This is a genomic window from Flavobacterium sp. MMS24-S5 (assembly GCF_050320125.1).
In the GTDB taxonomy this organism is placed as follows: Bacteria; Bacteroidota; Bacteroidia; order Flavobacteriales; family Flavobacteriaceae; genus Flavobacterium; species Flavobacterium tyrosinilyticum.
This window is the reverse complement of sequence record NZ_CP190016.1, coordinates 2,655,425-2,713,095: the sequence shown is the minus strand read 5'-3', so window position 1 is coordinate 2,713,095 and position 57,671 is coordinate 2,655,425. Positions and strand designations below refer to the sequence as shown.

Sequence of the window (57,671 nt, the reverse complement as noted above, 5' to 3'; positions counted from 1 at the left end):
TGGAGTCGAATCAGTTTCAATACTCATTACTTGTTTGCGTAATGTTTTGTCGTCCAAGAAAATATTGATGATATTGTTTGCAGATTTACTCATTTTTCCTCCGTTTGTTCCTGGAATCAGCATAATGTTTTCCTCGATTTTAGCTTCAGGAAGAACAAAAGTTTCACCCATCTGGTGATTGAAACGAGCCGCAACATCACGAGTAATTTCTAAATGCTGTAACTGATCTTTTCCAACAGGAACAAATTCAGCATCATACAATAGAATATCAGCAGCCATTAGCATCGGATATGTGAAAAGTCCAGCGTTAACATCATCTAAACGATCTGCTTTATCTTTGAAAGAGTGTGCTAATGTCAATCTTTGAAATGGAAAAAAACAGCTCAAATACCAAGTCAATTCTGTAGTTTGAACCACATCAGATTGTCTGTAAAAAGTAACTTTGTCAGGATTTAAACCACACGCAAGCCAAGCCGCAGCTGTGCTATAGGTGTTTTCTCTTAAAGTTTTTCCGTCTTTAATCTGAGTGATGGAATGCAAATCGGCAATAAACAAATAAGATTCATTTGCTGGATCGTTTGATAATTCGATTGCCGGAATAATTGCGCCTAATAAATTTCCTAAATGCGGTGTTCCTGTACTTTGAACACCAGTAAGTATTTTTGCCATTCTAGTTTTTTCTTAGATGCAAAGTTCGTGAAGTTTTTTATAACCGCAAAGCACACAAAGATTTTACGCAAAGCACGCAAAGATTTTTTACTATGTTTTTTCCTAGATTTAAATGTTCTGCCACAGATTAAAAAGATTTTCGCAGATTTTTTAAAATCCATTTAATCATTTAAATCTGTGGCTACGAACTTGCGGCCTTTGCGTAAAATCTTTGTGTGCTTTGCGGTAGAAAAGATGTTACACTTAGAAAAAATCTTGTTTAAAATTCATTTCGGTTTTCTTACTTTTGAAGCTATGAAAATATTTAAAATTGCTTTTTGGATTCTTTGGAGAGTTTGGTTTTACGTTTTGATGGCCATTCCAATACTCATTATGTTACCTTTTCTGGTAATTTCTATCCTTTCTGAGAAAGGATATCCATATTTCTTTGAAATGGCCCGCATTTGGGCTAAATTCATCCTTTTCGGAATGGGTTTCTTTTATACCGTAAAACGCGAACAGAAGCTTGTTAAAGGCAAAAGTTACATGATAGTGGCCAATCACACCTCAATGACCGATATTATGCTTACGTTGGCTTTAATTAAAAATCCGTTTGTTTTTGTTGGGAAGAAAGAGCTAGTAAAGATTCCGCTTTTTGGATTTTTCTATAAAAGAACTTGTATTCTAGTTGACAGAAGTTCGTCTAAAAGTAAAAATGAAGTTTTTAAAAGAGCTCAAAATAGATTAAATCAAGGTTTAAGTATTTGCATTTTCCCAGAGGGTGGAGTTCCAGATGACGAAAGTATTTTGCTGGATGAGTTTAAAGACGGCGCGTTTAGATTGGCGATCGATCATCAGATTCCGATTGTGCCTATTGTTTATTCAGATAATAAAGAGCGTTTTTCATATACTTTTTTGAGTGGAAGTCCAGGAAAAATGCGCGCACGAATTTTACCTTTCGTAGAAACAAAAGGATTGACAAGTGACAACAGAAAAGAATTAAGAGATCAAGTTAGAAATATGATTTATAATGGTTTAATGGATTATCAAAAGGAATAACCATAGAAACATTATGTAAAATACAAAAGCCGGTAGATTTAATTATCTACCGGCTTTTCTTTGAATTAAAAACCCCCTATTTTTATTCAAAAGTTATTATCTGTGAATTATCTTTTCTGAAATAAAACGCAATACTTTTTTAAATCTCAATTTGGTTTTTCTTCGGTTTTTACTGTACAACAATTCCATTTTTTCTTTCATGGTTAAAAATATTAATGGTTGATAATAAAGAGTTTAGTTAATAACTCAAGTTAATGTCACATTATTATAGATGTAGAAAAATTAAAAAGGTTGCGTCAAAATTTAAAAAATTTGATAAAACCCGTCAGATGAAGATGCTAACGGGTTTTTAATCAAATAACCAACCAACGTAAATTCTAAAAAAAAACTCGAAATTGATATATGGCAGTACCAATTATAAACTGCTTTTTTATAAAGATGGATGTTTTGTAAAAAGGTTGCGTGAAAATTTCATTTTTATTTTGAAATAAAAAAAGCCGAGTAATTTTTACATCACTCGGCTATTTAAAAGCGTCTTTTTTCGACTTATTTTTTAGGCATTTGCCAATTCTTTTATGTGTTCTTTAATTTTAATTTCCAGTTCTTCAGCAAGTTCTGGATTATCTTTAATTAAAGTTTTAACAGCGTCACGACCTTGACCTAATTTTGTATCGCCGTAGCTAAACCAAGATCCTGCTTTTTTAACGATATCAAACTCAACTGCTAAGTCTAGGATTTCACCCGTTTTAGAAACACCTTCTCCGTACATGATGTCGAATTCGGCAGTTTTAAATGGTGGTGCAACTTTGTTTTTAACGATTTTTACTTTAGTTCTGTTTCCGATTACGTTTTCACCATCTTTAATTTGAGCAGAACGACGAATATCTAAACGAACAGAAGCGTAAAATTTAAGTGCGTTACCTCCAGTTGTAGTTTCTGGATTTCCGAACATAACACCAATTTTTTCACGAAGCTGGTTGATAAAGAAAACAGTACAATTTGTTTTACTGATAGTTCCAGTAAGTTTTCTCAATGCTTGAGACATCAAACGTGCGTGAAGACCCATTTTAGAATCTCCCATTTCGCCTTCAATTTCACTTTTTGGAGTTAAAGCCGCCACAGAGTCAATTACAACAATGTCTATAGCTCCAGAACGAATTAGGTTTTCAGCAATTTCTAAAGCCTGCTCTCCGTTGTCTGGTTGAGAAATAATTAAGTTCTCGATATCAACATTTAATTTCTCAGCATAGTTTCTATCAAATGCGTGCTCGGCATCGATAAAGGCAGCAATACCACCTGCTTTTTGAGCTTCTGCAATAGCGTGAAGCGTCAAAGTTGTTTTTCCAGAAGATTCTGGACCATATATTTCGATAATTCTTCCTTTAGGATATCCGTTTACTCCAAGAGCTAAGTCAACACCTAGTGAGCCAGAAGAAATCGTTTCTACTTCTACAATGGCTCTGTCGCCCATTTTCATTACGGTTCCTTTTCCGTAGGTTTTGTCAAGTTTGTCAAGCGTTAATTGTAGTGCTTTTAATTTGGCTTCTTTCTCTGAACTCATTTTTTTCTAATATCTAAATTATTGTTTTGTCTTTCTGGATAAAAATAAGAAAATTCTTCCGTAATCTTATTGATCTGTTTTATAATTTGTAAAATTACTTCTTTTTTTGAAGTTTGATTGTTCCAAATTGTCACAAAATCGTTCTATAAAAATAAAGCCTTTAATTCTGTAGCATCAGAAGGTTTTATTTTTCCAGCAAGCAATAAACTCAATTGTTTGCGACGAAGCGCTGCATCAAATCGCTGAATTTCTAGCTCGGTTTCTGGAATAATTGCTGGAACTTCAACAGGTCTTCCAGTATCGTCAACAGCAACGAAGGTGTAAATAGCTTCGTTGGCTTTGGTTCTGTTTCCAGATTCGCGGTCTTCTACCCATACGTCAATAAAAACTTCCATCGAACTTTTGAATGATCTTGAAACTTTTGCCTCTACGGTTACAACGCTTCCAAGCGAAATTGCTCTATTGAAGGCAACGTGATTTACAGAAGCCGTTACTACAATTCGGCGCGAATGCCTGCGGGCTGCAATACTTGCGGCGCGATCCATTCTGGCTAATAATTCACCACCAAAAAGATTGTTTAAAGGATTTGTTTCGCTCGGTAAAACTAAATCAGTTAAAATAGTTAGGGATTCTGAAGGATGTTTTGGATTCATTTTTTTAAATAAAATTTGTTTTAACGCCTATAATAAAAAAGGCTTTTTTGCCACAGATTTAACAGATTAAAATGATTAAAAAAATCTGTGAGAATCTGTGAAATCTGTGGCATATTTTAGTTCAACCAATAAACAGCCATAATGGCTGGAATAAAATATATAACAATGGTTCTCGCACCATCGTAATCTTTTGCAAGTCTTTGTCCGAAAAGCATCATTAACAAACAGATACATGAAAAGATAGCTCCGTAAAAACCAAATTCTCTGCCATTATTTGTAAATAATTGAATTCCTCCAACAACACATAAAATTCCAGAAATTAATTCCAAAATTAGTAAGTGTAAAAGAGCCAGCGGAACCTGATTTTTTAATGGTGTTTTGGCAAAGTGTTCTTTAAGCCAAGCCACATTATCTTTCCAATAAAAAATTTTTTCGTAACCCGATTGTAAAAAAGTTAAAGCTAGAAAAGCTAAAAGTAAAATTGAGGCAACATTGTTCATTATGAATTATTTTTTATGAATTAAACGAGTCAATTTGATAGATAAATCGGTAAGGATTATTTTTGCATTTCCATTTCTTTCAATATGATATAGTGCATCTGAAAGTTCTTTGAATATTTCGTGTATGTTATTTCCGTTTACGAAAGGAGCGAAATTTTCTAATTTGAATTTATCGACTTTCGGCTCTATATAAACCAAACTTGGCGTCTGATAATTTAGCATTAGAGCTTGTCTAAACATTTCGATACAATACTGAATAAATTTTTTCTGACTCTCGCGTCCCAACGTTGCAATTTGCTCACTCCAAGAAATTAAATCTTGAATGGCCGCAGCGTTTCCTTTTGCTCTAAAAGCGGTACGAACCCAATTTACAAACCATTGTTCGAACGGAAGATCATCATCATCTTCTTTTAACAAATGCAGTGCTTTACTAAAATTACCTTGCGCCTGATGTGCAATTTTTTTAGCTAAGCCGGCATCTATATTTTCTTGGGCAATTAAAGCATCGGCAATAACTTTTTCTGGCAGTCCGTTAAAATGAATTACCTGGCAGCGAGAACGTATGGTTTGGATAATATCTTCTTCATTTTCAGAAATCAGAATAAACATGGTTTTTTCTGAAGGTTCTTCCAGAAGTTTTAGAAGTTTATTAGAAGCAGCGATATTCATTTTATCAGCCATCCAGATAATCATGATTTTGTATCCGCCTTCATACGATTTTAGCGAAAGCGATTTTAAAACTTCTTGTGCATCTTCAACACGAATTTCTCCTTGTTTGTTTTGTACACCCAGAATTTTATACCAATCGAACAAACCTCCGTAAGGCATTTCTTGAATAAAACTACGCCAATCTTGAATAAAATCTAAACTCTTAGGTTTTGTTTTTACATCTTCGGTTGTAACGGTTGGATAAATAAAATGGAGATCGGGATGAGAGATGTTATCAAACTTTAGATTACAAGAATCGTTTCCGTTTGAATTTTCGTCGCCGGTATTGCTACACAAAATATATTGAGCATAAGCAATGGCAGTTATTAATGTGCCACTTCCTTCCGGAACCAACGAATAATTGTGCATGAGGAATTCTACCAGAAGCAGCACTTTTTATCAAGTGGCTTTTGATGTAATCTTGACCTAAAATTTGAGAAAATTGCATTGCGCAAAGATAGAAGAAAATGTGGAGGCAAAAATTTTCAGGATAAGATTATTTAGTAGTTCACAATTTTCAAATTCGGAGTCGAAGTGAGGAGATGATTTTTAAAAAATTCGGATCATTTTCGACAGAATTTTGTTAATAAATATCTTCAAGTGAGTAAATATCAAGATGTTTTTGTTAATATTTTTTTTCGAAATTCGACAAACGTAGGTTTTTTTTGGCTATTTATAGAGTTAATTTTTTATTTTTTATAGATAATCTCTTACGATTTTTTAATTAACATTTTTAACAAAAAGCCCGTTAAAACGCACATTTTCTCGACATAAGACTGTTTTTTAAGGTTTTTTTAAGGAAATTTTTTGAAAAAAAAATTCATTAGAGTTGTAATTTAAGTTAATTTCTATATTTTTGTTTTTATCAACAACCAATTATAAAATAAGAATCTATGAAAGGGAAAATTATTCTATTTAGTGCTTTTTTTATCTTAACTACTGCGGCTGTTTCAGCACAAGCTAAAAACGCACCGAGAAGTATTATTAGTACAACTGCTCTTATCCGAAAATACCATGATCAAAAAGAATTAAGTGGTATGCAAAAGGGTGAACTTTTGGAATTATACATCGAGCGTATCAAAGTATTAGTTAAAACTCTCCCTTACATTGCTTTGGTTACTAAACCTGGAGTTACTATGGCCGACCTTGGTATTCCAGACGATAGTGAACACAAAAAAGTTTTGGATGCTCAAGCAGTTGGTACAACAACATTTTTGGATACAACTGTAGAATTCCAAAGAAAAATGATGCCTTACTCTGATAAAGGAAATCTAATCGCGGCAATCTTGTTCTACGAAAGTACATTGAAATCATTACACGAGTTCAACGATTTGAACGAAATGTAATAAAGCATTTTTTTTGAAATTTTTTTCTGGAAAGTCTCAGTAAAATATTGCTTTGACATTCTTCGAAAACAAAATAAAAAAAACTCATTCTCGAGGGTTCTGTAAAATTCCAGAAAACTTGAGAGGAGTTTTTGTATTTGCGCATACCCAAATTTATTATTAACCGTAATACCCCCCTTATCATGAAAAAAATTACTCAATTGATCTGCGTTCTTTTGACAGTTACGAGTATGAGTGCTCAACAAGAGAAAGGAATTATGGGCTACACTAATTGGTTAAACAATTGGACCGAGTTTAAGCCTAATAAAGTTGACTATGGAGAAGCAAACCAAATTTTAGCAGGAAATATTTCTGTTAATACTAAATTGCTAAAAAGAAATATCTACGTTCTACAAGGAAACGTTTATGTTACAAACAATGCTGTTTTAACTATCGAACCTGGAACTGTAATTATTGGTGATTTCGAAACAAAAGGAACATTGGTAGTTACAAAAGGTGCACAATTAGTGGCTGATGGTTTAGAAACAGATCCAATTGTATTTACTTCAAACCGCAGCATGAAAAAAGCTGGAGATTGGGGTGGAATTGTAATCCTTGGAGATGCACCAATTAACAAATTCGGAAATGTTGGTTCTTATAACCTAGACCTAGATCCTACAATGACTACTTACGGTGGTGATAATGTAGCTTCAAACTCTGGAGTTTTAAGATTCGTTAGAATCGAGTTTGCTGGTAAAAAAGTAAAAGGTTTAGATACTTTCAACGGATTGACTCTTGCAGCTGTTGGAAACAAAACTGTTCTTGAAAACATTATGGTAAGTTACGCTGGAGGAGATTCTTTCGGGATCTTAGGTGGTGACTTAAATGCTACAAAATTCGTATCTTATAAATCAGTTAACGACGACTTTAAATTTTCTCAAGGAGTTCAATGTCGTTTCTTCAACTCTTTAGCAGTTAGATCTTCTTACTTCTCAAGTACTAAAGACGGATCTCGTTGTATGGAGGTTAAATCTTATGAGAAGAAAAGTGAAACAGACTTCACTAAAAAACAAACTTTAGTTGTTGCTAGTAATATTACAATGGTTAACGACAGCGAAAACATTAAAGCTGACATTCAAGCAGGTTTAGTAAAAGAGGCTGTTTATGTAGCAGAGAATGCTTCTCTTGAAATGAAAAGAAGTGTAATCTCTGGATTTAACCCTGCTGTATTATTAGATAGCAAAACAGAAATCAATGATGCCAACCTTAAAAAAATCAAATTTGAGGAAATGTACTTCAACTTATGTAATGGAAACATCTTTACAGAGTACAATTCTAACAATGAAGATCTAGAAAGCTGGTATGGAAACAGTGTTTTCTTTAACGTTATGTCACAAAGTGACAACAAAGAAACATTCATTGATATGTTCAATCCAAAAAAACCAGATTTTAGATTACAATTAGGAAAAATCACAGCTTCTAGCGGTAATAGATAAATAGTTTCGATTTTTATTTCCCACGCGTAAATTTTATTAATTAAGTCCCCAGACACAATTTATGTATCGTCTAAAGGGCCTAAATAAAGATCAAAACATAATGGTATCTACGAAAAAATATTTTTTATATATAATATTTTTGGTTTCGCCTATTTCGTTAACTCTATATGCACAGAATACAGCAGAACAACCTACAAAGGCTGCTGGTTCTGAGCACAGTTTAACTTTGGCTTGTAATAACCAAAAGAACAGTAATAATAGTGCTGTTATTGAAAACAGCAATTTTAATCAGTTTATAGTAGGGATGTCCAACCCCAAGGACAGCCTTACTATAGCGGCTGAGTCAAATACATTATCTAACGATTGTGAAGAGAATTCTACACTTGCGGCTACTTCAGTTCTTGCAAAAGAAGTGATTGAAAACTACAAGTACGATTTCTCAGAAACATTCATAGATATCTTGTTTTTTGAGCGTATAGATCTAGCAAGAACACGCACTATATGATTCAAAAAATTACTTTATCTTTTTTTAAAGTTTTAATATTATTTAGCATTTTACTATTTGCTAGATCGAATGCCTATGCCCAAACTATAGCGCCTCAAACCTTTGATGGGTTAGAAAAACTTTGTGCTGGTAATTCGTTCAACGAGTTTTATGCTTCTTTTAGTTATATAGATTTTCCCGCAGGTACTACCTTCGTAGTGGAGCTTTCAGACGCTGCGGGAAATTTTACTACCCCTGTTGCCACAACTTTGCTTCAAACGGTTGATGTTTCTGCAACTCAAAAAACAATTAAATATGCAGTGCCTACAAATTTAGTTGGTTCTGATACCTATAGTCTTAGAGTAAAAAGTTCAACAGGCGTTACGAGTTCAAGATTTAGAAATTCTTTAGGAAATACTGCATTTCCTGCATACTTCAAACCATACGAATCATCTTTCTTTATCAATGGTAAGACTGATACAGCGATGCTATGCGCTGGTGGTAGTTTAACCCTTTCTGTTAGTGCAGAGACTCCTTCTCCAATCAATATTTCTAATATTAAATATAAATGGTACAAAGACGATGTTCTTATTGCAGGACAATCTTCTAAAGATATCGTTATTAATAGTACAGGAAAATATTATGCAGAGATCGATTATGGTCAATGCTCTGATGTTAACTTTAGTTCTAATCGTGTTAATGTTGTTTCTTCTTCTAGTGGATCTAACGTAACAATTAATTCAAGTTTAGGAAACCCGTTTTGTGCTAGTGGAACAGGTACTATTTTAACTGCAACTTCTGGAAACAGCTATGCTTGGAAAAAGGATGGAGTCTTGATAGCTGGTGCTACTAACCGTACTTACTCTACAAACGAATCTGGAGTGTATTCTGTTGAAGTCGATTTTGGCGGATGTAAAGCAACTGGAACTATCGATTTGAAAAGCAATAGTTTTGACGCAAGCATTGATGCTGAGGATGGATATAAATTAAGCGAAGGAGAAACAGTAACGGTTACGATTAGTACAGATGCGACTGACGCAACTTATGAGTGGTATTTAAACGATAACTTAATTCCTAACGAAACAACAAGATCGTATGTTGTAGCTGTTAAAGGTAATTATAAAGCTAAGGTTTCTTTGGCATCTGGATGTGTTTCTAGCAAAGAATTTACATTTAAAATAAATGGAGATTCTGGCCCATCTAGTGTTATTCCAAACATTATCAAATTAAGTGGTATGAATCCGTACTGGAATATTCCAGACGAATATAAGAATGCAAATACAAAGGTAATGATCATTAGTTCAAACGGAGATATGGTTTTGGATGTAATGAATTACCAAGGCGATTGGCCTCAAAACAATGTAGATTTTAAGAATGTAAATCCCGTTTATTACTATGTCATTCAATCCGACACAGGTGAAAAAAAAGGATCAATAACTGTTATAAAATAATATGAAGAAACTTTTACTATTCATCACGTTATTTTACGGTTTATCTAATGTACTCTATTCTCAAAACGCAAGTGAGGATGGAGTTGTTTCGTTTTCATTACCTATTAGAAATTCTTTGAAGTTTAATAGATATTTAATTAACCCGACATTTAGTTTTGTTAGAGAATCAAATCCATATGTAAGTTTCTATAACAAAAGGCAATGGGTACAATTTGAGAATGCTCCGCAGACGTATTTGGCAAATTATTCTGGTCGTTTTAGAGAAAACGAAGCATTTGCAGTGGGGTTATTTCAACAAAATTACGGGCTTATGACTGTTTTTGGCGGAGTTGCCAATTTCGCTCATAACATCGTTTTAGAAGAAGATAGTAACTTGACTTTTGGTTTAAATGCAGGTATTTATCAAAGCGGACTAAATACAGGAAAAATCATATCTGACGATTCAACGATTTTAACTGGAGATTTTCCAAAAAGCACACTTTTAACTGTAAATCCTGGGATTAACTATGGTACTGCTTTTTTAGATTTCGGATTGGCTATTAACAATTTAGTACTTTATAATTTCGGATCTGGAATGGTAAAAGAAGATCCAGAAAGAGCCATTCAATTGCACGCCATGTATACTGGATATATTGACAGTTATGGCTTTTTTGATAGAAGTAAATTTTCTGGATTAGTTAGAACAGAAATTAAAAAAGATAAAACAGTTATTTCTGGTCTAGGAATGCTAGCACTTCAACAAGGAGTTTGGGCACAAGTAGGATATAACACATTATATGGAGTTTCGGCAGGACTTGGGGTTAATATTTCTCCAAGTATTGCTATAGAATACAATTACGAAAGAGGAATGGGCAATTTCTCTAATTTAGGTGGTTCTCATGAATTCGCCATTGCCTACAAATTCAAAAATAGAAATTACTATTACGGAGATGATGATGAAGGTTCGTTAATTGATCCTTCAAAGCCAAAATCGGTACCAGCTAAACCAAAGTCAGAAGCAACTCAGGTTAACAGAACTGAAATTGCAGAAAAGAATAGATTAGCTGCAGAAGCAAAAGCAAAAGCAGATGCTGAAGCAAAACAAGCAAGACTAGCAGCAGCAGAAAAGGTGAGAGCCGACGCTGAAGCTGCAGCAAAAGCAAAATTAGAAGCAGACAATAAAGCTAAAGCAGATGCTGAAGCTGTTAAAATAAGATTAGCTGCAGAGGCAAAAGCAAAAGCAGATGCCGCAGCCACAGCGAGAGCACAAACTGCAACAGCAAATAGAGCCGTTGCTACAACACAAAAAACACAAGCTCAGTTAGCTGCTGATAAAGCAAGAGCAGATGCAGAAGAGCGTAGAATAAAATTAGCTGCAGACAACAAAGCTAGAGTAGATGCAGCAGCAGCAGCGAGAGCACAAGCGGCAGCAAATAAACCAACAGCAACAGCTGCTCAAAAAACGCAAGCTCAATTGGCTGCTGACAAAGCTAAAGCTGATGCAGAGGCAATGAAACTGAAATTGGCTGCAGATGCCAAAGCGAAAGCAGATGCAGAGGCAGCAGCAAAAGCAAAAGCTGAAGCTGGAAAATCAGTTCAAGCAGAACAAAAAACAGCGGCACAATTAGCTGCTGATAAAGCTCAAGCAGATGCTGAAGCAATGAAATTGAAATTGGCGGCAGATGCAAAAGCGAAAGCCGATGCAGAGGCGGCAGCTAAGGCAAAAGCAGAAGCTGCAAAAACAGCTCCAGCGCCACAGAAAACAGCGGCACAGTTGGCTGCTGATAAAGCAAGAGCAGATGCAGAAGCGGCAGCAAAAGCAAGATTAGCCGCAGCTGAAAAAGTAAAAGCAGATGCTGAGGCAGCAAGACAAGCTAGATTGGCAGCGGCAGAGAAAGCAAAAGCCGATGCTGAAGCAGCAAGATTGAAATTAATTGCAGACAATAAAGCTAAAGCAGATGCTGCCGAAGCAAAACGTAAAGCAGATGCTAAAGCAAAAGCTGAAGCTGCAGATATGCAATCAATTTTAGCAGCAGATGCTAAAGCAAAAGCAGACTCAGATGCATTACAAGCAAGATTAGCTGCAGAAGCAAAAGCAAAAGCAGCTGCAGAGGCTAAAACTAAAGTTTCTATCGATGCAGCAAATAAAGCGAAACTGGCTGCTGATCAAAAAGCAAAAGCTGCTGAAGAAGCTGCACTTAAAGAAAAATTAGCTGCAGATGCAAAAGCAAAAGCAGATGAAGAAGCAAGACAAGCACTTATTGCCGCAGAAGCAAAAGCAAAAGCTGATGCAGAAGCGCTGAAAATAAAACAAGCTGAAGATGCACGCCAAGCACAATTGGCGGCAGAAGCAAAAGCGAAGGCCGATGCTGAAGCACTTCAGGCAAAACTTGTAGCAGATGCAAAAGCGAAAGCTGATGCCGAAGCTGCTGCAAAAGCGAAATTAGAAGCTGACGCAAAAGCAAAAGCCGATGCTGAAGCTGAAAAAGTTAGATTGGCTGCAGAAGCAAAAGCACAAGCTGACGCCGAAGCAGAGAAAGCAAGATTAGCAGCTGATGCAAAAGCTAAAGCCGATATGGAAGCTTTACAAGCTAAATTAATTGCAGATGCTAGAGTGAAAGCAGATGCCGAAGCAACGGCAAAAGCAAAAGCTGAAGCTGAAGCGAAAAAATTACAAGATGAAGAAAATGCTCGTCAAGCGAAATTAGCAGCAGATGCAAAAGCGAAAGCAGATGCAGAAGCTGAAAAAGCGAGATTGGCAGCAGAGGCAAAAGCAAAGGCTGACGCCGAAGCAGAAAAAGCAAGATTAGCAGCCGAAGCAAAAGCGAAAGCCGATGCTGAAGCATTACAAGCTAAACAAGTAGCTGAAGAAAAAGCAAGAGTAGAAGAAGAAGCTCGTCAAGCAAAATTAGCCGCTGACGCAAAAGCAAAAGCGGATGCTGAAGCAGAGAAAGCAAGATTAGCAGCGGAAGCAAAAGCGAAAGCCGATGCAGAAGCATTACAAGCTAAACAAGTTGCTGAACAAAAAGCTAGAGTAGAAGAAGAAGCTCGTCAAGCGAAATTGGCAGCAGATGCAAAAGCAAAAGCCGATATGGAAGCTCTTCAGGCAAAACTATTAGCTGATGCAAAAGTAAAAGCAGACGCAGAAGCAACGGCAAAAGCGAAAGCAGAAGCAGAAGCTAAAAAATTACAAGAAGAGGAAGAGGCACGTCAAGCGAAATTGGCTGCGGATGCAAAAGCAAAAGCCGATGCTGAGGCATTAAAAGCGCAACAAGTTGCAGAAGAAAAAGCTAGAGTTGAAGAACAAGCTCGCCAAGCGAAATTAGCTGCAGATGCGAAAGCAAAAGCAGACGCTGAAGCGCTTCAAGCAAAATTAGCTGCAGATGCGAAAGCAAAAGCGGATGCTGAGGCTCTTCAAGCGAAATTAGCTGCAGATGCAAAAGCAAAAGCAGATGCTGAAGCTCTTCAAGCAAAACTAGCTGCAGATGCGAAAGCAAAAGCAGATGCTGAGGCTCTTCAAGCAAAACTAGCTGCAGATGCGAAAGCAAAAGCTGATATGGAAGCTCTTCAAGCTAAACTTCTAGCAGATGCAAAAGCAAAAGCTGATGCAGAAGCAACAGAAAAATTGAAAGCGGAAGAAGAAACTAGACTGTTAAGAGAAGAAGAGGAGCGTCAGGCTAAATTAGCGGCGGACAAAGCTAAGGCAGATGCAGCAGCAGCGGCACTAGCAGCGAAAGCGAAAGATGATACTGGAAAAAGTATTGAAAACTTGACTCAGTCTGTAGAAAGTACAAGTAAAGTACAAACAGATTTATTAGATCAGTTTAAAGCAACTGTTGCGAATAAGCAAAAAGACTTAAACGATTTAAAAGAGGAGAATGATTTAAGTGAAAAAGGTATTTATAAAGAGCCAAAACCATTTAAGAGTGTAGCGGCAGAAAACAGTCAGATTGAAGCATTAAAAGTTCAGATTGCTGATGCAAACAACAGCATGAAAAATGAAATTGCGAAGTTGACAAATCTTTATAACGAAAGAAGTAAAAAGTTCCCTAAAGATGATCCTTTGAATAAAGCTTATCTTGAAAAGATAAACGAATTGAAAGCGGCTCAGTTAAAAATGGAACGAGAAGGTGCAGCATTAATTGCCGAGTTGGAGCGTATTAAAACAGACACAGAAGTTGAGCGTAAACGTAGAATTAAACGTGCAGCTTATGAGAATGATGAAGGAAGATATGCCCAGGACGTTGCCGCTCTTAAACGAATAAAAGAGACAACAAAAGTAAGCAGCACACCACTGAAAGCAAATGATTTTGATTTTGGTGAAGAGCAGTCAAACATGCAGATTATTAAAAATATTAAAAACTCTGATAGTGGATATTACTTGATTCTTGCCGTACACAACAGTGTGCAGAAACGAGATGAGTTTTTAACGAAAGCAGTAGCTGCGGGACTTACAGATGTGAATTTCTTTTATAATGTGACAACAAGTAAATATTACATCTATTATGAAAAATACGACGGTCTACAAGAAGCGACAAAAGCTTTGGAAGCGAAAGGGAGCAAGCCATACAACGGTAGAATGGCTGTCGTAAAAATTGAGAATTAATAGAAATATATATAGATAAGTTAGTCCTTCTGAGGTTTCAGAAGGACATAAATAAAATGTTAAGAATGCTATGATTTATTTTTTAATGCCCCTTAAAAAATTAAAAAAAGGCCACAACAAAATGAAGACTATGAAAAAACCTACTATTTTTAAAGTATTTATTGCAGCTGTATTTCTCTTGCTCGGTATTTCTTCTTACGGTCAGTTAAGAAAGAATTTCGATCCAAGGTATAATACCAGTTTAAAAGGAGATATTTTAGTTATTGGAAACAATATCTTAAATAGAGATGGAGGTGGAAGAAACAACCGTCCAAATAATGCTTTCGATTCTCAAGGTACCGGTACTACGGCGAACGATAACTTGGATATGAAGTATATCGACATAGACAATGATGCAGCAACTTTCAATTCTAGTTCGGCAACATTGGTTATTCCAGATGCCAGTAAAGATTGTTACGAAATTGCTTATGCCGCTTTATATTGGTCAGGAACTTATCAAGGCTCTGATAGAAACAATATTAATAAGGTTAAATTAAAAACGGGTACTAGCGCTTATAAGGATATAACAGGAAGTATAATTTGGGATGAAGGAGCATCAGGAGTAAACAATGCCTATCTTTCAAAGCCTTATGCTTGTTTTAAAGAAATTACGGCAGAAGTTAAGGCTGCTGGTCCAGGTCTATATACTATAGCAGATTTAGTTTGTTCTCAAGGGTCACTTAATCCTGGAGGTGGAAACTCTGCGGGATGGAGTATTTACGTAATTTATAAAGATCCAAAACTGCCAAGTAAATATATTACTAGTTTTGATGGTTTCAGTATGATTAGAAGTACTGATCCTCCTTTGGATATTCCAATTAGTGGCTTTACAACGAATCCTGAAGGAAATGTAAATGTAAAATTAGGATTTAGTGCCTTAGAGGGGGATAATCCTTTAGAGGGTGACGGATTACAATTTAAAGGTGGAAAATCTACTCTATGGGGAGATGTATCTTCATTAGCTAGGCCAATTACGCCAGCTGTTCCTCCTTCTAGAGGTAACGCAGGAACTCCTGCAAAGCCTAACTTTTTTAATAGTACAATTACAGACGGTGATGCAATTATGACCAATCGTAATCCGGCCAGTAAAAATACATTGGGTTATGATGCCGGAGTGGTTAAAGTTTTAAATGACGGCAATAATATCATTCAAAATAATGAGACGAGTGCGACGCTAAGAATTAATACTTCGCAGGATTCATACTTTATGTTCTTTACTGCCATATCGGTTGAAATTATTGAACCTAAAATTGTACTTACAAAAATTGTTAAAAACTCGAACGGAGATAATATTGGAGGGCAAACGGTAACATTAGGTCAGCAATTAAATTACGAAATTGGTTTTAAAAATACAGGTAATGATGATGCGACTTCTTTTACAATTCGTGATCAATTGCCTATCAATATTATCTTTAATTATCCAACAGATTTATTGCCATTACCTGATGGTGTAACAGTAAAAAGCTGGAATCCTGCTACAAGAAGTATTGTTTTTGATGTTCGTAGTGATATCGTTAAAGTAGGTTTAACTGAAAAAACAATAAAATTTAAAGTACAGGTAATTCCTGATTGTACAATGCTTGATGAAGCTTGTTCAAACAGTATCGATAACTCTGCGTACGCTACATATAAAGGTTCTCAAAATACTTCTTTCACAATATCGGATGACCCGAGTGTGGATACAAATACAGGATGTATTTTGGTACCAAAAGCAACCAACTTCTTAGTAGGTGTTGAAGGTTGTCAATATGATAGAAAACGTACTTTGTGTACAGAGACGTTGGATATTACTGCCGCAAATGGTTACTCAACCTATACTTGGTATAGCGACAAAGAAAAAACAAAAAAAATAGGAACAGGACAGACTCTTACAGTTAAAGATCCTGGAACTTATTATGTTTACAATGAAGCACCAGCACCATGTAGATCTATTTTTGAGAAATTTACTGTTGAAAGATTTGGTCAAACTGCTAAGAATCCAGTATTGGATGTTGCAGATCAAATTGTAATTTGTCCTAATGACGGTAAAGAATTGCCAAAAATATTTTTGTGTGGAGCAAATGCGTCAAGGCTAATTAAGACAGGAATTAATGATAGTTCTAATATCGTTTGGGAAAGGCTTGACACAAGTAGCTGTAAAGCAGTAACGAACGAAAATTGTGCTAACGAAAGTACAGATTGTAAATGGATACAAGTAAGTACTGGTCATGATTTTACTGCAAAAGATGCTGGACAATACCGTTTGACAATTAATTATTCTGGTAGCTGTTTCAACCGTTTTTACTTTAATGTTTTCACTAATCCATTAGCACCAACAGAAGAACATGTTGATCTGCTTTGTGGTAGCAATGGAAGTATTACAGTACGTGACGTTCCTGCAGGATACCAGTATGCAATTAAAACAAGTCCAACTGCGACTATTCAAGATTGGGAATGGCAAGACAGCAATACTTTCCCTATTTACAATCCAGATTCGTATACCATTTATATTAGACAAAAAGGGGTAACTACAAACCCATGTATTTTCAAAATCCCTAATATTTTAATCAGAAGATTAAACCTAACATTAGATGGTAAGAAAACAAATCCGATCTGTCCAACTGATTTAGGAAGTGCAAGTGTTGGAATCAAAAATTTTGAAGGACCATATTATATTTATCTTTATAATCAGGCAACTGGACAAATTGAAAAACAAGATGGTCCTGTTACAGCTTTAGATTATAGTTTCTCATCTTTAAGCTACGGAACTTATGGTAAAAACTATTATATCAGAGTTACAAGCAGTCCTATAAACCAGACTCCAGCGCCAAAATGTGATGTGTCTTATTATTTTGAAATAAAAGCGCCTTCAAGCCAGTTAAAAGCATTTGCAACTTTGCAAGAACCTTTTACAGCTTGTAGTGATGGTAAACTATTATTATCAGCATCAGGAGGAAAAGCACCTTATGCTTATTTTATAAACGGATCTCCAACACGTGTTGATACCAATCCGGTTATTATTACAGAAGCAAAAACATACGAGATTAGAGTCGTTGACGATGCTGGTTGTTCTGCAACAACTTCTATTACTATTCCAGAAGTTTCAAAACCTACTTTTGATGTGAATCATACAAGTAGTGTTTGTTATGATGGAGCTTCATCTATTAGAATAGAAAATATTGTAGCAAATGGTAATACTCTTGCTTATAGTATTACAAATGGCCAAAGTTTTTCAGCAAATCCTGTGTTCTTAAATGTAGGGCCAGGTACTTATAAAGTTGTTGTTAGATATAGTGTTACTTATACAGTAAACAATGTACAACAAAGAAAAGACTGTTTTACTGATCCAATCGACGTAACAATTACAGGACCAACTTCTGCACTTACTGCATCTGCAGGTGTAGCTGCTTTGGCAGGATGTAGTTTACCTGATGGGAATGGTGTAAATCAAGGAGGTAAAGTACGTATTAATAACGTAGAAGGAGGAACTCCGCCTTATCAATATGATTTTGGAGATGGAAAAGGATGGATTCCAAATAAAAATGAAGCAGAAGTTTTACCAGGAACTTATGTATTAAGAGTTAAGGATAATGCGGGATGTATTTTTACCATTCCTTACGATGTTGTTTTAGGTGCCCAAAACCAGGAGACCCAACAATTGATGATCCAATTACAACTTATACTTGCGACGGAAAAGCTTCAACAACTGTAACTGTTAGAAATCCTCAAAACGCAAATTATACTTACGAGTATTATATAGACAATGTACCAAACACGCCTATAACTAATAATGTTTTTACTAATGTTAAGGCAGGAACGCACACTATAAAAGTGAAGTATAAAGTAACTTCTGTTCCTACTTACAGTAACTTATTAAGAGAAGATTTTGGTCGTGGTCCAGATGCTAAAATACCAGGTATTCACCCAGCTTATTGTTGGGAACCACAAGATGATGTAGAAGATTGTGGTGTAGGTGGTTATATGCCTATTTTATTAAATGATGGTGAGTATGTCGTGACGAAAGGACTTCTTCCTGCTCACGTAGGTGGTTTCAATTGGAATTTACCAAAAGACAATACAGCGGTAATCAATAATACTCCTGGAATTACCGATGGTAGATTCTTAGCAGTAAACGTTGGTGGAGTTGTGCCAATTGGAGGTGTTTTATATAGTAAAACAATTAATGATGTTATACCAAATCAGGATATTCAGGTATCATTGTATATGCTTAACTTATTAAGTAAGAGTAACAATTTACCATCTCCTAGATTAACTATTCAGCTTCAAAAGAATGGTCAAGTTATACAAGGCGCATCTAAGGATACGCAAGAAATTCCAAGAGATGAAAAATGGCATAACACGACCGATTTAGGTAATGGTCAGGTTTTAACTTTAAATCCAGGAAATAATACCTCTTTAGAATTTGTAATTTTATCTTATAGCCAAGTAATTGATGGTAATGACTTAGCGGTTGATGATATCTGGGTACGCCAGATTCCTGAAACTTGTGGTGCAGAGAAAGATTTTAAAGTTATTGTAGAGGATAACAAAGGCTTTAAAGCCGATACGCCAATTGTTGATAACTTAACTTGTATTGATAAAGCTGACGGAATAATTACAATTCCGGTTAGTAACTTTAATCCTGCGACAGGATATTATTATACAGTAAACGGTGGAGGTTTACAAAATTCAAGTGCTTCACCTCTAGTTTTAGATAAATTAGCTGCAGGAAATTATACAGTAGTTGTTCAGTATGATACTGCTGGAAATTGTTCTACAAGCTATTCAAGAAGTGTAACTGCTCCAGAAGCTGTTACTGCATTGGCTAATGTAACGACTCAGCCAACTTGTATAGATGGTGCTGTAATTAAGGCTTCTGCAAAAGGCGGAAAACCAAATTATAAATATCAGTTAGAACGTCCAGATGGAACAATTGTAATAGCATTCCAGACTGAAGATACTTTCAACCTACCAGTAACTACTACAGGTGACTTTGTAGTGGTAGTAAAAGATTCTGGAGATTGTTCTTCAGCAGCTTCTGATAAGGTAACTGTTGTGGGAGCAGTACCTCCTACAGCGACTTTAGATCCTAGTTCAGATCTTTGTTATGATGCTGGAAACAAAGCAACTTTGGTTGTAAGTGTTAGTGGCGGAAAAGCACCTTACCATTACAGTTTAGATGGTGTGAATTATCAGGATTCAGAAAAATTCGAGAATTTAGGTTCAGGTAATTATACAATCTACGTTAGAGATGCAAATGGCTGTAACGCTACGCCACTTACAAATATTGCGATAGGAACACAAGTTACAGCATACGCAGAGGTAACAAAACCATTAGATTGTACAAATTCGCCAAACGCGCAGATTACAATTACAGCTCAAAACGGAACACCGGGCTATACTTATGAAGTATCGGTTAATGGAGCTCCTTTTGTAGCGATAGGATCTAATATTTACCCAGCGTCTGCAACTGGATCATATGTATTTAGAGTTACAGATTCTAAAGGATGTCCTGCTTTAACAACTGCAGTAACTGTAGATGCTAAACTGGAACCAACAGGATCTACTACGCCAATAAACCCTAAATGTTATAACGGTAATAACGGAAGTTTTACAGTTATACCAGCTGGCGGAAATGGTGAACCATACGAATTTAGTTTTGACGGAGGTAATTTTACCACTTCTGCAACTCATTCTAACTTAAATGCATTTGTTGGTGCAACAAATACAAAAACGTATAAATATCAAGTAAAAGATGGTAAAGGATGTCTTTCACCTATTTACGATGTTATATTAACTAACCCAACAGAGGTTAAAGTTTCTGGTAGCTTCCCTGCTAACACTACGTGTAGCTCTACAACAGTAATTACAATTGTTGGGGCAGGAGGTGCAGGTAACTATACGTACAACTTTGATGGTGGTACAAATTATAATGGTGTAACGACTAAGACAGTTACCTTAACAAATGCTGAGCAAACTATTAAATTCTATGTAAAAGATGGAAATGGATGTACAGCAGAAGGTGAAGTTAAAGTTCCGGCATTTAACCCGCCAACAGGAATTACAATTTCTAATCCTGCTGCAATTACGTGTAATGCAGGAAGTACAACAACAAGTCTTACATTAACAGCAAATGGAGGCATTGCTCCGTATACATACGAAGTTACTGCTGGACCAGTTATGCCAGCAGCGCAAACTGGAAACACAGCTACATTTACTGGTCTAACAGCAGGCTACTATGAATTTAAAGTAACAGATGCAAGAGGTTGTACAGCTACAGGATCAAAAACTATTGCTGATGGGGTTAAAATTAAAGCTGATGTTCAAAAAACAGATGAATTATGTGCGGGTTCTAAAAACGGTACCGCTACATTTACTGTTTCAGATGTAAGCAGTACGGGTAATTTTACTTATACTTTTACGCCTAATACAGGTACGCCAAATGTTAATGGTAATAAAGTTACCTATACAAATTTAGCACCTGGGACGTATACTTTCGTGGCTACAGATAGAGCAACAGGTTGTATTTCTGATAGCAAACAAGTAACCGTTGGTGCAGCTACTCCAATTACTTTTGATGTTGCTGCTTCAAAAATTAGCTGTAATAATAAATTTACAACAATAACAATTTCAAATTTACAGGGAGGAACAGGCAACTATTCTTATGCATTTGCAGCAAGTGGTTCAACAGGCCCATCAACACCTTACGGATCAACTTTAACAGTAGACACATCAGTTCTTACAACAAGTATAGATGTATACGTTAAAGATGCAAATAATTGTGCTGTTAAGAAAACAGTTTCTGTTGGAACAGAGGATCTTCCAAAAATGGATCCTATTGCAGCACAATGTTACCCAGGAACTCCAATTTCTGTAAAAATTACAGGTACATATGCATTGCCAGCAACATTTAGTAAGGATGGTACTAATTTTGGAACAGCTGATACATTTAATTTAACGCCTGGAACTTATAAATTAACGGTAAAAGATAAATTCGGTTGTATCGATTTTATTAATTACGTAGTGGCTGAACAATTAACAATTACTCCATCAGTAGTTGCCGATACAAATTGTACACCAAACACAACAATAAGCTTATCTTCTGCAGGAGGAACAGGAACACGTACTTATGCCGTTTCATTAAATGGAGGAGCTTACTCAACAGTAACAAGTCCTTACACAGCAACTGCAGCAGGAACTTATAAATTTAGAGTTAATGATACTGCAAACCCAGTTTGTTATGCTTATACAGCAGATATTACGGTTACTCTAAAACCTACAGTTTTAACAATTAATACATCTAAAGTTGATGTAAAATGTAATGGAGCAAAAACAGGAAGTATTTTAGTAACAGCTACTTCTGGAAAAGCGCCATTTACATATACGATTACCAAAAGAGGTTCTTCACCAGCAGAGGTTTATAATGTAAATAATCCTTCAGGATTAGGTGCAGGTATCTATGATATTGTGGTAGAAGATGCTTTAGGTTGTAAATCGGCTACGGCAGATGTTACGATAACAGAACCAGCTGAATTAACAGCCGATGCAAGTATTGATCCATTTACTTGTAACACTACAAATACAAAAGAACCTAAAAATGTTACCGTTACAGGAACAGGAGGAGTACTTCCTTATTCATACAGCTTTAATGGAGGATCATACTGGTCCATCAAACACTTTAGAAGTTGTAGACAATACAAAAACACAGACTGTTAGATATTCTATCATGGATGGTAATGGTTGTACAACTGCTGTTAAAACACTTACAATCTCACCGCTTAATCCGCCTAAGATTGCAAAAGTTGACGTAACAAAAATTTATTGTGATCCAGTAGCTAGCAGAAAAAGTACCGCAACAATTACATTAGTTGCGGGTAGCGGAGCTGTAACTTCTTACACAATTGTTTCAGGACAAACTAATATTACTGGAGCTACTTCAGGAGTATTTACTGATCTTGATCCTGGTAACTATACTTTCAGAGCAACAGCTTCAAATGGTTGTTATGATGAGTTTAGCATTAATATTCCACCAGTAGTTTCTATTACTGCAGCAGCAAATAAACTTAATGATGTTTATTGTTATGCGATTCCAAAAGAAACTACAGGAGCTATTAGATATACAGTAGGTAAATTTGTAACTACTTATAGCTATACAGTTAATGGAGTTTTGACAGCTACAAATCAGACTGCTACTTCTTTCGATTTAACTAATCTTGGAGAAGGAACTTACGATGTAGTATTTACAGATGAAACGACATTATGTACTTTCGCAACAAAAGTTGTAATTACACAGCCTACAGATGCTTTAGTTCTACATTTAGATTCTAATGTAAATGCAAACTGTAACAAAGCAACGTCTAAAGTAACAGTACATGCTACTGGAGGAACGTTAGATTATAAATATGCTTTTAAACAAAACAATGTAGCTCCAACAGATTCTGATTATAAAGATGCTGCAAGTGCAGATCTTAGCCCAGTAATGAACACAGAATGGGATGTTTGGGTTAAAGATGCTAATAATTGTACAGCTAAGATAGACGTAACTATCGATACTGATTTAGCACCAACTGTTGATGTTAAAGTAAACAATCAATGTACAGTTTCTGGTAACGCATTTATTATAGAAGCAACAGGTAATGGTGGTGTTGCACCATATACTTATACAATTAATACAGGTGTTGCACCAAGTCCAGCTAATATATTTACTGTTGGCGCAGGAACATATACGATTACGGTGAAAGACGCTAACGGTTGTACAGGAACAGCACCAATTACTGTTTACGATGCAATGACGGTTAGTGCAGACATCACTAAAGAACTTACATGTGCTGCTGTAACACCAGTAAATGGAAACATTAAGGTTAAAGTGGTAACTGGAGGAAAACCAAACTTTACTTATAAAGTAAAAATAGATGCAGGCTCTTACCCAACTACAGGAACACCTTTTACAGGAACATCTTTCGATTATCCAGTAACAGCGGCAGGAACTTATCAGTTTGAAATTACTGATGCTAATGGCTGTGTAAAAGAAACAGTAGAAGTTGAATTAAAAGATCCTCAAACGGTTCTGGTAAAAGATACTCCAACAAGTCCAACTTGTAATGGAGATGCAGACGGATCTGTAACACTTGAGGCAACAGCAGGAGAAGGACCATTTAAATTTAGTTTTAACGGGGGACTTTTCTTAGATAAATTTATTTATGGAGGATTAACAGCAGGAAGCTATCCTTATACAGTAAGAGACAGCAAAGGTTGTGAAGCTTCTGGAACAGCTGTTATTGATGCTCCAGCACCAATTATTCCTTTAATTAAAGCAAATGGTATTACATGTAATAGTACACAACCAGGAAGTATAGATGTAAATCTTACAGCTGCTTCTGGAGGTACAGCACCATTTACATACTATTTGTATGATAATACGATGACTGTAAAAGCAACTTATATTGCAAATGCAGCAGATGCGTTGGTGAAGCATAATTTCCCTGGATTAGATTTTGGTGACTACTTTATTCATATAGTAGACGCAAAAGGATGTAAGTATGAGAGTACTGCATTAAGAATAGCACCGCCTCCTTATTTGGAATTTGGTGCTGAAGTGATTGGTGCAACTTGTGATGATGGAATTTCTGTTAAACTAGAATTGTTATTAGGTTCAGGTGTGCCAAACTTTACATATTCTATTTACGGACTTGGTATGTCATCAGGTTCTATACCAGATAGAGATTATACATTTACTCATTTAGAGCAAAATACGACTTATAATTTTATGGTTGTAGATGCGAACGGATGTCCATCGTATTTAGAATATACTACACCTAAGATTTCAGATATTACGGCAGACGTTACGCCAAAAGATGTAACATGTTTTAATGCAGGAAATGGTGAATTAAGTTTTGAAGTAAAAGATTTAGGCGCAGGAACTACTCATATTTATTATGAAGTAAGAGATAACTTAACTAATCTGCCAATTCTAAGCCCTAAATTTGGTGATATCACTGCAGCTCCTTACACAGGAACTATTACAGGTTTATTGCCAGGTAATTATATTCTTTATGTAAAAGAAATAGACGGAACTAAATGTTCTACAACAACGAAATTCCAAATTAAACAGCCAGCTTCAGCACTTGATGCTAGTATTACTAAAGTGGTGAATGCAACTTGCGATAAAAATGCTTTTGTAACAATTAGCGCAGGTGGGGAAACAGGCCTTATACTTATGGTTTCTATACTGCACCAGCTACAGCACCAGCTTCATTTGGAAGTGAAAATGTTTTAGAGTTGCCATATTCTCCAACTACTACAAACTATAATATTGTTGTAATAGATGCTAATGGATGTGAGAAAGATTTAGGTCAGATAATTTCTAAAGACCCAAGTCCAGAAATTAATTTAGATGTAGATAATAAATGTGTTAGCGAAGATACTTTCGGAATCGTAGTAACATTGTCTAATGCAGGAATGCCAGGATATTCTATTAAAGTTGACGATGGAGTTTTTGTACCGTATACTGGAACATTCCCGTATACAATACCAAATTTACATTCTGGAGAACATGAAATTACGATAAAAGACAAAAACAACTGTACAGATGTTAAGAAGATAACAATTGATGCTCCATTAAAACTTGAAGCTTCAAATCTTGTTCTGCCAAATTGTAATGATGATAATGGTGGAGTAACATTAGTACCAAGTGGAGGATCAGGAAATTATGGTTATAGTATTTTACCAAGTTTCCCAAGTGTATCTATAGTAGGCAATACAATTACAGGATTACAAGCTGGTAAGTATGTAGTAACAATGACAGACCTTACAAATGTTGGTTGTTCTACTACAACAGAATTCGAATTGCCAGCTGGAACTCCGGTTACTTTTGATGCTGTAGCTACAGATGTACTTTGTCTTGGTGATTCAAACGGAACTATTACAGTAAATTTACTTGCAGGTAATAATGAACCTCCGTATACTTACGAAATAGCATTAGTATCAGGAGCGCCTCTACCATTAGGTATTGTACAAACAGATAACGTATTTAGCAATCTTCCGATAGGAGATTATAGAATTACGGTGACTTCTAAGAGATTATGTTCTTTATATAAAGATTATACTATTGGAGTGACCAACTGTTGCTTTAGGAGCCGATGTTGCTCTGAAAGATTTTGGATGTCTTTCAGGAAGCGACCCAGAACTTGCAGAAGTTACAATTACTGGAACGGGAGGTACAGCACCATATCTATACAATTTTGATGGAAGTGCAAATTATACGAAAGAAAATAAAGTAACGATTCCAAATGACGGAAACCCTCATACGGTAAATTACTATGTAATCGATAAGAATGGTTGTAAAACAAATGGTTCTACAATTGTTAATCCGTTTACGAAATTAGACGATATTGATTTTGCTCAAACGATAGTAGCAACATGTCCAGATGAAGAAACACAAGTTACTTTAACAGTAATAGGTGGTTATGCAATTGATAAATATGAAATTGTTTCTCCATTCACTAAAGACAACGGAACTTCAAATGTATTTGATAACTTACTTGCTGGAACTTACATGTTTAAAGTGACAGACGAGAGAGGATGTTCTATCGAAAGACCTTATGTAATTGAAAAATTAGATAAAATTGATATTGTTAAAACATCACAAATCAATGTAAGCTGTAACACAATAAACGGAACCAATAACAACGGAGAGGCAACTTTCACAGTTTCTGACTTTAGTACTGCTGGTTACACAGTTGCTGTTACAAGTGCAACTGGATTATTTCACAATGCTCCTATAATAGCAGGTGATGTAGTTACAGTAGATGGTCTTGTTGAAGGAACTTACACAGTAACAGTAACAGATAATACAACAAATTGTTCAAAATCTGCAGATGTTACCATTACAATGCCTGCTCCGATTGTATTTGTTGCAACGGGTAGCAATGTATATTGTTCTGAGGATAACTCTACAATTACAATTACAAACATTGTAGGTGGAACGCCAAATTATTCTTATGCAGCAGTTATAAGAAATCAACCAGCCCCAGTAGCGTTTACAGCGTCTTCTGTTCCATTGGTGGTTGATACAGATTTGACAAACCTATTATGGGATGTTTATATTAAAGATGCGAATGGTTGCGTTTCAGCGCCAATTCCAGTAGATATTGATCTTGACGCAGCTCCAGTTCTTAATATGCCAGCACAGCAATGTTATGTAGGTACTGATTTAACAGTAGATCTTGATGCTCTTGCTACAACTTACAACAACGTGAAATCATTTACAGTTGATGGAGTTGCTACAAGTAGTCCTGCAACATTTACAAAGGCAGGAAATTACAAAATCGTCTTAACAGATGATAACGGATGTACTGCGGAGCGAGATTATATTATCGAAGAGCGCTTAACAGCTGCAGCAACAGTAGAGAAAGATCTTTATTGTGAAGTAGGTAATGAAGCAGCGAAAATTGTTGTTGAAGTAAAAGGTGGTGTAAAAAATTATACGTACCAAATGTACTTAGACGGTGTTGCAGTATTCCCTGCTCCAAAAACAGCTACGGGTGATTTTACAGAATTTGTAACTGCTGAAGGAGATTACACTTTTGAAATCTCAGACAGTAACGTACCATGTACATTTACAACTATTCCTGTAACGGTTACAGATCCAGAGCCAATTACTCTTGCAGACTCGCATACAGATGTGTTATGTTGGACTGACAGCAATGGAACTTTAACAGTTGTACCAACTGGTGGAGTAGAACCATATTCATACGTGCTTTCTGGAACAGTTACAAATACAACAGGAGATGTAAGTGGTGTTTATACCGATTTACCTGAAGGTACATATACGGTTCAAGTTACAGATGGTAAAGGTTGTACGACTACTTCGGCTAATATTATAATTATTCAGCCAGATGAATTAAAAGCAACACCTGAAATTACACCAAATAATGCTTGTAATACATTTACAGAAATTGTAATTACTGCTACAGGTGGTAAAGGAAAATACCAATACAATTTTGACGGAAATGGATACGATGATACAAATAGTATCTCTGTACCAAATGACGGTTCAGTTCTATCGGTTACGTATACAGTTAGAGATGCTAATGGTTGTGAAACACCACCAGTAACAGTTCCGATTGTTCCATTAAACAAACCAAAAGCTTTAGCATTCTTAGCAACTGCTATTACTTGTAATCCTGCAAACGCTACTAGTACTGTTACAGTAACTGCGACAGACGGAGTAGGTGCATTAAAGTTTAAAATTATAGAATTCAATGGTGCGGCTACTACGCTTTATCCTCCAGTTTCAACAACTGGAAGTGCAGTTCCTGCAGTATTTACAGGATTGCCATTTGGTGAGTACAAATTTGAGGTAACAGATAGTTTTGGATGTTCATTCAGTGATATATTGACTATCAAAGACGTTGTTAAAATCCAAGCTACAGGTGATGCTTTCGCGAAATCTTGTATCGGTACAGACGACGGAAAAGTAGTCTTTACAATGTCTGATTTCAAAGGAACATATACGTATTCAGTAACTAAAGATGGTGCTGCTTTTGATGGACCACATACAACTTCTAACACAGAGGTTACTTTAGCTAACTTAGCAAAAGGTGATTATGAGATTAGTGTAGTAGATGATATAACAACCTGTCCAACAACTTTCAAAGTTACAGTTAACGATCCTATCGATGTAACTGTTTCAGAAGAAGGTAACGTAAATGCTAATTGTAAAATTGGTGCTGTAGTTACAGTTCTAGGACACGGTGGAGCTGGAGATTATACCTATTCTTTTGTTGTAGCAGGTGCAACTTACGGTGCATTTGAACCAGAAGCTACTAGAGTATTAGACCCTGCTACGCCTAGCTGGTATGTATATGCGAAAGATAAAAACGGATGTATCTCTCAACCAATAACAGTTAACATTACAACTGATCCATTGCCAAGTAACTTTACAGCAAAAGTTACATCACATTGTGCGGATAGTAATGGAAATTATGAAATTGTAGTAGATGATTCTGTTGCTATTGGAGTAGGTCCGATTTACATATAGTATTGGTGGAGGATTCCAAATTTCTAAATCATTTACAGTGAACGTAGCAAAAGCTTACGATATCACAGTACACGATAAGTTTGGTTGTGAAACGAAATTCCCAGCATTAGTGACTATTTTACAGCCTCTAGAATTGAAAACTGAAATTTTAGATTGGCCAAGTTGTGATGAAGGTGACGGAAGAATTAGTGTTACAGCAACTGGTGGTTCAGGAAATTACAGTTATTCAATTGACAAACAACCAGCAGTAACGACTACGACAGCTGAATTTACAGGTTTAGATTCTGGTTCTCACACAATCGATGTGATTGATACAACGACTAAATGTCCAATTTCAACAATGGTAGTTATCGCTCCTGCAACCAAAATTATTGGTTTTGAAGCAAAAGCTACGCCTGTGACATGTTTCAGTTATACAGATGGTAAAATTAGAGCAAGTATTACTCCAGGAGTAAACGACAACCCTATATACAAATATAGAATCAACAACGGCTCGACTTCAAGAAAGCGGATTGTTTGAAGGATTAGCAGCTGGAGATTACAGAGTTGAAGTATTCTCAGGAAGAGGTTGTCCAGCTTTTATTGATGTAGAAGTAAACGTAACCTAAAGCAATTGTGGTTCAAGATCCAGCTGTGGTGCAGTACTTATGTACTAGCGGTAACACTAGCAATTTTGCAACAATCACAGTAACTGGTGTTACTGGAGGTTCTGAAAATTATGATAAGTACGAATATGAGTTTATTAAAAATGGTGTAAGAGTTTACAAAGGAGAAAGAAATGTATATACTCAAACCGATTTTACAGGTGGAAGTTTCGTAGTAAAAGTTTATGACGAAAATGGTTGTGAGGGTTCTAATCCGAAAACTTGGGTAATTGATCCATTCATCCGTTTAGATAAAGTAAATGTAAGAGTTGATAATGCAATCACTTGTCCTACTAAAGAAAACATTACAGTATCAGTAGATGCAACAGGAGGTACACCAACTAACTTAGAATATTCAATCGCTTATTCTTCTGGTGCTACTGTACCAGGAAATGCACCAAATGCAAATGGAGTATTTACAGATTTAGGAATAGGTGAATATATCATCACAGTTCTGAATAAAGATACTGGCTGTTTATTACAGAAAGTTCACAATGTGTTTGATCCAAATACATTCAGTATTCAAGCAGTTGCTGTAAATGGAGAAATTTGTTTCAATGCTACTGATGGAAGCGTAGATTTAACTTTTGTAGACAATCAGATAGTTCCAAAAGACGATGCTGGTAGATTTGATTATGTAGTGACTGGTCCGTCGCCAAGTACTGCGGTAGTAGCTTCAGGTCAATCGCCAACAGCAGGTTCCACAAAGAGTTTCTAATTTGAGCGCTGGTTTATACAAAGTTGTGGCTACCTTAGTAGGTGATCCTAGATGTTCAGTAGAAACATTATTTACGATCAGTCAACCAAACGAAGCATTAGTTGCAACATCAGCAAAAGTAGATATTACATGTATTGCTGGGAACAATGACGGTGAAATCTCTGTTAGTGCAACAGGAGGTTGGAACACATCTTACCAATATCAATTAGTAAGAGGTACGACTGTTGTAGAAGATTATTCAAGTAAGACAAACTATCCAGGTCTAACAGCAGGTGTTTATACCATAAACGTTAAAGACGCTAAAGGTTGTATGGCATCTACAAGTCAGACTTTAATAGTGCCAGTGCCTATTAATGCTACAGCAAGTGCAAACGTTACAACGTTACCATGTTTTGGAGATAAATCTGGTGTAGTTACCGTGAGCGCTCCAACAGGTGGTCAAGGAAGCAATTATATGTATACTTTAAATATACTTTCTGAAAATCCTGTAATTTCATCAGGACCATTCTCTTCTCCAGTTTTCTCTGGATTAGGTTCAGGAAGATATAGTGTAACAATAACAGATGGATTCTCTTGTGAATTTACAACTAACGAAGTTGAAATAAAAGATCCACTAAAAGTATTAGCTACTTTAGTAGAGTCTAGAGCACAAACTTGTCAGACTTTAACACAGCTTACGCTAAGTGCTGAAGGAGGAACAGGACCATATACTTATAGTGCAGATGGAACAACGATTTTAGGTTCATTCGCATCTTCAATTTCATTTGAAGTGCCAGTAGGTTCTTATAAGTATTTTGTTTTTGACTCTATAGGATGTAGAAGTGTTGTCTCTAATACAGTTACAATCTATGCATTAACTCCATTAGATATTAAATTGGATGTTTCAAGCGCAGTTGTAAAATGTACTGGAGAAGCTACAGGGGTAATCACTGCAGAAGCAGTAGGAGGCTTAGGTCATTATTCTTATACATTGTTAAACGCGACAGACGGAATTGTTCGTCCAGCTCAAGACAATGGAGTATTTGCTGATCTTCCAATTGGAACATATCGAGTAGCAGTTGAAAGTGTGGATTGTAATGATAGATCTGAATTGGTTGTTATTACAGAACCAAGAGAAGCTTTACAAGCTCAATTTAAACCAACAGATGTTACTTGTTTCGGTGAGAATAATGGTAAACTTGAAATAATTGCTTCAGGTGGAACAGGAGTCATTAAATATGCAATCTCTCCAAATCTGAATCAGTTTGATACTAAAGTATTATTTGAGAAATTAGCGCCTGGTGATTACCAAGCAATAGCTCAGGACGAAAACGGATGTTTTGTATTGTACGATTTCACAATCTCTCAACCAAGACCTGTAGTTGTAACTGAGGTTCCAAACTCAATGATACCAGAAGTTTGTGACGGAGATAAAGACGGTGCATTTAGTATCGAAATTAAAGGTGGTACTTTACCTTACAGCGTAAGTTTAGATGCTCCAAACCGGACCATTTACTGCAGGTACTGCAACACAAACAGTGTTTGACTTTACAAACCTTAAAGGTGGAGCACATACAGTTTATGTGAAAGATGCAAACAACTGTCCGGTAGATTTCGTAGAGAATATGCCAAATGCTGTAATTCTTAACCCAACTGCAGAAGTAACATATGATTGTGTTAACAATGCACAGGCAAACATGGTAGTGGTAACAATCGATGCTTCTATCACAAACCCTGCAGAGGTAGATTACTCTCTTGACAATAATGGAACATTCCAACCAAGTAACATTTTCACAAATGTTGCTCCAGGAAGCCACTTCATTGTTGCTAGACATACTAACGGATGTGAGGTGCCAACTCCAATTTTTGAAGTAGCAGCTGTTGATCCAGTAAGTTTAATTGACGTTACAAACCAAAGCAAAGAAATCAACACAATTGTTGTTAAAGCTTCTGGAGGAGTTGCTCCTTACGAGTACAGCTTCAATGGTGAATCATTCTCATCATCTAATAGCTATAGAATCTACAAATCAGGTGATTATGTAGTGATCGTAAGAGACAAAAATGGTTGTGAGGCAACAATTACAGTTCAGGGTACATTCTATGACTTCTGTCTGCCAAACTACTTCACTCCAAACGGTGACGGACAAAATGATACTATTGGTTCAGATTGTGGTGCATTAGCATACAAAGAGCTAACGTTCGATATTTATGATAGATATGGTAGAGTAGTTGCGAAATACCATGTAGGTGAAAAATGGGACGGTAGATATCATGGAAACGAATTGCCAACAGGTGATTACTGGTATGTTCTTAAATTAAATGATCCGAAGGATCCAAGAGAATTTGTTGGACATTTCACTTTATACAGATAACAAAATTATAGCCCCAATGATGTTATCTAAAAATATTATTACAATGAAAAAGCTTATTTTATCCTTAGTACTCATGGCTGTAACAACAAGTTACAGCCAAGAGTTAAACCTACCGGTGTTTACCCAGTATTTAGCTGATAACCCTTTTATTCTTTCTCCTGCTTATGCTGGTATTGGAGATAATCTCCGTATTAGAGCCAATGGTTTAACACAGTGGGTCGGAATTAAAGACGCGCCAGATAACCAATCATTGTATGCAGATTTTCGTGTTTTAGATCGTTCTGGAGTTGGTTTGTCATTGTATAATGACAGCAATGGTAATACAAGACAAACGGGAGCCAAAGTGTCATTTGCGCACCACTTGATCTTAGATTATCGTACAGAACAATACCTTTCATTTGGTATTTCGTATAACATCAATACTTTTCGTTTAGAAACCAATAATTTTACGGGAACTGACGGAGGAATAACAGACGATCGTCGTACATCAAATAACAACTTTGACCTTAGTGCATTGTATCGTAACAGAGGGTTTTATTTTAGTTTCAATGCCAATAACGTATTGAAAAAGAATATTAGTCTTGAAAGAACAAACGAACCAGATCTTTTATCGAACTTTCAGGTATATTCTGGATTTACTTTTAAAGATGGAGAAAACAGACGTATCGAATACGAACCATCGGTTTTCTTACAGTATTTTGCAAATGACCAGCGTTCTACAACCGATTTTAACTTCAAATACAGACGTTACAATCGTTACGAAGATTACTATTGGATTGGAGTATCTTACCGTTTCTTAAATGACCAGTTCCCAAAACCTTTGGCAATGGAGCCAATGGCTGGTTTTATGAAATCTAAATTCTATTTTGCATACTCTTACCAGTTAATGTTTAATGGACTTGGAACGTATAACACAGGAACACATTCTATCACAATCGGATTCGATTTCTTACAATCTATCAGTAACTGCCCTTGTACACAAAGTCCAGTTCACGATTAGACAAGTAATTTTTATCATTTTTGAGAATTATTTTGTTTGTTTTCATAATTTACAACGTTTTCGTTTTTATTAATGGATTATTTTTAGATTTTTGAAATTTAGACTTCATTAAAAGTTCTATATTTGTTATTCTTTCAAAAAATTAAAAAAATTAGCAGATGAAAACTTTAAACGATTTCGATTTTAAAAATAAAAAAGCAATTATCCGTGTTGACTTCAACGTGCCATTGGATGAGAATTTTAATGTAACAGATACAACACGTATTGAAGCTGCAAAGCCAACAATTGATGCTATTTTAGCTCAAGGCGGAAGTGTGATTTTAATGTCGCACCTTGGAAGACCAAAAGGAGCAGAAGAGAAATACTCTCTAAAACATATTTTAAAAACAGCTTCTGATATTTTAGGAGTTCAAGTAAAATTTGCTGAAAACTGCGTTGGAGAACCAGCTCAAACTGCAGCAAAAGATTTAAAACCAGGCGAAGTTCTTTTATTAGAAAATTTACGTTTCCACGCTGAAGAAGAAGCAGGAGATGTAGCTTTCGCTAAAGAATTAGCTTCTCTTGGAGATATTTATGTAAACGATGCATTTGGTACAGCTCACAGAGCACACGCATCTACTACAATTATTGCACAATTCTTTGAAGACAAAAAATGTTTCGGAACATTATTGGCAAAAGAAATTGAAAGTTTAAATAAAGTTCTTAAAAACAGTGAAAAACCTGTAACTGCTGTTCTTGGAGGTTCTAAAGTTTCTTCTAAAATTACCGTTATCGAAAATATCTTGGATAAAGTAGATCACATGATTATTGGAGGAGGAATGACTTTTACTTTCATTAAAGCTCAAGGAGGAAAAATCGGTGAGTCTATCTGCGAAGATGACAAATTAGATTTGGCTCTAGAAATTTTAAGATTGGCTAAAGAAAAAGGAGTTCAGGTACATATTCCTGTTGATGTTATTGCTGCAGACGATTTCTCAAATAATGCAAATACTCAGGTTGTAGACGTAACTGCAATTCCTGATGGATGGCAAGGTTTAGATGCAGGTTCCAAAATCTTTAGAGAACTTCAAAAAAGTTATTTTAGAGTCAAAAACAATTCTTTGGAATAGTTGCCGATTAGGAGTTTTTGAAATGGAAACTTTCTCTAAAGGAACAATCGCATTAGGAGATTATATCGCAGAAGCTACAGAAAATGGAGCATTTTCTTTAGTAGGAGGTGGAGATTCTGTTGCAGCAGTAAAACAGTTCGGATTTGAAGACAAAATGAGCTATGTTTCCACTGGTGGCGGGGCAATGCTAGAAATGTTAGAAGGAAGAATTTTACCTGGAATCGCAGCGATTTTAGACTAAAATATCACAATTAACATTTTTTTAAACACTTTTCTTCAATAAAGGGCTTAGATTTGCAAAAATACAACTCTTGTAATAGATTGAATTACAGAATTTTAAAAAAATGTTATATGATTGTAAAAAAATTATCATTAGTGGTTTCCGCTTTCTTTTCGTTAGCTGTCTGTGCACAGGAAACGGCAAAGGCAGATTTAGAACTGAAGCCAGAGGTTAAGCTTTCATATTTAGATTCTATTAAAAGCACATTCAAGAAAGATCATTTAGCTACAAAAGTAGACAGTCTTTGGATGAACGAATTAGTAAGTCTAGATATTTATGATGATCTAACCAAAGACATTCAAACCATTAACAAAGATGTTACGGTTGATGAAGAACTCCCAACCGAACTGCTAAAACAGCGTTTGGCGGCGATGAATCAGAAATCACCTTTTGAGATAGAATACAATCAAGGTTTAGAAAATATAATAAAGTCATTTCTTAAGAACCGTAAAAAATCGTTTTCTCGATTAATGGCTTTATCAGAATATTATTTCCCAATGTTCGAGGATGCTTTTGCCAAACAAAACGTTCCTTTGGAAATAAAATATTTAGCCGTTGTAGAATCTGCTTTAAATCCTAAAGCAGTTTCTAAAATGGGCGCTACGGGACTTTGGCAGTTTATGTACGGAACCGGAAAACAATACGCTTTAAAAATCGATTCTTATATCGACGAAAGAAGTGATCCTCTTAAAGCTACAGCAGCAGCGTCTGAGTACATGACCAAAATGTTCAATATTTTTGGTGACTGGGAACTGGTTCTAGCTTCTTACAACTCAGGCCCAGGAAATGTTACTAAAGCAATTCGTCGTTCTGGAGGAAAAACAAAATACTGGGACATTCGTAATTATCTTCCAAAAGAAACTCAAGGTTACGTTCCCGCTTTCTTAGCAACAATGTATCTTTTTGAATACCACAAAGAACACGGAATCAATCCGGAAAGAGCTGTGGTTAAAAATTTTGAAACAGATACTGTAGCAATCAAAAATCAAATGTCTTTCAAACAGATTGCCGATTTGTTAGACATGCCACAATCACAGATTCAGCTTTTAAATCCGTCATACAAAATGGGAGTTGTTCCATTTTATCAGGGAGAACAGCATTTTATCAGACTTCCAAAAGATAAAGTAGCAACTTTTGTATCAAACGAAGAGCAAATTTATGCTTACGTAAAACACAATACAGAATTTAGATCGACATCTTCTAGATTAGCTGTAAAATATGCTCCAAAAGCAAAACCTGCAACAGTTAAACCTGCCGCGATTGATAATGGAGATTTCGAATTTTATAAAGTTAGAAAAGGAGATAATTTAGGTGCAATCGCTTCTAAATATAATGTGAGCATTGGCGAGATTAAAAAATGGAATAATTTAAAAACAAATGCAGTTGCAATTGGCAGAAGTTTAAAAATTAAACCAGAAGAGCCAACACCATCAGCTATTAAAGCAAATGCAATTGTAGATAAAAAAGAAGAAGCAATCGCAGCTGCTGAAAATAAAGAGAAAACAGCTGTCGATATGGACTATGTTGTAGTGGCTGGAGACAATTTAGGAAGCATTGCAAAGAAATTCGGTACGACTATTGCGGAGTTAAAAGAACTTAACGATTTAACTTCAAATAACATTGGTTTAGGAAAAACACTTATTATTTCTAAAGCAGCAATAGTTATAGAAGAGCCGGCTTCAACAGCAATTGCATCAAACTCGGTTGATTCATTCAAGAAAAAAGCACCTTCTAAAAACGTTAGTGAAGATTATTACGTTAAAAAAGGAGATTCTTTATACAGCATTTCTAAAAAATATCCTGGAGTAACAATTTCAGATATTAAAAAATGGAATGGTATTAAAGATGAAGATATTAAACCGGGAATGAAACTTAAAATAAACGGATAATAGAAAAATCTTATTAAATTTGGGTTTTATTTCATAAATTAAAAAAATGAATAAAACCCATTTTTTATTGCTATTAGTTCCATTTTTCCTGACTGCTTGTTTTAAAACTGAAAAACAAAGTGAAACAGTTTCTGGAAAAACCAATACCATTTCGGTCATTATTGATGATCAGTTGTGGTACGGAGAAGTAGGCGATAGTATTAGAAATAAATTTGCCTCACCGGTTCTTGGACTTACTCAAGAAGAGCCGCTTTTTACCATTAATCAATATCCTGCGAGATTGCTTGAAGGTTTTGTGACCGACAGCCGAAGCATCATTGTAGTCAAAAAAACAAACGCAGAGAAATTCGAAATCATTCGAAGCACAACCCTTCCTCACAATACCTTTCGCATTTACGGAAAATCGGTAGACGATATTATATGCAGTCTTGAACTGAATGCACCGCAAATAATCAAAATTATTCACGATGCCGAAATTCAGAAAATTCAAGAAGATAATAGTGCTTCACTGTTGAATAAAGCTATCATAAAAAACAAATTCCATATCAATATTCAAATCCCGACAGGATATGAATACATGTTGCATAAAAAGAAATTCATCTGGCTCAAAAAGGAAATTATCAGTGGTAATACCAGTTTGTTAATTTACCAGATTCCGTTATATAATTTCAAGAAGAAAAAAGATGTTGTAAATGCTATTGTAAAAATGCGTGATTCAATCGGTAAATACATTCAGGGACGTGAACCCAATACACAAATGATTACCAGTGAAGCTTACGCACCCTATTTCTCAAAAATAATGTTGGACAATAAAGAAGCCTTCGAAACAAAAGGAACATGGGAATTGAAAAATGATTTCATGACTGAACCATTTATCAATTATGCCATTATAGACCCAACCTTTAATCGCGTTTTGGTTATTGAAGGATTCTCTTATTCACCCTCACATCAAGAACGCGATCTAATGCTAGAACTTGAAGCCATTATTAAAACAGTCAGAATAGACAAACGATAAGGGTTTTGTTTTTTGTTTCAAGTTTCAGGTTTCAGGTTTAAAGTTTCAAGTTTCTTTGCGGTTCAATTCGTTCCGTTTGTCAACGTGAAACCTGAAACTTGAAACCTGAAACAAAAAATTTCGTACTTTTATTCATAACAAACATAAAAACAATTAGTTATGAAAAAATTAACCGCAACCTTAGCACTAATAACGCTGTGTTTTATTTCTTGTAAAAAAGAAGTGAAGGAAGAAGCCACACCTACAACAGCGACAGATTCTATTAAAACGGAAGAACCAGTTGCTGAAGCACCATTAGATTCTGCAGCGCAGATGAAAGCTTGGCAAGAATATGCAACACCTGGAAATCCGCATAAAATACTGGCTGATGAAGTTGGAACATGGAATTGTGATATGACATTTTGGTCGGATGCCAATGCAAAACCTGAAAAAGAAACTTGTGTAGCCGAAATCAAAATGATCTTAGGCGGACGCTTTCAAGAAGCAATTTACAAAGGAACTATGATGGGACAGCCATTTGATGGTAAAGGAACAGTAGGCTATAATAACGCGAGCAAAGAATACGTCTCCACATTTATTGATAATATGGGAACTGGAATGATGATTGGCAGAGGAAAGTATAATGAAAGTACTAAGAGTATAGATTACGACGGAGAAATGGCCGATCCCGTAACAGCAAAAAATACAAAGTACAGAGAAGTTTACACCATTGTAGATGCTAAAACCAGAAAAATGGAAATGTACGATACAAAAAACGGAACTGAATATAAAAGCATGGAAATCGTAATGACGAAAAAGTGATTTTCTAGTTAGTTACAAAGAAACAAAGACGCAAAGATTTATTCTAGGAAATATAACTTTGTGTCTTTGCGATTTCTATAAGAAACTTTAGCACAGCTAAAAAAATATATAACTTAGCGCCTTCGCGCCTTTGTGGCAAAAACAAAGAAGAATGGAATTAAAATGGAAAATAAAGCCTTTTGAGGCATTAACTGTTCATGAGTTATATGATTTGCTCAGATTACGAAGTGAAATCTTTGTAGTCGAGCAAAATTGCGTTTATTCTGGACCTTGATGGCAAGGACAAGAAAGCATTACACCTTTTGGGGGAATTTGAAGGTAAAATAGTAGCTTATTCGCGCTTATTTGATGCGGGGATTAGTTTCGATAACGCTTCCATCGGAAGAGTCGTTGTAGATCAAAATTACAGAGACAGAAAATGGGGACACGAATTAATGCGAGAAGCCATAGCCCAAATTCAATCCAATTTTGGAAAAGATAAAATTACCATAGGAGCACAATTGTATTTGAAGAAATTCTACGAAAGCCACGGTTTTGTCCAAACCAGCGAAATGTATTTGGAAGATGATATTCCGCATATCGAGATGATTAGAGAATGATTAAAATGAAGTAAAAAATCCACAAGGATTTTTAGCATTTTCCAATAAGTAAAAAAACTTAGAATCTTAGCACCTCAGGATCTTAGAATCTTAGAAAAACTAAATTTTAGTAATCACAAACTCCACCCTCCGATCGTAATTATCGCCTCGTCCTAAAGGATATCTATTGCCGCATCCAATATAGGTCATGCGGCTTTTGGATACTTTTTTGGACATTAGATAATGAAAAACAGTTTTGGCGCGATTCCAAGAAAGTCTTCTTTCTTTAGTAGCTCTATCAATTCCGTCGCTGTAGATTTCAGGTGTGCAGCAAACGTGTCCGCGTATTTCAAAATTTAAGTTTCGATGATCTTGAAGCGTTACCGCAATTTTATCCAGTTCTTTTTTAGAATTAGGAGTTAGTTTGGCGCTTCCAATTTCAAATAAAATAGATTCCAGACAAACTTTATCGCCTACTTTTAATTTGTCTTTAAAAGAAGTGTGAATTCCTTTTCCGAAACTATTCTTTTTAACCACAATTAAGTCAACCCGCCGATTTCGGAGACGTGTTTCGTACAGATTTTCTATTGTATCTGCTTTTACGACAACACGCCCTTTTCCTTCCAGAATAACAATTTTACTTTGATTGAACCCTTTTTTAATCAAAAGATCCTGAATCGTATTGGCCCGATTGTTTGACAATCTAAAGTTATACTCATCATTTCCGCGATCATCACAATAGCCATAAATCTGTATAGACTCTACTTTAGAAGTGTCTATGTTTTTTATAAAATTAGAAACCACACTGATTTGCTTTTCTGTCAAATCATACTTGTCGAATTCAAAATAAATAGTCTCAACAGGTTTTTGTTGTGCGTTTACTGTATAATATGAAAAAAGAATCAAGGCTATAGTTATCTTCATTCACTACATTTTTAAAATCGTCTTATATTCTGTTTGGTTATTTAATACGCTAACTGCTCTTTTAATTTCAGAATTGTTTTTTAAGTAATACTGATACAAACCCTCTTGATATTGGTATCTTTTAATCAATTCTTCCAAAATCATGTTTTTAATCTCTTTTTGGTTTTTATCTAGTAAAGTAGTTTCGCTTTTTTCTAAAGCATTTAACAATTGCTGATATTCGGCAGTAATGGTCTCGTCTATTTTTTCTTTTTTAGCTGCGGCTAAAGTATTTTTCAAAGCCACTTCGGTTTCTGTGTCAAAAGTGATTTTGTTAGTTTTTAAGTATTGTTTGAAAGCTGTATAATCAGCATCAGTCAAAGTTGGAATCTTATCTCCTAAATTTGGATTTTTGTAATAGTATGTTGTGGCATAATCAAAAACACCATCATTTTTGATTAAAGCAGTAGCAATTGAGCTGGTTTTTGCTTCTTCCAATTCTATGTCTGGTAAAACTCCTCCGCCATCATAAACCGTTCTGCCTTTTCTAGTTTTAAAAGCATTATAGTTTTTGGCATCCGTTTTTTGCGCTACGCCATTTTTGTCTTTATGTGCATAATCCAAAGCCTGAATACATCTTCCAGAAGGCGTATAATATCTTGAAATGGTTACTTTTAATTGAGTTCCATAAGTTAAATCAACAGAACGCTGTACCAAACCTTTACCAAAACTTCTGCTTCCTAAAACAACTGCACGATCCAAATCCTGCAAAGCACCCGAAACAATTTCTGAAGCCGAAGCACTTCTTCCGTTTACTAAAATTGCCAATGGAATTTCAGTATCAACTGGTTCTTTCTGTGTTTTATAAGTGTTGTTGTGTTTTTCAATTCTAGATTTAGTCGTAACAATTACTTCATTCTTCGGAACAAACAAATTGCAGATATCAATGGCTTCGTTTAATAAACCACCAGGATTTCCTCTTAAATCCAAAACAATTTGCTTGGCACCGTCGGCTTTTAGTTTTTCCAATGCGTCTTTCACTTCGGCAGAAGCTTTTCTGCTAAAATGCGCTAAAACAATATAACCCGTTTTATCATCTATTTTTCCGTAAAAAGGAACCGATTTAATATCTACTTCATCTAAAATTAAAACGGTAGTATTTGGTTTTCCTTGACGAAGATATTTGATGTTGATTTTCGTGTTTTTTGTTCCTTTCAATAATTGAGAGGCATCATCTTTAAAATCAGCAATCAGCACATCGCCAATCTGGATAATTTCGTCTCCAGCTTTTAGTCCGGCTTTATCTGCGGGATAATTTTTATACGGCTCACGAACAACCAAACGGTCTTTTTTTCTAGAAATCAAAGCACCAATTCCAGTATATTCTCCGGTATTATTGATTTTAAAGTTAACAACATCTTGCTCGTTAAAATAAACCGTGTACGGATTTAGACTTGCCAGCATGCTCTTAATGGCTTTATCCATCAAATCTCCAGGGTTGGTTTCGTCAACATAATTGGTGTTTACGGCTTTAAACAATGTTGTGAAAATCTCAATTTGTTTGGCAATTTCAAAAAAATCTTCTTTAAAACTGGTTCCAACAAACAACATTCCCACCGCAGCGACTGGTATAATAAATTTCTTCTTGAAATACGGATACATGATTATTCTTTTTTTCTTCTTTTTAATCTTTTTCTAATAAAATAGGCTAGTATAAAAAATATAATTACAAACGGCCAAACGCTAATTAAGGAAATTAAAAAATCGGATAGACTGAAAAATCCAGATTTAACAGCGTTCCAAAGTTTTGAACCGTAAGATATTTTAACGCCTTCTTTTTGGGCAATCGTTTTATAAAATTCAATGGTAACGGTACTTAAAGAAACTCGATTTTCCAAATATTTCAGCTCACTTTCTTTAGCTTCTATTTCTTCTCGAATCACTGAAATTTGTTTTTCAATTTCTAAAATCTCGCTGACTTTGTTTGCTTTCTTTAAAATTTCAAGATAACGTTCTTCGAGTTTCTTTTTTGTTTTTAATCTTGAGTTAAGATCAATATATTGGTCTGTAACATTTGTTGCAGAGATTTCTTTTCTTTCGAAAAATGAAACGCCTTTTGAAATTGAATTTACAAATTGATCAAAATTTTCACTCGGAACTCTTACAGTGATATTTCTATATAAAGAGTGATCATCTTTTCCCTCAGAATCAGTCAAGATAATACTTTTATTCTCTTTTATTGCATTTTGAATTTGCGAAAATGTTTTTTCAAGATCATCTGTTTCAAACCTTATTGAAGCATTTTTAATAATTTTTTCAGGAACATCCAGTGAGTTTGAACTTAAACTTTTTTGTCCTGGTGTTACTGGACTAAGTGTGATGCCTAGAGGTTCAGCTTCCTCTTCTGAAGATTTAGCTTTACTACATCCAGAAAGAATCAAGAAAAAAACAAATAAAAAGAAAAGTTGACGCATAAAATTTCAATTTAGAGCTAAAACTACGATTTTTTTGTCTAACTTGATTAATAATCTTACGTTTTGAAATTTACGCTTCTGTTTTCGTATCAGAATCTTGAGGTTTATTGATTTGAGCTGCAAATTTTTCAAACAATTGAATCATTTTGGTGTTGATTTCTTCGTAAGATAAACGGTCTTTGGTCTGATAAAAAAGCATTATCGAATACGGCTGATCCAGATTATCTAAAAGTAAATGTTTGTTCAAACGATAGGTTTCTCTCAAAACTCTTTTGAAGTAATTTCGATCAACGGCTTTCTTGAAATATTTCTTAGAAACCGAAACGCCAATTTTGGTTTGTTCTTCTGAATTTTCTTCCGCTTGACGGTAAACCAAACGAAGCGGATATTTGGACACCGATTTTCCATTAGAAAACAGTAATCCAATTGTCGTTTTGCTTTTTAAACGCTCGTTTTTAGGGTAAGTAAAGTTCATTTAATTCAGAAAAAATTTGCAAATTCTAGTGCAAAGGTACAATTAAACCATAAAAACAGTTATTGTTTTCAATTTTAATAAGTCTAAAAATATATTTACTACTTTTGCGCATTAATTTTTGAAGCATGGAAAAAATTATTTCTTATCCCATATCGGTAATTTACTATTTATTATTTGGTTTGTGTTTGGCTGTTTTTCACCCAATTCAGTGGATTTGTTTAAATGTTTTTGGCTACCAGGCTCACAAAAAAAGTGTTGATTATTTAAATTTCTGTCTCTTAAAATGTACTAATCTTGTCGGGACAAGATATACAATTGAGGGCGTGGACACGGTTCCGAAGGGTGTGCCAATTATTTTTGTGGCAAATCACCAAAGTATGTACGATATCGTGGCAATGATTTGGTACTTTAGACGTTTTCATTGTAAATTTGTAAGTAAGAAGGAGTTAGGAAGCGGAATTCCAAGTGTTTCTTTTAATTTGAAATACGGAGGATTCTGTTTTAATTGACCGAAAAGACCCTAAACAAGCGATACCCGTTATTAAAGGCTTGTCTGAATATATCGAAAAAAATACAAGATCTGCCGTTATTTTCCCAGAAGGGACAAGAAGTAAAACGGGAGTACCAAAAGAATTTGCGCAAAGCGGTTTAAAAATTTTATGCAAATATGCACCATCTGCATATGTTGTACCCGTAAGCATCAATAATTCTTGGAAAATGGTAAAGTTTGGTTTTTTTCCTGTTGGTTTAGGAAATCACCTGAAGTTTACTGCTCATAAAGCTTTGGCTGTTAAAGATTACAAGTTTGAAGAGCTAATGGAGATAACTGAAAAAGCAGTTAAAGAAGGAATAAATGAATATAAACAAGTTTAAGTTTTAGTCCGAGCTAAAACGTACAACTCAAATCTATAATAAGTAATGTCTATAAAAAACATTAGATTAGAAGTAATGCAGTTTTTGGAAAAAAACGTGGATAGCTTCGTTGAACAGTATTTAATTCCAGTGGAAAAAATTTGGCAGCCGTCGGATTTCTTACCAAATTCTCAAGGAGAAAACTTCTTTGAAGAGGTAAAAGAATTACGCGAGATTGCTAAAGAACTTCCATACGATTTCTGGGTTACGCTTGTTGGTGATACTATCACTGAGGAAGCATTGCCTACATATGAGTCATGGTTAATGGATGTTGAAGGAATAGATCAGCAAGAAGGAAATCAAGGAAACGGTTGGGCTAAGTGGGTAAAACAATGGACTGGAGAAGAAAACCGCCACGGAGATCTTTTAAATAAATACTTGTATTTGTCTGGTCGTGTGAATATGCGTGAAATCGAAATGACGACACAGCATTTGATCAACGACGGTTTTGATATTGGAACTGGAACTGACCCATACAAAAACTTTGTATATACTAGTTTTCAGGAATTAGCAACTTATGTTTCACACAATAGAGTAGCGCAGATAGCTAAGAAATTTGGCGATAACAAGTTGTCTAAAATGTGTAAAATGATTGCAGGTGATGAAATGCGTCACCACCATGCTTATAGCGAATTTGTTACTAGAATTTTCCAAGTAGATCCAAGCGAAATGATGTTGGCTTTTCAATACATGATGAAGCAGAAAATTGTTATGCCGGCTCATTTCTTGAGAGAATCTGGTCAAAAAATAAGTACAGCTTTTGAACAGTTTTCAGATTCAGCACAGCGTATTGGTGTTTACACTGCAAACGATTATGTTGAAATCATGCAGAAATTAATCAACAAATGGGAAATTGATAAAATTTCTAATTTGACTGATGAAGCAGAAAAAGCTCGTGATTACTTAATGAAATTACCATCTCGTATGGCTAAAATTTCTGAAAGAATCGTGATCCCACAAGAATCACATATCTTCAAATGGGTAGAACCTGCGAGACTTTAAAAAATTTTAGATTTTAGATTTTAGATTGGAATTTGGAATTTAAAAAATTTGGAATTTAAAAACGCAACATCGTTGCTTTAAAATATATTTGTTGGTTGTTGGAGATTCAAAATCTTTGACAATCAACATTTTTTATTAACTGTAAAAACCTCTATATGAGCGATTCACAACTGATTATTAAAACCATTGCTTTTGTTAAAGAAAAACTAAATGATGCCGAAGGCGGACATGATTGGTTTCATATTGAGAGAGTTTATAAGAACGCAATTTTGATTGCCAGAGAAACAGAGTGCGATCTTACAGTGGTACAATTGGGTGCTTTATTGCATGATATTGCCGATAGTAAATTTCATAACGGAGACGAAACAATCGGGCCAAAAACAGCAAGAGCGTTTTTAGAGAAAGAAAATGTTTCTGAGGACAAAATTGCTCATGTTGTCAAAATCATTGAAAATATCTCTTATAAAGGCGGAAATTTCGAAAGAAAGTTTTCTTCTGTCGAATTGGATATTGTTCAAGATGCTGATCGTCTTGACGCAATTGGTGCAATTGGTGTTGCAAGAGCATTTAATTATGGAGGATTTAAGAACAGAGCTTTATACAATCCAGAGATTGAGCCAGTGACCAATATGACAAAAGAGGAGTATAAAAAGAACAATGCTCCAACCATTAATCATTTCTACGAAAAGCTTTTACTGCTTAAAGACAAAATGAATACCGAAAAAGGAAAAGAAATCGCTGCAGAAAGACATCGTTTTATGGAAACTTTTCTAGCTCAATTTTATGCCGAGTGGGAAGGGTTGAAATAGAAATTACATTCAGATTATAAATAAAAAAACGGCTCTAATGTAGAGCCGTTTTTTTATTTTGTGATAAGGTATATCAGAAGCTTTAAAGGATTATAATCGGGATTTTAAAAAGCACATTATTACAAAAGCGCATAAAAAACCAATTGAAAACCATAGTATCCTAGTTATGTTAATATTTCTGATCATTTCCCTTTTTTCAAACCTAGTCATTTCAAATGTATTTTTAATAATTCAAAAATAATTTTACTTAAGGTGATATGGTGCCATGAAAAGCTTTTAAAACATTATAATAAGGTATTTTTTAATCATAGTTTTCGCTTTAAGTCAAAGTTACAGTCTATATTCTTTATTCCTTATTCTATATTCTTAATTAGATAAAATCGAGAAAAAATTAATGATGATGTTTCATTATCAAATAAGTAATAATTGTTGCACATAAAAAACCTATTGCAAACCACAGTAATCGGGCAACTCTGTTGTCTCGTATTACTTCCATTCTATCTTCTGGTGTCATTTTTTAATAAATTTAGAAGACAAAAATAGTTTTAGAAAATATACTAATAAGCTATTGCAGGTTTTTAAAACAACAGAATAAGACATTTTCACTCATAAAAAAAGCCATTCAAAATGAACAGCTTTTTTTACTTTTTATCTATTAACCTTTGCTCTTTTGTCCCTTTTTAAGAACATCCACAATCGGTTCCACTACCGCAGTCTTTTTTCTTTTTGGATTTAAAGAAGAACTTTTTAATCAAAAAAGCAACGGCAATTCCTAATATGGCAAAGGCTATTATTTCCTGAAACATGACTTTTTATTTTAAAAGTTGATACGCAATTAATGCGGTAAAATAAGCGAGACCACTCATTAAAAACAGTTGCATTGCAGGCCATTTCCATGAATTGGTTTCTTTTTTGGTAATCGCCAACGTACTGGCGCATTGCATAGCAAAAGCATAAAATAGCAATAAAGAAATTCCAGTGGCAAAATCAAATATTTTTTTTCCGGTATCTGGCCAAACTTCTGCCTGCATTTTGCTTTTTATAGTCGATTCGTTATCGGTATCGCCAACACTGTAAATGGTTGCCAGTGTTCCAACGAAAACTTCGCGGGCAGCAAAAGAACTGATTAAAGCAATTCCGATTTTCCAATCGTAACCCAAAGGCTGAATTACCGGTTCGATCGCGCGTCCCATTAATCCAATATAGGAATTCTCTAATTTTTGAGAATTAACTTCATTTTCAAACTGAGTTTCGTCTAAAGGCGTATTGGCAAATCTTTCTTTTACGATAGTTTCGGCTTCGTTGAATTCTTTTCCAGGTCCGTAAGAAGCCAAAAACCAAAGAATAACAGAGATCGCCAAGATAATTTTACCTGCACCAACAACAAAAGCTTTTGTTTTTTCTACTACATTGATTCCAACATTTTTTGGAAGTGGCATTTTGTAACTTGGCATTTCAACAACAAAATATGTTTTTGAGTCTAGTTTTAAAACCTTATTCAAAATGTAAGCCGATAAAATGGCCATAAAAAATCCTAAAACATAAAGTGACATAAGTGTTAATCCTTGAAGATTTAGCACTCCAAAAATTCTTTTGCTCGGAATAACCAATGAGATAATAATCGCATAAACAGGTAATCTTGCCGAACAAGTCGTGAATGGCGTTACTAAGATCGTAATAAGGCGTTCTTTCCAGTTTTCAATATTTCGAGTTGCCATAATCGCGGGAATTGCACAGGCAGTTCCAGAAATTAAAGGCACGACACTTTTTCCTGAAAGTCCAAATCGGCGCATGATTTTGTCCATTAAGAATACGACACGACTCATATAACCGCTTTCTTCTAAAATCGAAATGAATAAAAACAAGAAAGCAATCTGCGGAATAAAAATAATGACTCCGCCAATTCCAGGAATAATTCCTTGCGAAAGTAAATCGGTCAAAATACCACTTGGCAGTTCTGCTGCAACCCAGCTGCTTAAAGAAGCAAAGGTGCTGTCAATGAAATCCATTGGAATAGTTGACCAGCTGAAAATCGATTGGAAAATCAAGAATAAAATGGCAAAGAAAATAAAGTAGCCCCAAACTTTATGCGTTAAAACGCGATCCAATTTTGCTCGGATATCTTTCGCCATCGAAGCATCAATCTTTAAACCTTCTTTTAAAACATCATTGATAAATTGATATCTTTTGATGGTTTCTTTCTGTTGTAAACGTTTTAATTCTGAATGTGATTTAGTAAAAGTGCTTCGGATTTCATTACGGTCTAAATTCAAGAAATTGACATCTTGCGTAATGACCAGCCACAATTTATACATTAATTGGTTTGGAAATGCTTTTTGTAATTTTTCAAAATATTCAGGATCAATTACAGAAGCATTCAAACAGGGTTCGTGTGGAAGTGTTTTATAAGAAACAATCAGTTCTTTTAATTCTTCAATTCCTAAACCTTTGCGGGAACTTACTAATGCAATTTTTGTTTTTAGTTTTTCTTCTAAATACGGAATATCTAAAGAAATTCCTTTACGCTCCATACGATCTGACATATTGATAACCAAAATCGTTGGAATTTCAAGGTCTTTTATCTGGGTGTAGATTAGTAAATTTCGTTTCAGATTTTCAACATCTGTTACAACAACCGCTACATCTGGATATAGTTTATCGTTTTTGTTTAGCAAGAGTTCGATTACTACACTTTCGTCCATCGAACTCGCATTCAAACTATACGTTCCAGGCAAATCTAGAATGTTAGCTTTTACGTTATTAGGTAATTTGCAAAATCCTATTTTCTTCTCAACCGTGATTCCAGGATAGTTTCCAACTTGTTGGTTAAGACCTGTTAATTGATTAAAAACGGAAGTTTTTCCGGTATTGGGATTTCCGATAAGGGCAACATTGATATTCTGAACACTCATTACAAATTGGTTTTGATAAGTTCAACTTCAATTTCACGAGCTGTTTCAATTCGAATGGCAACATGAGAACCATTAATATCTAAATATAATGGATTGCCAAAAGGAGCAACCTGAAGCAATTCAACTAAACTGCCAGGAAGACAACCCATTTCTAATAATTTAAGTGGAATAAGATCGATATCAAAATCTTTGATAATGGCTTTTTCGCCTTTTTTCAGAGTGTGTATTGTATTTTGCAAGCTTATTTAGATTGAATTTAGATTGCAAAAGTAGGCAATTATTCTCTATTTCAAGGCATTTAACACTTCGACAAATGCTAAATGTTTCTAAAAATAAGGGATTTTACTCTTGAGAAAGGAATTCGATGTCTTCCAAAAGACGTTTTACATCTTCTTTGTTTGTTCCGTCATAAAAACCTCTAACGCGGCGCTTTTGATCGACCAAAACAAAATTCTCTGTATGAACCATATCATAAAGCTGATCTGGTCTTCCTAATTTAACAGCCAAGTACGATTTTCTGGCCATAGTGTAAATTTCTTTTTTATCTCCAGTAACCAAATTCCATTTGCTGTCAACAACTCCATATTTAATGGCATAAGCTTTTAAAACAGAAACACTGTCAACTTCTGGAAAAACCGTATGAGATAGCAACATTACTTTCGGATTGTTCAAAACCGCTTTTTGAACATCAACAAGATTGGTTGACATCTTTGGGCAGATCAATCCGCAAGTGGTAAAGAAGAAATCGGCAACATAGATTTTTCCTTCGTAATTTTTCTGGGTAATAGTATCGCCATTTTGATTGATAAAAGAAAAATCGGCAATTGTGTGGTATTTGCTTTTATATTGAACTGTACTATCTACCAATTCAGGATTAACATCAGCTGGATTATAAATAGGAAGTGTCTTTTTGGGTTTTAAAGCCGAGTAAAACAAAGATATCGTAACAACCGAAAATACTATTAGAACAATAAAAAATTTACGGTATTTATATAAAAGCGATTTCATAAAAATAATTTGGCGCAAAAATACAAAAAGCAGATTCTAAAAACTTTACTGAATTATTTTTTTAACAGGCTTTTGTAACTTTTACGAGTATCTGTATACATATATCTCAGTGTTCAGGTTGTATTTGTGAAATTTATCTGTCTTTTTGGTTTTACAGTTAGAATTTTAACACAATTTTTGAAATAATAACAATATGTTTGTATTTTCCCTTAAACTATAATTTTTTATGAAAAAACAATTTGCTAAACCTGTGTTTGGTGTGATATCTGCAATGTTTGCAATAACTGCAGCTCAAGCTCAAACAGCGCCAAAAGAGCCAGGTATTAATGTGTCTTACATGGATACGAAAATAAGCCCAAGTCAGGATTTTTTCAAATATGTAAACGGAACTTGGTTAGAAAAAACAGAAATCCCAAGTGATCGTACGACATGGGGAAGTTTTAATGAACTGATTAAGAAAACTGACAAAGATGTTATGGCAGTTTTGCAGGAGGCTGCAAAGAATCCAAAGTACAAATCAAATACAGATCAAGGAAAAGCGGTGAATCTGTATAATACTTACTTAGATTCTATTGGAAGAAATAAAAAAGGAATCGAGCCATTAAAACCATATCTGAAAAAAATTGATGCAATTAAAAACATTGCCGATGTTCAGAAATATTTGGTTGAAATGGAAAAAGAAGGAAATGCTGGATTTTTCGGAATTTACATTGGAGCTGATGATAAAGACAGTTCTAAAAACTCTGTAAATTTATGGGCCAAGCCAATTAGGACTTTCAGATAAAGATTATTACACTTCTGATGACAAAGATTCTAAAGAAAAACGTGCGAAATATGAATTGCATGTTGCAAGAATGCTTCAGTTTATTGGAGAATCTCCAGAAAAAGCAAAACAAAGCGCTGCTGAAATTTTAGCTCTTGAAACAGAATTGTCAAAACCAAGATTAAACAGAGTTGAAAGAAGAGACAGCCGTTTGCAATACAATCCAATGACAGTTGCTGAACTTCAAAAATTGACTCCAGCTATCAAATGGAACGAATATTTTGCTGGTTTAGGAATTACTAATTTACAGAATGTAATTGTTTCTGAACCGAAATATATGACGGCTTTAGAAACTGTTTTCAAAGAAAACAAAGTTGCTCAATGGAAAGAATACCTAAAATGGGATTTATTAAACAATTCTGCAAGTAAATTGACTACAGCAATTGATCAAGCTAATTTTGATTTTTACAGCAAAACATTAAGAGGTGCAATTAAACAGCTTCCGGCTGAAGAAAGAGCACTGAATGTTGTTAACGGAAATGTTGGTGAAGCTCTAGGAAAACTTTATGTTGAGAAGGTTTTTCCAGCTGAGGCTAAAACAAAAGCTCTTGATATGATTCATAATGTTATCACGGCTTACCAAAACCGTATTAACAATTTAACTTGGATGTCTAAAGATACTAAGGCAAAAGCAATCGAAAAGCTGAACAAAATAACGATTAAAGTTGGATACCCTGATAAATGGAAAGATTATTCGGCTTTGGAAATTAAAAGTATTGCAGAAGGAGGAAGCTATTTTGAGAATTCTAAAAATCTGGCGTTATGGAGATTTAAGAAAAGCATCGATAAATTGTCTAAGCCAGTTGATAAAACAGAATGGCACATGTCGCCTCAAACGGTAAATGCTTACTACAATCCATCTTATAACGAAATTGTATTCCCAGCTGCAATCCTACAGCCGCCTTTCTACAATTATCAAGCTGACGAAGCAGTTAATTATGGTGGAATTGGTGCTGTAATTGGTCACGAGATTTCTCACGGATTTGATGATTCTGGTGCACGTTACAATGCAGAAGGTAATTTGGTTGACTGGTGGACAGAAGATGATTTGAAACAATTTACTGCTCTTGGAACAGATTTAGCGAATCAGTACAGCGCTCTTGAGCCTTTGCCAGGAATTCACGTTGATGGTAATTTTACTTTAGGTGAAAATATTGGAGATTTAGGTGGAATCAATGCTGCTTATGACGGTTTGCAATTGTATTTGAAAGCTCATGGAAACCCAGGTTTAATCGACGGATTTACACCAGAACAGCGTTTCTTTATTTCTTGGGCTACGGTTTGGAGAACAAAAACTAGAGACGAAGCGATCAAAAATCAAGTGAAAACAAATCCGCACTCTCCAGGAATGTACAGAGCTTATGTTCCAATTCAGAATGTTGATGCTTTCTACAAAGCTTTCGATATTAAGAAAGGTGATAAAATGTATGTTGAACCAGAAAAACGAGTTAAAATCTGGTAATCAATTTTAATAATTCAAAAAAGGGCGGTTCCGAATTTCGGAACCGCCCTTTACTATTTTGAGATAATCAAACGATGTTCCGTAGGAACATTTGATCGGTAGAAAAAAAATATTGGCGCACCATTTTTTACGTTCCGTAGGAACGTTTGATTTTGATATAAATTTTAATCATCTAGCACATTAAACGTTCCTGCGGAACGTAAATGGCTAATAACATAATTTTTCTACCAACGAAATGTTCCTACGGAACATAATCTTTGATTATTTTAAATGACTGTAGATATATGCTTCAATTGCTTTTAATTCTTCGTCAGACATTGACTGAGTAATAGCAAAATTGGTTTTCATAACCTCAAACTGACTCGGATCTACAATTGGTTCTGCATTTCCTTTTAAGAAAGTAACGATATCGCCATTTTTGTCTTTGTAGATTTTGGTAATTTCTTTAATGCTTGGACCAATCACTTTTTGATCTGGCTGATGGCATGCAAAACAATTTCCAGTGCTTTCAAAAAGTTGTTTACCTAATTCTTCTGGTGTTTTGGCTTTCGCCGATTCGCCTTCAGAAACCGACTCTGTTGCTGTATTTGTAGATTCAGCATTTTCTTTTTTACAAGAAGCAAAAGCTAAAACAGCAGCTAAAAATAAAACCTTTTTCATCTTATTTATTTAAAAGTATTGCTGCTTCTTTAGCAAAATAAGTCGAAATAAGATTGGCACCCGAACGTTTAATGCACATTAATTGTTCCATCATAATCTTGTCATGATCTAGCCAGCCTCTTTCAGATGCCGCTTTAATCATGGCATATTCACCAGAAACTTGATAAACAGTTACAGGAACATGTACCGTATTTTTTATTTCGCGAACAATATCCAAATAAGCAATTCCTGGTTTTACCATAACCATATCAGCGCCTTCTTCAACGTCAGACAACGCTTCTTTAATCGCTTCGATTCGGTTTGCATAATCCATTTGGTATGTTTTTTTGTCTTTTGGAACCACAACATCAGCTTCTTTTGGAGCCGAATCTAAAGCATCTCTAAACCGAACCATAAAAAGCTGAAGCATATTTAGCAGAATAACTCATGATGCCAACATTCTGAAATCCAGCAGCATCTAAACCTTCGCGAAGGCGTAAAACACGTCCGTCCATCATATCACTTGGTGCAACAAAATCGGCACCAGCTTCTGCATGAGAAACGGCCATTTTTACTAAAGCATCAACTGTGCTGTCGTTTTCTACATCTCCATTTTTTATAATTCCGTCATGACCATAAATAGAATATGGGTCTAAAGCCACATCTGGCATAACGATCATTTCTGGACAAGCCGCTTTTATGGCGCGAATGGCTTGCTGCATTAATCCGTTAGAATTCCAAGCTTCTTTTCCAGTATTGTCTTTTAAGTCTTCGCTAACTTTTACATAAATATTTACGGCGCGAATTCCTAAATCATAAAGTTCTTTTACTTCTTCAACTGTTAAATCTATAGATCTTCTGAAAATTCCCGGCATTGACGGAATTTCGACTTTTACATTTTCGCCTTCAGCAATAAACATTGGAAACATAAAATCCGATGGACTTAAACTGGTTTCGCGTACTAAAGAACGAATGGATTCATTTACTCTTAATCTTCTGCCTCTTTGTAATGGGAACATATAATTTTAGATTTTAGATTTTAGATTTTAGATTTTTTAGTTGATTTCTTTGAAACTCAGACTGAAAATCTATTTCTAAAACTGCAGTTGTTTTTATTTTTTTTTGAAGTTTATCTCACTTTTTAATGAGTGGCGCAAAGTTAAAGAAAAAGGAACAAAATAAGGCGTTTGGCTTGTTGTAGAATGAGTTAATATTATCTAAAAATTTGGTTTGATGTTTTTATTTGAAGTAGATTTGCAAAATTAGGAAAAATCTTATTTTATTGTTATGAAAATTAAAGCTGGGATTCTATTTTGTATTGCTCTATTTATGAATAGAGATGATTGGAAGCTTAAAATAAAATTATCTGAAGATGATTTGAATAAAGATTTTGCTTTTGGAAGAGTTATAGAAACAAGTTCTTCTGTATTAGTTGAAATATTTAAAAAAACAGGTTCTGCTAAAACAGATATAAATGAAATTATAAATTCTGGTATTATGTTTTCACCTGTTCAGATATTTTGGGATGGTATTGTAAAAAAGAGATGGAAAATTATTGGGCAAACTGAAAATTATGATAAGATCAAAGATTCTAATTATAATAATCTTAAAATGGTCTTTGGAATAGATGACGATTTTAGATTGAGGGATTTACATACCGAACAAGAAACTATTATTTCTCGAAATCAAATTGAAAAACATGAGTTTTCAACAGTTTGGTTTCCAATTAATTTAGAAAATAGAATCTTAAAAAAAATGGACTATTTATAATTAGAATTTACAATCAAGAACAATGAATAAAATACTTATTATATCCTGCTTTTTATTCCTGACAAATTGTTTTGTAAAAAAAGAACGAATCGAACATGACGAAAATATATCTGTTCAAGCATTATATCGAAAGGCACTTGATCACTATTTTCTGGAAAAACTAGATTTAAAAAAATATGATAGTCTTCTTGCAACTAGTAAATTACGATTTATTAGAAGAAGCACTAAAAGGCAAAATGTATATCAGCAAACGTCAACTCTTGCTTTAAATTATATTTATCTTCGAAACAACATTTATATCGAAAGATTAGATAAAAAGAGATTAGTTTTTTTGCAAAGCAGAATTGACAATCAAAAACTTAATGTTGATGAAGAATTGATCGAGGTAGTTAGAAAAACGTATTCGGAAATTATTAATGTGTTTCCTGAGGAAAAATCGTCTAGAACAGTTTTATACAGTAAAGACGGCAAAAAGACAGCACCGAATAATGCTGTGATTTTTGAAATTGCACATCAATCGGAATTTAATTAGGAAGGTAATTACGTAAGCCGTGAAAATGAAGCTCGTAAAAAAACGTATTTAAAAGAAGAATTAATTCCACGTATGGAAAAGGAGTTTTCAGAAAAATTGGATTGCCCAGTTACTATTTTTTATTGAAGAATGAAACGAATGAAAAAATTTACAAATATAGAAAGTTCAACAACTGTAAATGACCATTGGCAATATTGTGAAAAAAATAAAATTCCGTACTTAACCATTAAAAGAAAAAACAAATCATTTTTTGAAGTCTTTTATGATATCACAAATACAAAGCTTGATTTAAATATTGTCTCAGATGAAATTAGAGATATTTATTTGAGTTATGCAAAGTTCTGCTTGATTCCATTTTTTGAATATGAATTATATTTAGATCAAGATTATTTTTTCAAGATGTTGGTAAAAGACGGGCACGAACAATTTTTTTCAGAACAACTTTTTAATTATTTGTTGAGTAAATAAATACGCGCTATCGGTTTTTTTGTACATAAAAACATAATGGAAAGACTTATATTAATTTCAAGATTTCGCAGTCAAGTTCTAACTTTGAAAGATTACCTTTCATTTAGCAAAAATGTTTTAATTGAACTAGGCAAATTAGATGCTGTTTTTGCAAACTCTTTCAGTTGGGCAGGTAATAAAAAACATAGGATTTCTGGCTTTGATAATTATTACACTAATTTTGAGGAAACTGTTTTTTCTCAGAAAATTTGGGATGAGGAAATAAGATACAGTAATCCAGACACAGGCAATTTTAATTGCACTATGGATTCGACCTCGTCTATAGGTTTTTTAAATTCTTATTCGAACGTTAATGATAGTTCTTTAAATCAGTTTGTAGTAAGAATATCGGCAGGAGGGAATAAGGGTAACGATATAGGTTATATCAACATAGAATTTCCTACATCTTTTGATACAAAATACTATGATTACTTTTTTGTAAAAAAATTAATGCTGAAAATAATTGAATTGGTAGATCCAATTTATGCAGTTGTTACTACAGATAATTTCATTGACTTGGTAGAACTCGAAAATACTGATTTCTGGATTGGCTGGTTTACATACTTGAAGAAGCAGAATATTGAATTCAATATTAATAATTTAATAGAAGAAGAATTTATAACAGATACAGATCAAGGCATTGTCCTAACGCTAGGAAAAGAAACAATATCGAGCAATAATGAAATTATCGTTTCAAAAGCAATTGCAGTGCGCAATGAATTACTTAAATTGAATCTGCTTAATTATAACCGATAGCACAGATTTGCAAATCCGCGCTAGCGAAGTTGCAAACTATCGTAATAAAAAGTAAAATAGGAATGAAATGAAAGAAAGTTTAAAAGAATTTATAGATTATAACGATTCTGATGATGAGTTGGAATACTACATTAGAATTCATGCTGAATGGAGCGAAAAATCTTTTTTAAAAATGAAAAGATTAATTTGTAATGTCATAGAAGACTATTCGGATGATTTGTATTACCCAAAATCAATTATTTATTATTGCTTGAAAGTTATTCAAAGAATAATTGATATTATATCAAATGACTTTTTTTGCCAACATGTTTGGCCAAAAGAATTTACGAAAGAAAGTTATAAAGCTTTTATAAGCAAAAGAATTATAGATTTAAAATCGATAAGAGAAAACTTTATTAATTCACTTTAAATCCGCGCTAGCGAATTAAGAATTTAGACATATCATGGTTTTTCAGAATATTCCATCTAAATTTGCTAAATGAAGAAAATTCTCGCTTTATTTTGCTGTTTGCTCTTAACGAGTTGTTTTGAGATTACAGAAAGAATCAAACATCACGACGATCAAAGTGGTGAATACACTCTTATCATCGACTTTTCGCGATCTTGGTTTAAAACCAAATCGGCTATTTGGCTGGAAGAAGTCGATGGCGTAAAAATTCCGAATGAACAGGAAATTACCGCAAAGCTCAGTGATTTTAAAGAAAAAGCTTTAAAGATTAACGGAATTTCCAACGTAAGTACCAAAACAGATTTTGACAATTATGTCTTTATTATCAAACTAAACTATGCCAATCTAAAAGCATTAAACGCCGTTGTAAATACAATTAATAATCAGCGCGATCAGATTCACTTTAGCGGAAGCGGCAAAACTTTTGAAAGAATTGCCTCTTATCCCGTTCCAGAAAAAGTCGTAAACGACCCAAAGAAAAAGAAAGATCTCGAAGAAGCCAGCATTATTTCTATTTACACTTTCGATAAAGATATTCTGTCTGCAGACAATGCAAACAGCAAAATTTCTAAAAACAAAAAGACGGTTTTTTTAAAACAAAGTATGTACAGCGTTTTTAAAAAATCGACATTAATGAATAATACCATCCAATTAACGCCTTGATTTTATGAAGCATTTTTACACACTCATTTTTCTATTCGCCACGTATTTCTGTTTTGGACAGACCGTTCCAGAAAAATACGATTATTTTGTACAGTTTAACGGAAGTCAGCTTTCTAAAAAAGTTAGCATCGATGAGGTTTTAAATCATCCAATTTTAACCAAATACATCCATAAAAAGCCTGATTTTGATCTTCGTAAATATGCTGCTATTATTAAATTGAATGAAAAAATTACCATTCACGGGAACTTCTTAGATTCTGTTCCGTTTTACCAAGTTACGATTCCGGTAAAAAGCAAAGAAGCGGTTAGAAAATATTTAATCGAAAAGCAGGGAGCAAACGGAACGAACAGTTCAATTGAAGATTTTGGAAAATACGAAGTTTATACACCAAATGGAGTAAAAAGATCGTTTGTCTGGAACGACAATTATTTGGTTGTTATTGAATTGACAAAACGACTTCCTTCTAAATTTTATGATGTTGCAGAAACTGCTGTAGCAACAGATTCTATAGCAATATCTGAACCTTATGAAGAGACTGCTGTAATTCAAGCGCCAGTTTATCCACCAACAATTCCTGTACCTCCAGCAAAAAGTACCGATCCAATAGTATTTGAAGAACCGGTAGAGAATGATTCTTTGTACGATGGAAATCCGTATGAAG

General features: G+C 34.7%; 41 protein-coding genes and 6 pseudogenes (2 of these 47 running past the window's edge). 32 read left to right on the top strand and 15 right to left on the bottom strand.

Annotation, left to right across the window (positions count from 1 at the left end):
* Positions 1-669 carry the 5' portion of a tryptophan--tRNA ligase gene (gene trpS, locus ACPWTF_RS12525; RefSeq protein WP_427875671.1) on the bottom strand. Its footprint begins 306 nt before the window's first position, so 669 of the gene's 975 nt are visible here — the first part of the coding sequence; its start codon is at positions 667-669; the stop codon falls past the left edge of the window.
* A gap of 294 nt (positions 670-963) precedes the next feature.
* Here trpS and ACPWTF_RS12520 point away from each other — a divergent pair, with 294 nt between their 5' ends.
* Complete coding sequence (locus tag ACPWTF_RS12520; RefSeq protein ID WP_427875670.1) at positions 964-1,707, top strand: lysophospholipid acyltransferase family protein; 744 nt, start codon at positions 964-966, stop codon at positions 1,705-1,707.
* A gap of 553 nt (positions 1,708-2,260) precedes the next feature.
* Here ACPWTF_RS12520 and recA read toward each other — a convergent pair.
* The 4 genes and pseudogenes from recA to ACPWTF_RS12500 all read right to left on the bottom strand — a co-directional run bounded on the left by recA (position 2,261) and on the right by ACPWTF_RS12500 (position 5,577).
* Complete coding sequence (gene recA / locus ACPWTF_RS12515) at positions 2,261-3,268, bottom strand: recombinase RecA (protein ID WP_095930180.1); 1,008 nt, start codon at positions 3,266-3,268, stop codon at positions 2,261-2,263.
* Between the two features lie 143 nt (positions 3,269-3,411).
* Complete coding sequence (locus tag ACPWTF_RS12510; protein ID WP_095930181.1) at positions 3,412-3,921, bottom strand: acyl-CoA thioesterase; 510 nt, start codon at positions 3,919-3,921, stop codon at positions 3,412-3,414.
* Positions 3,922-4,037: 116 nt separating this feature from the next.
* A complete protein-coding gene (locus ACPWTF_RS12505) occupies positions 4,038-4,421 on the bottom strand; it encodes a DoxX family protein (protein ID WP_427875669.1) in 384 nt (127 codons plus the stop codon).
* 6 nt (positions 4,422-4,427) lie between these two features.
* A pseudogene (locus ACPWTF_RS12500) lies at positions 4,428-5,577 on the bottom strand (ATP-binding protein).
* Between the two features lie 445 nt (positions 5,578-6,022).
* Here ACPWTF_RS12500 and ACPWTF_RS12495 point away from each other — a divergent pair.
* From ACPWTF_RS12495 to ACPWTF_RS12400, 20 genes and pseudogenes are all read left to right on the top strand, one after another.
* A complete protein-coding gene (locus ACPWTF_RS12495) occupies positions 6,023-6,475 on the top strand; it encodes a hypothetical protein (RefSeq protein WP_095930184.1) in 453 nt (150 codons plus the stop codon).
* Between the two features lie 182 nt (positions 6,476-6,657).
* On the top strand, positions 6,658-7,950 hold the full coding sequence (locus ACPWTF_RS12490; RefSeq protein WP_250834672.1) for a hypothetical protein: 1,293 nt from the start codon (positions 6,658-6,660) through the stop codon (positions 7,948-7,950).
* A 100-nt stretch (positions 7,951-8,050) separates the two neighbouring features.
* Complete coding sequence (locus ACPWTF_RS12485; RefSeq protein ID WP_248728796.1) at positions 8,051-8,455, top strand: hypothetical protein; 405 nt, start codon at positions 8,051-8,053, stop codon at positions 8,453-8,455.
* On the top strand, positions 8,452-9,885 hold the full coding sequence (gene sprC / locus ACPWTF_RS12480; protein ID WP_427875668.1) for a gliding motility protein SprC: 1,434 nt from the start codon (positions 8,452-8,454) through the stop codon (positions 9,883-9,885). Before ACPWTF_RS12485 ends, sprC begins: the two co-directional genes overlap by 4 nt.
* A gap of 1 nt (position 9,886) precedes the next feature.
* A complete protein-coding gene (locus ACPWTF_RS12475) occupies positions 9,887-14,470 on the top strand; it encodes a PorP/SprF family type IX secretion system membrane protein (protein WP_427875667.1) in 4,584 nt (1,527 codons plus the stop codon).
* Positions 14,471-14,600: 130 nt separating this feature from the next.
* The gene (locus ACPWTF_RS12470) at positions 14,601-18,200 is read left to right on the top strand and encodes a hypothetical protein (protein WP_427875666.1); all 3,600 of its coding nucleotides are present in this window, start codon (positions 14,601-14,603) and stop codon (positions 18,198-18,200) included.
* Positions 18,086-22,204 carry a hypothetical protein gene (locus ACPWTF_RS12465; RefSeq protein WP_427875665.1) on the top strand — a complete coding sequence of 1,373 codons (4,119 nt, stop codon included), beginning with the start codon at positions 18,086-18,088 and terminating at the stop codon, positions 22,202-22,204. Before ACPWTF_RS12470 ends, ACPWTF_RS12465 begins: the two co-directional genes overlap by 115 nt.
* Positions 22,086-24,764: a SprB repeat-containing protein gene (locus ACPWTF_RS12460; protein WP_427875664.1), complete on the top strand. Its 2,679-nt coding sequence runs from the start codon at positions 22,086-22,088 to the stop codon at positions 24,762-24,764. Before ACPWTF_RS12465 ends, ACPWTF_RS12460 begins: the two co-directional genes overlap by 119 nt.
* 2 nt (positions 24,765-24,766) lie before the next feature.
* A complete protein-coding gene (locus ACPWTF_RS12455; RefSeq protein WP_427875663.1) occupies positions 24,767-25,732 on the top strand; it encodes a hypothetical protein in 966 nt (321 codons plus the stop codon).
* 319 nt (positions 25,733-26,051) lie between these two features.
* Positions 26,052-28,529: a SprB repeat-containing protein gene (locus ACPWTF_RS12450; protein ID WP_427875662.1), complete on the top strand. Its 2,478-nt coding sequence runs from the start codon at positions 26,052-26,054 to the stop codon at positions 28,527-28,529.
* A gap of 37 nt (positions 28,530-28,566) precedes the next feature.
* Positions 28,567-29,049 carry a SprB repeat-containing protein gene (locus tag ACPWTF_RS12445; protein WP_427875661.1) on the top strand — a complete coding sequence of 161 codons (483 nt, stop codon included), beginning with the start codon at positions 28,567-28,569 and terminating at the stop codon, positions 29,047-29,049.
* Positions 29,050-29,144: 95 nt separating this feature from the next.
* A complete protein-coding gene (locus ACPWTF_RS12440) occupies positions 29,145-29,891 on the top strand; it encodes a hypothetical protein (protein ID WP_427875660.1) in 747 nt (248 codons plus the stop codon).
* Between the two features lies 1 nt (position 29,892).
* Entirely contained in the window at positions 29,893-31,416 is a 1,524-nt protein-coding gene (locus tag ACPWTF_RS12435) for a SprB repeat-containing protein (protein WP_427875659.1), read from the top strand.
* Positions 31,364-32,242 (top strand): T9SS type B sorting domain-containing protein, encoded by an 879-nt coding sequence (locus ACPWTF_RS12430; protein ID WP_427875658.1) that lies wholly within the window; start codon positions 31,364-31,366, stop codon positions 32,240-32,242. The genes ACPWTF_RS12435 and ACPWTF_RS12430 overlap by 53 nt, the downstream gene beginning before the upstream one ends.
* Positions 32,243-32,285: 43 nt before the next feature.
* A complete protein-coding gene (locus ACPWTF_RS12425; RefSeq protein WP_427875657.1) occupies positions 32,286-33,242 on the top strand; it encodes a PorP/SprF family type IX secretion system membrane protein in 957 nt (318 codons plus the stop codon).
* Positions 33,243-33,400: 158 nt separating this feature from the next.
* Positions 33,401-34,592 (top strand): annotated as a pseudogene (locus tag ACPWTF_RS12420) (phosphoglycerate kinase).
* Positions 34,593-34,702: 110 nt separating this feature from the next.
* Positions 34,703-36,520 (top strand): LysM peptidoglycan-binding domain-containing protein, encoded by a 1,818-nt coding sequence (locus ACPWTF_RS12415; protein ID WP_427875656.1) that lies wholly within the window; start codon positions 34,703-34,705, stop codon positions 36,518-36,520.
* Positions 36,521-36,566: 46 nt separating this feature from the next.
* On the top strand, positions 36,567-37,535 hold the full coding sequence (locus ACPWTF_RS12410) for a DUF4837 family protein (RefSeq protein ID WP_427875655.1): 969 nt from the start codon (positions 36,567-36,569) through the stop codon (positions 37,533-37,535).
* Positions 37,536-37,694: 159 nt separating this feature from the next.
* Complete coding sequence (locus tag ACPWTF_RS12405; protein WP_427875654.1) at positions 37,695-38,336, top strand: DUF1579 domain-containing protein; 642 nt, start codon at positions 37,695-37,697, stop codon at positions 38,334-38,336.
* A gap of 151 nt (positions 38,337-38,487) precedes the next feature.
* A pseudogene (locus tag ACPWTF_RS12400) lies at positions 38,488-38,935 on the top strand (GNAT family N-acetyltransferase).
* 99 nt (positions 38,936-39,034) lie between these two features.
* On the opposite strand, the gene ACPWTF_RS12395 reads toward ACPWTF_RS12400, so the two are convergent.
* The 4 genes from ACPWTF_RS12395 to rnpA all read right to left on the bottom strand — a co-directional run bounded on the left by ACPWTF_RS12395 (position 39,035) and on the right by rnpA (position 42,766).
* Complete coding sequence (locus ACPWTF_RS12395; RefSeq protein ID WP_427875653.1) at positions 39,035-39,838, bottom strand: OmpA family protein; 804 nt, start codon at positions 39,836-39,838, stop codon at positions 39,035-39,037.
* 3 nt (positions 39,839-39,841) lie between these two features.
* Positions 39,842-41,479 (bottom strand): S41 family peptidase, encoded by a 1,638-nt coding sequence (locus ACPWTF_RS12390; protein WP_427875652.1) that lies wholly within the window; start codon positions 41,477-41,479, stop codon positions 39,842-39,844.
* Between the two features lie 2 nt (positions 41,480-41,481).
* The gene (locus ACPWTF_RS12385; RefSeq protein ID WP_427875651.1) at positions 41,482-42,258 is read right to left on the bottom strand and encodes a DUF4349 domain-containing protein; all 777 of its coding nucleotides are present in this window, start codon (positions 42,256-42,258) and stop codon (positions 41,482-41,484) included.
* Between the two features lie 103 nt (positions 42,259-42,361).
* Positions 42,362-42,766, bottom strand: coding sequence for a ribonuclease P protein component (gene rnpA, locus ACPWTF_RS12380; RefSeq protein ID WP_427875650.1), 405 nt, complete (start codon positions 42,764-42,766; stop codon positions 42,362-42,364).
* Positions 42,767-42,891: 125 nt separating this feature from the next.
* Here rnpA and ACPWTF_RS12375 point away from each other — a divergent pair.
* From ACPWTF_RS12375 to ACPWTF_RS12365, 3 genes and pseudogenes are all read left to right on the top strand, one after another.
* A pseudogene (locus tag ACPWTF_RS12375) lies at positions 42,892-43,639 on the top strand (lysophospholipid acyltransferase family protein).
* A gap of 45 nt (positions 43,640-43,684) precedes the next feature.
* Positions 43,685-44,680 (top strand): acyl-ACP desaturase, encoded by a 996-nt coding sequence (locus tag ACPWTF_RS12370; RefSeq protein WP_379795123.1) that lies wholly within the window; start codon positions 43,685-43,687, stop codon positions 44,678-44,680.
* 155 nt (positions 44,681-44,835) lie between these two features.
* Positions 44,836-45,489 carry an HD domain-containing protein gene (locus ACPWTF_RS12365; RefSeq protein WP_427875649.1) on the top strand — a complete coding sequence of 218 codons (654 nt, stop codon included), beginning with the start codon at positions 44,836-44,838 and terminating at the stop codon, positions 45,487-45,489.
* Positions 45,490-46,169: 680 nt separating this feature from the next.
* Here the strand turns inward: ACPWTF_RS12365 and ACPWTF_RS12360 are convergent.
* The 4 genes from ACPWTF_RS12360 to ACPWTF_RS12345 form a co-directional block, all read right to left on the bottom strand.
* Positions 46,170-46,295, bottom strand: a complete 126-nt coding sequence (locus tag ACPWTF_RS12360) for a FeoB-associated Cys-rich membrane protein (protein ID WP_095930202.1) — start codon at positions 46,293-46,295, stop codon at positions 46,170-46,172.
* Positions 46,296-46,301: 6 nt separating this feature from the next.
* Positions 46,302-48,401, bottom strand: a complete 2,100-nt coding sequence (feoB, locus tag ACPWTF_RS12355) for a ferrous iron transport protein B (RefSeq protein WP_427875648.1) — start codon at positions 48,399-48,401, stop codon at positions 46,302-46,304.
* Positions 48,401-48,640, bottom strand: coding sequence for a FeoA family protein (locus tag ACPWTF_RS12350; protein WP_427875647.1), 240 nt, complete (start codon positions 48,638-48,640; stop codon positions 48,401-48,403). The genes feoB and ACPWTF_RS12350 overlap by 1 nt, the downstream gene beginning before the upstream one ends.
* Before the next feature lie 103 nt (positions 48,641-48,743).
* Complete coding sequence (locus tag ACPWTF_RS12345; RefSeq protein ID WP_427875646.1) at positions 48,744-49,409, bottom strand: SCO family protein; 666 nt, start codon at positions 49,407-49,409, stop codon at positions 48,744-48,746.
* 226 nt (positions 49,410-49,635) lie between these two features.
* Here ACPWTF_RS12345 and ACPWTF_RS12340 point away from each other — a divergent pair.
* A pseudogene (locus tag ACPWTF_RS12340) lies at positions 49,636-51,694 on the top strand (M13 family metallopeptidase).
* Positions 51,695-51,955: 261 nt separating this feature from the next.
* On the opposite strand, the gene ACPWTF_RS12335 reads toward ACPWTF_RS12340, so the two are convergent.
* Together ACPWTF_RS12335 and hemB are read right to left on the bottom strand one after the other, a co-directional pair.
* Entirely contained in the window at positions 51,956-52,354 is a 399-nt protein-coding gene (locus tag ACPWTF_RS12335; protein WP_427875645.1) for a c-type cytochrome, read from the bottom strand.
* Between the two features lies 1 nt (position 52,355).
* Positions 52,356-53,352, bottom strand: a pseudogene (hemB, locus tag ACPWTF_RS12330) (porphobilinogen synthase).
* A gap of 268 nt (positions 53,353-53,620) precedes the next feature.
* On the opposite strand from hemB, the gene ACPWTF_RS12325 reads away from it, so the two are divergent.
* From ACPWTF_RS12325 to ACPWTF_RS12295, 7 genes are all read left to right on the top strand, one after another.
* Positions 53,621-54,103 carry an Imm26 family immunity protein gene (locus ACPWTF_RS12325; RefSeq protein WP_427875644.1) on the top strand — a complete coding sequence of 161 codons (483 nt, stop codon included), beginning with the start codon at positions 53,621-53,623 and terminating at the stop codon, positions 54,101-54,103.
* A 22-nt stretch (positions 54,104-54,125) separates the two neighbouring features.
* Positions 54,126-54,635: a hypothetical protein gene (locus tag ACPWTF_RS12320; RefSeq protein ID WP_427875643.1), complete on the top strand. Its 510-nt coding sequence runs from the start codon at positions 54,126-54,128 to the stop codon at positions 54,633-54,635.
* 138 nt (positions 54,636-54,773) lie between these two features.
* The gene (locus ACPWTF_RS12315) at positions 54,774-55,103 is read left to right on the top strand and encodes a hypothetical protein (protein ID WP_427875642.1); all 330 of its coding nucleotides are present in this window, start codon (positions 54,774-54,776) and stop codon (positions 55,101-55,103) included.
* A 36-nt stretch (positions 55,104-55,139) separates the two neighbouring features.
* The gene (locus tag ACPWTF_RS12310; protein WP_427875641.1) at positions 55,140-55,898 is read left to right on the top strand and encodes a hypothetical protein; all 759 of its coding nucleotides are present in this window, start codon (positions 55,140-55,142) and stop codon (positions 55,896-55,898) included.
* 67 nt (positions 55,899-55,965) lie between these two features.
* Positions 55,966-56,307, top strand: coding sequence for a hypothetical protein (locus ACPWTF_RS12305; RefSeq protein ID WP_427875640.1), 342 nt, complete (start codon positions 55,966-55,968; stop codon positions 56,305-56,307).
* 69 nt (positions 56,308-56,376) lie between these two features.
* Entirely contained in the window at positions 56,377-57,009 is a 633-nt protein-coding gene (locus tag ACPWTF_RS12300) for a hypothetical protein (RefSeq protein WP_427875639.1), read from the top strand.
* 4 nt (positions 57,010-57,013) lie between these two features.
* A protein-coding gene (locus tag ACPWTF_RS12295; protein ID WP_427875638.1) for a hypothetical protein crosses the window boundary here: on the top strand, positions 57,014-57,671 show its beginning. The gene runs 926 nt beyond the window's last position; 658 of the gene's 1,584 nt are visible here — the first part of the coding sequence; its start codon is at positions 57,014-57,016; its stop codon lies off the right edge, out of view.

Excerpts from the sequence above, each read along its gene's own strand:
- ACPWTF_RS12485 (WP_248728796.1), top strand. The coding sequence starts at position 8,051 with ATGGTATCTACGAAAAAATATTTTTTATATATAATATTTTTGGTTTCG.
- ACPWTF_RS12460 (WP_427875664.1), top strand. The coding sequence starts at position 22,086 with ATGTTACCGTTACAGGAACAGGAGGAGTACTTCCTTATTCATACAGCT.
- ACPWTF_RS12505 (WP_427875669.1), bottom strand. The coding sequence starts at position 4,421 with ATGAACAATGTTGCCTCAATTTTACTTTTAGCTTTTCTAGCTTTAACT.
- ACPWTF_RS12470 (WP_427875666.1), top strand. The coding sequence starts at position 14,601 with ATGAAAAAACCTACTATTTTTAAAGTATTTATTGCAGCTGTATTTCTC.
- ACPWTF_RS12415 (WP_427875656.1), top strand. The coding sequence starts at position 34,703 with ATGATTGTAAAAAAATTATCATTAGTGGTTTCCGCTTTCTTTTCGTTA.
- ACPWTF_RS12320 (WP_427875643.1), top strand. The coding sequence starts at position 54,126 with ATGAATAAAATACTTATTATATCCTGCTTTTTATTCCTGACAAATTGT.
- ACPWTF_RS12345 (WP_427875646.1), bottom strand. The coding sequence starts at position 49,409 with ATGAAATCGCTTTTATATAAATACCGTAAATTTTTTATTGTTCTAATA.
- ACPWTF_RS12310 (WP_427875641.1), top strand. The coding sequence starts at position 55,140 with ATGGAAAGACTTATATTAATTTCAAGATTTCGCAGTCAAGTTCTAACT.
- ACPWTF_RS12335 (WP_427875645.1), bottom strand. The coding sequence starts at position 52,354 with ATGAAAAAGGTTTTATTTTTAGCTGCTGTTTTAGCTTTTGCTTCTTGT.
- ACPWTF_RS12430 (WP_427875658.1), top strand. The coding sequence starts at position 31,364 with ATGCTCCAAACCGGACCATTTACTGCAGGTACTGCAACACAAACAGTG.
- ACPWTF_RS12425 (WP_427875657.1), top strand. The coding sequence starts at position 32,286 with ATGAAAAAGCTTATTTTATCCTTAGTACTCATGGCTGTAACAACAAGT.
- ACPWTF_RS12360 (WP_095930202.1), bottom strand. The coding sequence starts at position 46,295 with ATGTTTCAGGAAATAATAGCCTTTGCCATATTAGGAATTGCCGTTGCT.
- ACPWTF_RS12520 (WP_427875670.1), top strand. The coding sequence starts at position 964 with ATGAAAATATTTAAAATTGCTTTTTGGATTCTTTGGAGAGTTTGGTTT.
- ACPWTF_RS12390 (WP_427875652.1), bottom strand. The coding sequence starts at position 41,479 with ATGTATCCGTATTTCAAGAAGAAATTTATTATACCAGTCGCTGCGGTG.
- ACPWTF_RS12510 (WP_095930181.1), bottom strand. The coding sequence starts at position 3,921 with ATGAATCCAAAACATCCTTCAGAATCCCTAACTATTTTAACTGATTTA.
- recA (WP_095930180.1), bottom strand. The coding sequence starts at position 3,268 with ATGAGTTCAGAGAAAGAAGCCAAATTAAAAGCACTACAATTAACGCTT.
- ACPWTF_RS12370 (WP_379795123.1), top strand. The coding sequence starts at position 43,685 with ATGTCTATAAAAAACATTAGATTAGAAGTAATGCAGTTTTTGGAAAAA.
- ACPWTF_RS12410 (WP_427875655.1), top strand. The coding sequence starts at position 36,567 with ATGAATAAAACCCATTTTTTATTGCTATTAGTTCCATTTTTCCTGACT.
- sprC (WP_427875668.1), top strand. The coding sequence starts at position 8,452 with ATGATTCAAAAAATTACTTTATCTTTTTTTAAAGTTTTAATATTATTT.
- ACPWTF_RS12305 (WP_427875640.1), top strand. The coding sequence starts at position 55,966 with ATGAAAGAAAGTTTAAAAGAATTTATAGATTATAACGATTCTGATGAT.
- rnpA (WP_427875650.1), bottom strand. The coding sequence starts at position 42,766 with ATGAACTTTACTTACCCTAAAAACGAGCGTTTAAAAAGCAAAACGACA.
- ACPWTF_RS12325 (WP_427875644.1), top strand. The coding sequence starts at position 53,621 with ATGAAAATTAAAGCTGGGATTCTATTTTGTATTGCTCTATTTATGAAT.
- ACPWTF_RS12475 (WP_427875667.1), top strand. The coding sequence starts at position 9,887 with ATGAAGAAACTTTTACTATTCATCACGTTATTTTACGGTTTATCTAAT.
- ACPWTF_RS12405 (WP_427875654.1), top strand. The coding sequence starts at position 37,695 with ATGAAAAAATTAACCGCAACCTTAGCACTAATAACGCTGTGTTTTATT.
- ACPWTF_RS12395 (WP_427875653.1), bottom strand. The coding sequence starts at position 39,838 with ATGAAGATAACTATAGCCTTGATTCTTTTTTCATATTATACAGTAAAC.
- ACPWTF_RS12300 (WP_427875639.1), top strand. The coding sequence starts at position 56,377 with ATGAAGAAAATTCTCGCTTTATTTTGCTGTTTGCTCTTAACGAGTTGT.
- ACPWTF_RS12495 (WP_095930184.1), top strand. The coding sequence starts at position 6,023 with ATGAAAGGGAAAATTATTCTATTTAGTGCTTTTTTTATCTTAACTACT.
- ACPWTF_RS12315 (WP_427875642.1), top strand. The coding sequence starts at position 54,774 with ATGAAAAAATTTACAAATATAGAAAGTTCAACAACTGTAAATGACCAT.
- ACPWTF_RS12490 (WP_250834672.1), top strand. The coding sequence starts at position 6,658 with ATGAAAAAAATTACTCAATTGATCTGCGTTCTTTTGACAGTTACGAGT.
- ACPWTF_RS12365 (WP_427875649.1), top strand. The coding sequence starts at position 44,836 with ATGAGCGATTCACAACTGATTATTAAAACCATTGCTTTTGTTAAAGAA.
- ACPWTF_RS12465 (WP_427875665.1), top strand. The coding sequence starts at position 18,086 with ATGTATTTTTACCATTCCTTACGATGTTGTTTTAGGTGCCCAAAACCA.
- feoB (WP_427875648.1), bottom strand. The coding sequence starts at position 48,401 with ATGAGTGTTCAGAATATCAATGTTGCCCTTATCGGAAATCCCAATACC.